Consider the following 57,671-nt stretch of genomic DNA (forward strand, 5'->3'; position numbering starts at 1 on the left):
ACTAGTGCTTCCATTTAGCTTCATATCCCCAGAACCCACTATCTTTGCATTCAATGAACTTGACTCCACATTCAAAATAATATCGCCAGAGCCTATTAGGCTTGTTTCAAAATTATTGGTTTTAATTTTTTTAGTAGAAGTAATATCGCCAGAACCAACTAATTTTACTTCAGAAAGATCCTGAAACGGAACTATTATGTCAATTCCTTTTTTAGTGCTAATGGAATGTCCTTTTTTTACTGAAATTGTCAAGGTATTTCCACTTGTACTAATATCTAAATGTTCGTGTATATTGTTATCTGTTGAAACGGTAATGGAACCCTCTTTGCCACTAACAAAGGTTACATCCATAGATCCAGTTACGTGTATGTTGTCATAATCACCTGTTGAAACGGTTTTCGTGGTTACATTTCCATTTCCTTTAACTTTTGAATTGTTCCAGTTCTGAGCAATTGCCTGTTGTGTTGTTATTGACAGTAAGAAGACAATAAGTATGCTTTTTGTTAGTGTTTTCATATGTTTGTTTGGTTTTAGTTTTTATTAAAAGTAACTCCGCCATAATCGGAATTTATATGTACAGTATTTCCAGAGTTTTGTGTTCCGTGATAACCACTATAATTTCTACTGCTATAATCTTTGGATGATTTTAAAACGGTTACATCTTCTTCGCCTTTTAAGCTAGCATAGGATAAATCTACGACGAAATCAAAATTATAACCGCTATCAAACCCAAGTTTAATACCTGTGTAATCTGCTTTTATAGTGACATCTTTTGCAGTATTTGTGATATTTTCTATTCTAATAGATCCATAACCAGTGTTTAAATTTATTGAGCCTGTTACGGTTTCTATTTGATTATTTACATAATCACCTTTCCCTATTACTTTTTGTGCTTTCCCTATAATTACTTTTCCGTAATCGCAATTATAGTTAATGCTTTGAGCTTCTAAAATTTCAGACTTTGTATAATCTGCGGTTAACTCTAAACGTTCCGTTTTTTCTAAGGTAAACCCTGAATAATCTGCGTTAATACGGCCGCTTTTCATATAACCAATAGTAGATTTATCTGTATAATCAAAAGTAAGGGAGTTATCATCTGCCAATAGTTCACCAATGATTAATTGACCATAATCACAGTTTATTTTGGCGTTACCTTTAAGTTTATTGATATGGATGGCGCCATAATCATTATTCAAATCTACTGTATTTGTAATAGGCAGTTTAATGGAATAATTGACTTCTACTGAAACATTATTTTTATTATTGCTTCCCCACCAGCTCCAGCCAGACTTTTTTTCGTTAAAAATAGTTTTGGCAGTTACTAATGAAGCATTTCCGCTAAGCTCGATATTAATTTCTTCGAGCCGTTCATTAACTTTTTCTTCATTATCGCCGTTGGTTTTAATGGTAACTTCTATAACCGTTCGGTTTTCGGTCCAGGTTACAATATCTATGTTTCCATAACTGTTATTCACAGTAAGACCGGCACCTGAGTTTACATTAAATTCTTTTTTGACGGTCTTCTCTTTGGTGTATTTTCCTTTCATTTTACCATTTGTGGCCATAGCCAATGCGGGTAGCAATAAAAGAAAAAGTAGTGTTTTAGATTGTATTTTCATTTCTATTCGCTTTAAGTGTTTTTATTTCTTCAATAGTTTTAATTACGTTTTCCAAAAGATCGATCCTGTTTTGGAAATTAGTAATCATCGCATAAATTACTCGCTTGTCATTTCCGCTTTCTGCGAGATCGCCTTTTAAGGTTTCATATTCTTTCTCGAGCACTTCTATTTGTGTTAGCGCGTCAGCAACCAGTTCTTTGGTTTCAGGGGTGTCAAAGCTTTTTAAAGTTTGCAACTCCTTATTAATTGCTGATGTAAAAAACGACTGTGTTTTTTCCATTTCTGGGGAAACACTAGCTAGATCACTAGCTTTTGCTTCATTATTCTGAAATAAAAATCCGATAGCTATCAAAACAGCAATGGTAGCAGCAATGCTTATTGGTTTCCACCAGTTTCCTTTCTCAGTTTGTTTTTCTTTTGAAACATTTTTTTCTGCTTCCGTTTTTGCGTTCAGCTTCGCTAAAAACCTTTTTTGATGTCCTTGTGGCGTATCGTGCACGTCAAAATCTGTTCGGTTTTGTTCGAATAAAGTATCTATATCATCTTTTTTCATGATGCAATTTTTAATTTTTTCCGTAAGCTTTCTTTGGCTCGTGAAACTAATGTTCTGCAATTTGCATAGGTAATATCCAATATTTCGCACATTTCTTCATAATCATATCCTTCAATTAAATGAAGTGTTAATACTTGTTGGTAGCTACTGTGCAAACTACTCATACAACTTAATACAGCTGCAGCCTTTTCATTGCTATAATCGTTTTCTGTAATTCCAGAAGTCGCTTCTACAGTTTCAGCAATGGTTTCATCTGGCAAATCGATAAAACGTTGTTGTTTTTTGTATTGTGAAATACTGTTATTTACAACAATGCGTTTTAACCAAGCTCCAAAAGTTGCTGTACCTTTAAAAGTGTCCAGCTTGCTGAAAGCAGTTATAAAAGATTCTTGCATAATATCTTCTGCTTCTGCAGTATCTTTTACAATCCGCACGGCTACATTGTACATAGCACGTTGATAACGGTTGTACACTTCTAGTTGAGCTAAATGGTTTCCTTTTTTGCACAGCACTAATAACGAGTCAATATGTTGGTCGGTCAATGTCAAAAACAAGCTTGTTTAATTTAAAGATAGGGATTGTTGCAATATGTTACAGTTGTGGTTAAAAAAGTTTTAAAAAAGGACTGTTTACAAGAACTAAGTAATTGGCATAACTATTGAATATTATAGTTTGAAGACCAATAGGCATAACGCTAAGCACTTGGTTTTCATAATAAGATGCATAAAGAAATATTTAAAAACAGCTATTGTGCACCCAATTTTGGTGACACAATGTCTTAAAATACTATATGGCCCATTCAAAAGTAAAAACATTAGACAGTTTGTCATTGCAAGAATTAGAGCAAGATGCCGAGTTAATCCCTTTAATGACGGCTGAAGACGAAGATGCAATGAACAAAGAAGAATTACCCGAAATACTTCCTATTCTTCCGCTTCGAAATACGGTATTATTCCCTGGAGTAGTAGTTCCTATTACTGCTGGACGCGATAAATCGATCAAATTAATAAATGAAACCAATAAAGGAAGCAAAACCATTGGAGTTGTTTCTCAAAAGGATGAAGAAGTTGAGGATCCTAATTTAAACGAAATAAATACCGTTGGTACCGTTGCAAAAATTCTTAGGGTTTTAAAAATGCCTGACGGAAATACAACCGTAATCATACAAGGTAAAAAACGCTTTGAAACCACAGAGGTAATTACTACCGAACCGTATATGACGGCCACCATTCGGGAAGTTAAAGAAGCAAAACCTGCTAAAGAAAGTGAAGAGTTTTCTGCAATTATAGACTCTATTAAAGAGATTGCTCTTGAAATTATAAAGGGAAGCCCTAATATTCCTTCGGAAGCGGCTTTTGCCATTAAAAACATTGAAAGCAATTCATTCTTAATAAACTTTGTTTCTTCAAACTTGAACATTTCAGTAAAAGAGAAACAGAGTTTACTTGAAATGAACGATCTTAAAGAGCGTGCGATGGAAACGCTCAAGTACATGAATGTTGAATTGCAGAAATTATCATTGCGCAACGACATTCAGTCAAAAGTGCAAAGCGACATTAATCAGCAGCAGCGTGAATATTTTCTTCAACAGCAAATGAAGACTATTCAGGAAGAATTGGGAGGAAATTCCAATGAAGCTGAAATACAAGAAATGCGCGAAAAGGCGAAAGCAAAAAAGTGGGGTGATGAAGTTCAAGAGCATTTTGACAAAGAAATTACCAAATTGCAGCGTATGAATCCACAAGTTGCAGAATATAGCATTCAAAGCAATTATTTGGATTTAATGCTTGACTTGCCTTGGAATGAATTCAGCACCGATAAGTTTGATTTAAAAAGAGCAAGAAAAATTCTAGACCGTGATCATTACGGATTAGACGATGTTAAAAAACGTATTATAGAATACCTTGCCGTTTTAAAACTTCGGAACGATATGAAATCGCCCATACTTTGTTTGTACGGACCTCCAGGGGTTGGTAAAACTTCACTGGGTAAATCAATCGCCGAAGCCTTGGGTAGAGAATATGTGCGTATGTCGTTAGGTGGTTTACGGGATGAAGCTGAAATACGCGGACACCGTAAAACCTATATAGGTGCTATGCCAGGACGTATTATTAAGAACATTAAAAAAGCAGAAACTAGTAATCCAGTTTTTGTTTTAGATGAAATTGACAAGCTTTCCGTAGGAAGTCAAGGAGATCCTTCTTCGGCTATGCTTGAAGTTTTGGACCCAGAGCAGAACAATTCTTTTTACGATAACTTTTTAGAATTAGGGTACGATTTGTCTAAAGTAATGTTTATCGCTACTTCTAATAGTTTAAGTACTATTCAACCGGCGCTACGTGACCGTATGGAAATAATTAATGTTACGGGATATACAGTTGAAGAGAAAGTAGAAATAGCAAAACGTCACTTATTGCCAAAACAATTGGAAGAACACGGTCTTACAAAAGACGACCTTAAAATTGGTAAAAAGCAATTAGAAAAAATAGTAGAAGGATACACTCGTGAAAGTGGTGTCCGTAGCTTAGAAAAGCAAATTGCTAAAATGGTTCGTTACGCTGCAATGAAAATTGCAATGGAAGAAGAGTATGAGAAAAAAGTAACCAATGAAATTGTAGTTGACGCATTAGGAAGCCCAAAACTAGAACGAAACAAGTACGAAAATAACGACGTAGCTGGAGTAGTTACCGGATTGGCTTGGACGCGTGTAGGTGGTGATATCTTGTTTATTGAATCTACACTTTCTAAAGGAAAAGGACAGTTAAATATGACTGGAAACCTTGGGAAAGTGATGAAAGAATCAGCAACTATTGCGTTAGAATACATAAAATCTAATGCTGAAGAACTGGGTATCTCACCAGATATTTTTGAAAAGTACAATGTACATGTACACGTACCAGAAGGTGCTACGCCTAAAGATGGGCCAAGTGCAGGTATAACGATGTTAACATCCTTGGTTTCGTTGTTTACACAGCGTAAGGTGAAGAAAAGCATCGCAATGACCGGTGAAATTACGTTACGAGGAAAAGTGCTTCCCGTTGGCGGAATCAAAGAAAAAATATTGGCAGCCAAGCGTGCTCACATTAAAGAAATTTTATTATGTGAAGACAATAAGCGTGATATAGATGAAATTAAACCGGAATACCTAAAAGGGTTGACGTTTCATTATGTAAAAGATATGAGCGATGTACTAGATTTAGCACTTACCAAACAAAAAGTAAAGAACGCTAAGAAGCTCTAATAATTTAAATACCCCTTGTGAATTTCAATTAAAACAATTGGTTTTTCAAGGGGTAAATTATATCTATATTTGAAAACCTTTTATTCGGTTCAAAAATAAATTAATATTGCAGTCGTTAAAAGGTATAGAAAAAGCTAACTACTGTACATGAACCAAAAGGTTTACTTCTTATTATTTATAATCTTACTATCAACTACTGCTGTAGCGCAAGTAGGAGGACGTTCAACGTATCAGTTTTTAAATTTAGTAAATTCCCCACGACAAGCAGCTTTAGGAGGGAAGACAATAACAAATTACGATTACGATCCTACGCAGGCACTTTTTAACCCTGCTACTATTAATCCAGCGATGGATAATCAATTCTCTCTCAATTATGCCAATTATATAGGTGATGTAAATTACGGAACAGCAGCTTATGCCTATGCTTGGGACCGCCGTACACAAGTAATTAATGCAGGGGTTACCTATATTAACTACGGAAAGTTTGATGGCTATGACGAACAAGGAAACGCAACTAATAGTTTTAGTGGCGGTGAAGTAGCTCTTTCTTTTGGTCACGCTCGTAATATTGCGTTTACCGATTTTTATGTAGGAGCCAATGTAAAATTTATATCTTCAAAATTAGAACAGTACAGCTCCTTTGGTATAGCAACCGATATTGGTATTATGTATTTTTATGAAGAATGGGATTTACACATTACTGGAGTTGCTAGAAACTTAGGGACGCAAATTACACCATATCACGAAACCTATGAAAAACTTCCTTTTGAGTTAATCTTCGGAATATCACAAACCCTTAAAAACATACCTATTCGATGGCATTTTACTTTAGAAAATATGCAACGATGGAATGTAGCTTTCGCCAATCCCAATCGTGATGAAACAGATTTAGAAGGAAATTCCACAGGTGAAAAAATCAACTTTATTGATAATGCATTTCGCCATATGATTGTGGGAATTGAACTTTTCCCCAAAGGAGGTTTTAACATTCGGTTAGGCTATAATTTACGTAGGGGAGAAGAACTTAGAATAATAGAGCAAAGAGCTTTTGCTGGGTTAAGCGCTGGATTTTCCTTAAAACTGAATAAATTGCGGCTAAGTTATTCCTATTCACAGTATAGTTTGGCGGCTTCAACGAGTACTTTTGGACTCAATATAGACCTACAATAATGCATAAAATTACCATTGCCATAGACGGTTACTCATCTACCGGAAAAAGTACAGTTGCCAAGCAATTGGCAGATTGGTTGGAATATGTATATATCGATACTGGCGCAATGTATCGTGCCGTAACGTTATATGCTATGGAAAATGGTTTTATTTCTGAAGAAGAATTTGATAGGGAAGCACTTATCAAAAAACTATCAGAAATTCATTTAGAATTCAAAAAAAGTAGTCCTACAGCAAAAGCTGAAATATTCCTTAATGGAAAAAATGTAGAAAGTGAAATAAGAACTTTAGATGTTTCAGAATTTGTAAGCCCAATCGCCACTGTTTCCGAAGTACGAAAAAAATTGGTTGAACAACAACAGCGAATGGGTTCTGAAAAAGGTGTTGTGATGGATGGTCGCGATATTGGTACCATTGTTTTACCTAAAGCCGAACTGAAAATCTTTATGAATGCTTCCGCAGAACAACGCGCGAAACGAAGGTACGATGAGCTCACCGAACGCGGTGACCATGTTACGTTTAAAGAAGTTTTGAAAAACGTTCAGGAACGCGATCATATAGATACTACCCGTAAAGATTCTCCTTTACGAAAAGCAGCAGATGCCATTGAAATTGACAATAGTGAAATGAATCTAGAAGATCAATTTCATATCATATTGCAACTAGCCAAAGACCGAATAGCAGGAAGAGTTTAATTACTCTTCAATTTTACCTCAGGAAAAATCCTATTTTATTAGTGCCTGAGTGTCCCGACGATAGGAGGAAAGTATCGAAGGCACAACACCTACCACTTTCTTTTCAAAACACTTTGATTATCAAAAGAAAAACAGTAATTTTGCACTCCTTTTAGCGACGAGGCAAGAATAAAAGGAATGATAAAATTTAATCTAAATCCTTCTGTGGGATGGTCGCGGTAACTTCTTGTAACAACACAGAATACAAATTGTTGAAATTCAGAATCTTTTAAAATGAATTTCACAAACATTTTACTAAATGGCTGATAAAGCAAACAAAGATGCAGCAAAAGAAAAAGCTGCAGAAAAACAAGAAGATGTAGCTGTTGCAGAACAAAAAGCTACTGAGGAAACTCAAAAACCTCAAGAAGAACTTTCTTTAAAGCAAAGAGATCCTAAACAATTTTTAGAAGAATTCAACTGGCATAACTACGAAGAGGGTATTGATCCAATCGATGATGGTAAGTTAGAAGAGTTTGAAAAATTAGTTACAGAAAACTTTGTTGACACATTAGATGATGAGGTAGTAGAAGGAGAAGTAGTTTATATTACAGATCGTGATGCTATTATCGATATCAATGCGAAAAGTGAAGGTGTTATCTCTTTAAACGAGTTTCGTTACAATCCAGACCTTAAAGTTGGTGACAAAGTAGAGGTGTTAATTGATGTACGTGAAGACAGTACGGGACAATTAATTCTTTCACACCGTAAGGCTAGAACTATTAAAGCTTGGGAGCGTGTTAATGATGCTCATGATGATGCTACTATTGTTAACGGTTATGTTAAGTGCCGTACTAAAGGTGGTATGATTGTAGACGTATTCGGTATCGAAGCTTTCTTGCCAGGTTCGCAAATAGATGTGAAGCCTATCCGTGATTACGATGCATATGTAGGAAAAACAATGGAATTCAAAGTTGTGAAAATCAACCACGAATTTAAAAACGTTGTTGTTTCGCATAAAGCACTTATTGAAGCGGATATCGAAGAACAGAAAAAAGAAATTATCGGGCAGCTTGAAAAAGGACAAGTACTGGAAGGAGTTGTTAAAAACATTACTTCATACGGTGTATTTGTTGACCTTGGAGGTGTTGACGGATTGGTACACATTACAGACCTTTCTTGGTCTCGTATCAACCACCCGAACGAGATTGTTGACCTTGACCAGAAATTAAACGTTGTAATCCTTGACTTTGATGAGGATAAAACACGTATCCAACTAGGTCTTAAGCAATTAAAAGCTCACCCATGGGATGCTCTTGGAGACGACTTAAAAGTAGGTGATAACGTAAAAGGTAAAGTAGTTGTTATTGCAGACTACGGTGCATTTATTGAAGTTGCTGAAGGCGTTGAAGGATTAATCCACGTTAGCGAAATGTCTTGGTCTACCCACTTACGTAGCGCACAAGATTTCGTAAATGTTGGTGATGAGGTTGAAGCTCAAATACTAACTATGGATAAAGAAGACCGTAAAATGTCTCTTGGTATTAAGCAATTAACACCAGATCCATGGACTGATATTACAACTAAATACCCTGTAGGTTCTAGACACACAGGTATTGTACGTAACTTTACAAACTTTGGTGTATTTGTTGAATTAGAAGAAGGAATTGATGGACTAATTTACATTAGTGATCTTTCTTGGACTAAGAAAATCAAGCACCCAAGTGAATTTACTGAAATTGGAGCTGAATTAGATGTTGTTGTTCTTGAATTAGATGTTGAAGGACGCAAGTTAAGTTTAGGCCACAAACAAACAGAAGACAACCCTTGGGATAAGTACGAAGGTGAGTTTGCTGTAGGAACTAAGCACACTGCCAAAATTGACGAAATTGTAGACAAAGGAGCAACGATCGAGTTTAACGACGACATCACAGCATTTGTACCAAAACGTCACTTAGAAAAAGAAGATGGAACAGATCTTCAAAAAGGTGAAGAAGCAGAATTCCAAATTATTGAGTTCAACAAAGAATTCAAGAAAGTGGTAGTTTCACATATGGTTATCCATAAAGAAGAAGAAGCTAAAATTGTAAAAGATGCTGCTAAAAAGCAAGCCGCTCAAGCCGAAGACTCTAAAACGACTCTCGGTGATGCAAACTCTAAGCTTCAAGAATTGAAAGACAAAATGAGCGGTAAATAAGCCTTCATTTCGTTATAAAAGTAAAGCCCTTCAGTAATGAAGGGCTTTTTTATTGATTATACTTTATGCAAATTCAGGTTCTAATAGTTGCACATTGCTCTTTAAACGCTCGATAACAATATTCATCATTCGTTTATTTAAAGCAGAAGAGTCATTTATGTACGTTTCATATTCGTACAAAGTAAATTGGCCTATGACCATTCCTTTTAACGAATTTCGAAACTTCATATCCTTATGTATGGCGTTGTCAATATAATCCATCCGTTTTTCAATCGAAAGATCATAAAACACATTTTTATGTTTTCGCACATAATTTCTAAAAGCTGCTAACAATAAATTTTTCTGAAGCTTCACAACGGGGCGCAAGGTATTGTTCTGAAAATACTCTGCATCACTCATTTGGTCATTGAATGTTGCCGAAGGAATTTCGGGTCGTAACTGCAATAAAACTTCGTCTTTAGTTTCCATAATAATTGGGTTTTACTAAAATTATATATTTTAAAAGCCTCTTTTTTCTAAAACAGCACATAGTTATAAACGGCTTTTCAACAGTATTTTGCCGTTAAAATCGTCTTAATCCGTCCCTTTGTTTACAGTCTTTTCGGTACTTTTAAAAGAAAAAGATGGCTACTAAAACTTCATTTAATCCATACACTGGTTCTGAAATAAAATCTTACAAAACACACACCAAACCCGAAATTCAAGATATTTTAACAAAAGCCGATAAGCGGTTTTATTCGTGGCGAGAAACCTCATTTGCAGAACGAAAAAAACTAATGTTGGCAGCTGCTTCTGAATTAAAAAATAATAAAGAAGAATATGCAAAGGATATGACTTTGGAAATGGGGAAACCCATAAAACAAGCCATTGCAGAAGTTGAAAAGTGCGCTTGGGTTTGCGAATATTACGCCGAAAATGCAGAAGAACAATTAAAAAATGAAATAATTAAAACTGATGCTCAAAAAAGTTATGTGAGTTATGAGCCTATGGGAGTAGTATTAGCTATCATGCCTTGGAATTACCCATTCTGGCAGGTGTTTCGATTTGCTGCACCAGCATTAATGGCTGGTAATATTGGGGTGTTGAAACATGCTTCCAACGTCTTCGGAAGTGCTCTAAACATAGAAAAAGTATTTAAACGTGCTGGATTTCCAAACAATTGTTTTACTACTTTAAAAGTGGGAAGTGATGCTATTGAAGAAATTATAGAAAACCCAATTGTAAAAGCCGTAACCTTAACGGGTAGCGGCCCTGCTGGCTCTGAAGTAGCAGCTACGGCAGGGAAAAATATTAAAAAAACAGTCTTAGAATTAGGTGGTAACAATGCTTTAGTCGTTTTAAAAGATTGCGATGTAGATAAAACAATCGATACCTGTGTACAGGCTCGTTTTCAAAACACCGGTCAAAGTTGTATCGCGGGTAAACGGTTATTGGTAGATGAATCAATTTCAGAAGAATTTATTGAAAAGCTAATAATAAAAGTACGGGAATTGAAAAGTGGTGACCCTATGAATGAAGAAACCTTCATTGGTACACTGGCACGAGAAGATTTAGCGAAAGATTTAGAAGAACAAGTAAATAAATCTGTGAAATCTGGTGCAAAACTAGAAATAGGAGGAAAACGACAAAACGCTTATTTTGAACCTACTGTAGTGAGTAATGTCTCTCCTGAAATGACTATGTTTAAAGAAGAAACGTTTGGTCCCGCATTATCTATTACAACCTTTAAGTCTGTAGATGAGGCTATTGAACTTTCTAACAATTCAAAATTTGGATTGGGAGTTTCTATCTTTTCTGAAGATATTGAAGCTGCTGAAAAAATGGCCTACCGATTTGAGGAAGGTGCCGTTTTTATTAATGAATTAGTGAAAAGTGATCCGCGTTTACCATTTGGAGGTGTTAAAAACAGTGGGTATGGACGCGAGTTAAGCAACCATGGAATTACAGAGTTTGTAAATAGAAAAACCGTTTATATTAATAAATAACACAAAAAAAACTCGCAATTTAATTGCGAGCTTTTTTTAAGAGTATTGTTTAGCTATTTTTTCGAAAGAAATTCTTCTTTGGTTTTGATGGTTGGCTTTTCAATCTCATTCTTTTCTAAGAATTTCATTAATTTTTCACCTTCCTTATCTTTAATCTTTTGATAACGTTTTTTAACCTCTGTAAACTCTTCAGAAATTAACTCTAAATTTTGCTTTTGAGATGCTGTTACTCGACTAAAAGTACCTGCAATACTCGAATATAAATCTGCCATGCGTTCTCTTAATTCTGGTTCAGCAGAAGCAACATAATTATCACCGGTTGTCACAACCAAATCTTTCCGAAGGTCTTCCAATGCGTCATACAGTTTTTGAGCATCCTTTTTACCTTTAGGGTTATTTTCAATTATAGTTTTAGCTTTGGTTTGCAATTCGCCTAATTCATACACCATATAGGCTAGATCTTCCACCATATTAAATAGTTGTGTTGTTAATTGCTCTTGCTCTTTACGTTCAGCTAACGTAGTTAATGATTTTTCATCATATTTTACATCTATTGAAGATTCGTAGGTGTCTTTACCTTTTGTCAATACTACTTTGTATGTTCCTGCAGGTACCCGAGGTGCTGTGAAACCTCCGTATGAAAGTGTTTTCCCAGCTGCCATTTTTGGAGTAGAAGTTGTATAACTCCAGTTTACAATATTGATGCCTTTTGATTTTCCAGGAGTAAGGGAAGCTACTTTGTTTCCTTCCATATCTTGGACTTCCATTTCCATTTTTCCGAATGTATGTCGCTTCTTCAAATAGTAAGCTATCCTAGCTGAAGTTGGTTTATTGCCCCCTACAAATTGTGTTTCAGTTCCAAAACTACCGCTAAAGCCACTTTCTTCTGGCATAGTGAAAGCTTCCGTATCGAAAAAGTGAACATCTTCTTCTAAAATTGATGGGGTAAGTTGCCGTAAAGGACTAATGTCATCTATAATGATTACGCCTCGTCCGTGTGTGCCCATTACGATATCATTAGTTTGCTTTTGCATATCGATAAAATGAACGGCAACCGGTGGCATGTTATTTGTGAATTGTGACCAATTGTTTCCGCCATCAATAGTAACATATAAACCCATTTCGGTTCCTAAGAATAGCAAATCTTCATTTTCGTAGTCTTCTTGAATATTTCGAACAAAAGCATTCTCTTGAATGTCCTCTGAAACAATCGACTTCCAAGTTTTACCATAATCTGTAGTTTTCAATGCATAGGGTTTCATATCGCCTGTGGTATGACCTTCAAAAACAGCATAAGCTGTTCCTTTTCCATGTACACTTGCCTCAATGTGATATACCCAAGTATTTGTTGGAACACCTGTTAAGTTTTCAGTAACATTCTTCCAGTTTTTTCCACCATTTGTTGTTACTTGTACATTTCCATCGTCTGTTCCTACCCAAATAATGTTTTCATCTAAAGGAGATTCTGCAATTGTAAAAATGGTTGTGTGGTTTTCAGCGCCGCTATTATCTACCGAAAGCCCTCCAGATTCTGATTGATTTTGTTTCTCAGGGTCATTAGTTGTTAAATCTGGAGAAATAATCTGCCACGTTTCGCCCATATCTTCACTTTTATGTAAAAATTGGCTTCCCATATAAAAACGATCAGGGGCGTGAGTACTTACTGCCATTGGAGCATTCCAATTAAAGCGTAATTCAGCATCTCCTTTTTTTGGTAATGGTTGGATGGTTCTAGTTCTATTTCTGTCTACATCATACTGCCAAACATTTTGAGCTCCTTGCATTTCAGAATAAATAATGTTTTTGGTTGGGTGTTTTAAAACTCTAAATCCGTCGCCATATCCCACACTATTCCAGTCACGAGCATTTACACCTCCTGGAGAAGAAGATGGTCCATACCAGCTTCCATTGTCTTGCAAACCACCATACACGTTATAAGGTTCGGCATCGTCAGTACTTATGTGATAAAATTGTGAGAGAGGAAGATCTTCAACAATCTCAAATACGGAACCACCATTCCAAGAGCGGTACAGCCCACCATCGGTAGCTGAATACATAATATCGCTATCGTTTATATGGAACGTGATATCATGAATATCAGCATGCATATTCCCAAGATTTTTGAAGGTTTTACCACCATCTCGGCTTATGGAACCAGTGAGACCGCCTTTTACAACAATATTAGGGTTTTTAGGGTCAACGGTAATACGCGAAAAGTAAAAAGGGCGAACGGTTAAACCAAAATCATTGTTTAAATGTTCCCAACTTTTTCCGGCGTCTGTAGATTTCCAAAGTCCGTTTTTATCTTTTTCTTCAGTTTCCAATACAGAATACAAAGTATTATTGTCACTTGGAGCAACTGCAATAGCAATTCTACCTAAATCGCCTTCGGGGAAACCGTTATGTATTTTATTCCAAGTTTTTCCGCTGTCGGTAGATTTGTATAAGGCACTGTTTTCACCACCAGAATTAAAACTCCATCCCGTACGCTTAAATTGCCACATAGAAGCATACAATACATTTGGGTTTTTTGGGTCCATTATTACATCTGCCGCTCCAGTAGAAGGTCCCACATATAACATTTTATTCCAAGTTTTTCCGCCATCAGTTGTTTTATAAACACCTCGATCTTCGCTATCGCTCCATAATGCGCCTAAAACCCCTACATATACTTCATCGGTATTATTAGGGTTAATGACTACGGAGGCAATTCGTTCACTGTTTTCAAAACCAGGAATCTCTTCCCAATTATTTCCACCGTCTGTAGATTTAAACAATCCATCGCCAACAGAAACTGAATTACGTGTCCAAGTTTCACCAGTACCTACCCAAATAGTTTGATCGGGATCCTTTGGGTCTAATGTCACTACTCCAATAGATTGTACATGTTCATCAAAAATAGGGGAGAATGTAGCTCCTCCATTACTAGACTTCCAAACGCCACCACCGGCGGTACCAATATATATGATACGAGTATTGCTAGGGTGCATTTCAATATCATTAATGCGACCGCTCATTAATGCAGGGCCTATATGGCGAGCTTCCATATCGCCAAATAATTCTTTTCCTTTTAAAGCGGTTTCTTGAGCTGAAATTGATACGGGCAAGAAGGCTAATATCAATATGGTGTACAGTAGTTTTTTCATGGGTTGGTATTTTGAAGTGAATTACGACTTAGAATAAAAAATCCCCGTCGAGCGGGGATTTTTAAGTTGTACTATTAAATTATTCAGGGAAAGCAAACATTCCCTCATTGGTTTCTGGGTTTAGTGTAATATCTTTTACTTTAAGGTTCTGGCCAGAAATTCCCATATCAAAAGGGAAATATAAACCATCCACTTCTTGATAATCACTCATAGAATTTGTTACAGTTTGTCCTTTCATAGGACCTTGTTGAACCTCATTTTGAGTGGCAATTGGAACAAAATTTTCGGTTTCAAAAAAGTAATATGTTACATTTGGAACTTCTTCGCCATCAACCATCATCGGTTCTTTAGTTAATTTAACTTTATACGTTTCTGTCCCTTCAATAGTTTCCTTACCCATAGATTCCACCATATATCCTTTTTCTTTGTAGTTGAAAAATGGAGAAGGAAAGTCCTTCTTAGCTTGCTGCTTCATGTTTTGGTTCATTTCAGCATCACTTTTTTCAGCTTGCATGGTCATCATATTAGTAGTCCAAAGTGTTTCACCATCAAAAGCCATTTGTTTAATTTCTTGACCTTGAAAGTTGATAGTTACTAATTGTTTTCCATCTTTGGTTTGGATAACATCCACAGGAATTTCCATTCCTTGCGCACTTACACTTCCTGAAATTTTAATGGCTTCCAGATTACCCCAATTATCTTTACCTCCAGTTGTTTCAAAATAGTTATCAATAATTTCATCTGCTGTTTGAGCCGAAATAGGAGCTACAGTAACGAGCAATAAAGCGATGAATAGTGTTTTTGCAGTTTTCATGTTTTATATGTTATGGTTTATTGTAAAAGTAAGACACTTTTTTAATGATTTTGTTACAATATATTGAATTTTTTTTCAGAAGAAAAAAGTAACAAAACTCGTATCTTTACTTTAAAAGATAGATGCTATGAAATTTGGTAAAGTTGACGACCCCTCAAAAATAGATTTTACATTACCTGTAGACCATCCGGACACTAAAAAAACGCTTTCTAACTATAAACCTGTTTCCACACCTAATTTATATGTAGGTTGTGCCAAATGGAACCGCGCAGATTTAAAAGGTTTTTATCCTAGAGGTACTAAAGATGAGTTGGAATATTATTCTAGACAATTTAATAGTATTGAACTAAATGCTACTTTTTACCGCATTTTTCCGGCCGATGTTTTTGCAGGTTGGTACGATAAAACCCCAGATGACTTTCGTTTTTTTCCGAAGTTTTTTCAAGGTGTTTCACATTGGAAGCGGCTCAATGATTTTGAAGACTATTTGAATGATTACCTATTAAATGCTTCTAATTTAAAAGAAAAATTAGAAATGCCCTTTGTGCAAACACACAATAACTTTAAGCCAACCAATATGGATAGGTTAGACCTATTTTTTAAGGCAATACCTAATGATATGCGTATTGCGGTGGAATTTCGACATACAGATTGGTTTAATGATGAAGCAGCTTCAGAGGAATTGTATGATATTCTTGAAAAGAATGATGTTACAAACATTATAGTCGATTCTGCTGGACGGCGAGATTTACTACATATGCGCATGACAACCGATAGTGCTTTTATTCGATATAACGGCTCTAATCATGAAAGTGATTATACGCGTTTAGATGATTGGCTTGATAGACTAGAAGAATGGGTTGATCAAGGCTTACAAAACATCTACTTTTTTGTACATCAAAATATTGAAAAAGCATCACCTTTACTTTCAGCTTATTTTATTGAAAAAGCAAATGAGCGCTTTGGCACCGATGTAAAAATTCCAAAAATGGATAAAACTAAAACCTTATTTTAAATGAACTTTCATACCCGTAAATGGATAAAACCTGAAGATTTAAACCCAAATGGCACCTTATTTGGCGGTAGATTGTTAGAGTGGATCGATGAAGAATCGGCTTTATATGCCATTATTCAACTAGAAAATCCAAAAACAGTAACTAAATATATGAGCGAGATTAATTTTCGAAGCTCAGCAAAAAAAGGGGATATTGTTGAAATAGGCTTAGAAGCTGTAAAGTTTGGAACTTCTTCGTTAACACTCGCTTGTGAAGTCCGTAATAAAATGACCCGAGAGGTTATTATTACTATAGATACCATTATTATGGTAAGTTTAGATGAAAACGGAAAGCCTAAACCTCACGGTAAAAAAGAAATAGAATTTGTAAAAGATCGATTAGAAGACTAAATGTAAATCGCTACATGTCTAGTTCTACTTTTTGGACTCCATTGGCTTGTTCTTTGGCACGTTGTAATTGATTTTCTGTAGGTTTTTTTGGTTGTTGCTCCAAAGCATTTTCAGGTTCATAACTCAATTTAGTATAGGTAGGAAAATGATCTGAATTTATATCGCTACCTAATGAAACCTCTAAAGACCTAAATTCACTTGAAATAAAAATATGATCTAACGGCCAACGCATGATAAAGCTTTTTGCATCGAACGTGTTATAAAATCCACGTCCTTTACGAATGTCCAATAACTCGGCAACATTATAAAAAAGTGATGTAGTTGCAGACCAGGCCACATCGTTAAAATCTCCAATTACAAGTACTGGGTGTTTAGATTGTCTACTCAAATTTGCTATTTTCATCATTTCTGCATCTCTGTCAGAAGATTTGGGGTTATGTTGCGGCATAGGCGGTGTAGGATGGATGGTGTATAGCTGTATGGTGTCTTCTGAAGGTAATAAAACCTGTGTATGAATTGACGGGATGTCTTTATCAACCAAATATTTTACTTGTGGTTCTATTAACTTGAATTTAGAATAAAGCAGCATTCCGTATGTGTTATTTAAAGGAACTGCTACTTTGTATTTATAATCTTTGGAAATGTTAGCATCAATATTTTCTTTCCAACCAGTATTGGTTTCAACAAATAGAAGAATGTCGGCATTGTGTTTTTTTATATCCTGAATAAGTTTCTCTTTTTCTTTATTCTTTTGGTACACATTTGCCGTGTATAATGAAATGGTCTTTTCAGGATTATTATTTTTAGCTTCTAATACTTCATAATCCGCAAAGGGGGTGTAAGGGTATATTTTAGTAAGTTGAAAAATAAAACAACTAAGAAGCCCTATAACGAAAAGATAATCGCCCGCACGCTTAATTTCAAAACGCATAAAATAGGTGACAAGTGCCGTGAAGGTTAAAATAGTAAGTTGAATATGAGGAAAATCGAATATTCTAATCCACCAATAGTCGATTGCAATTAAAGGAATTAGGGTTAAAATAATTGCTAATCCACCAAAAATTTGGAGTATTGGTTTTAATTTCATGAAGGGAAAAAATAGTTTGTTCCCCTAAAGATAAAGTTTTGTTAGTTACTTGAATTAAATTTAGCAGAAATTTGAGAAACATCTTTTCCTGAAGGTATTTCAAAAAGCTCCAACCCAAAGTAGGGAATTGCTGCAATTAGGTGGTCAAAAATATCGGCTTGAATATGTTCGTAATTTTCCCAACGTTTGTCATAACTAAAGCAGAATATTTCAATAGGAATACCACGGTCAGTCGGTGCTAAATGACGCACCATTAAAAACAGATCTTTGTTGATAGCAGGATTTTCATGAAGAAACGCATCAGCATATTTTCTGAAAATTCCTAAATTAGTTTGATTACGACCATTTAAAAGAACTGACTTATCGGCCTCGGTATTTTGGTTGTATTTTTGAACATCCCGTTCTCTGTGTTCAATATAAGGTTTGATTAATTGAACTTTTTTCAATTCTTCAATTTCTTCCGAAGACAAAAACTTAACGGAAGTTTGCTTAATAAACAACGATCGTTTAATGCGTCTTCCAGCAGATTCCTGCATACCACGCCAGTTTTGGAAGGAATCTGAAATTAAACTGTACGTAGGAATAGTAGTAAACGTATGGTCAAAGTTTTGAACTGTAACGGTTGCAAGGCTTATTTCGGTAACATAGCCATCTGCCCCATACTTGCTAAAGGTTATCCAGTCTCCAATACGTACAATATCATTTACCGATACCTGAATACTAGCCACAAAGCCTAAAATAGTATCCTTAAAAATAAGTAACAGTACAGCAGATGCAGCTCCTAATGTTGCAAGGCTAAAAATGGAGTATCCAGTTAAAATATTAATGATAAAGAAGATGCCAATGCCCCAACCAAAAATCATTAATACTTGCTGGTAACTTTGTAGGGGTTTGTCGTGAAAACGGGGTTTGTGTTCTAAGTAACTTCGGGTGGTCTTTAAAATACTTCGGAAAATAAGAACGATAAGTATAATTAGATACACATCAATTATCCGAAGTAGGAACTTTAAAATAAGTTGATATTCAATAAAAATAATGGGTATCGTATACCATACGATAATAACTGGAAGAAAGTGTGCTACAAAGCGTGGAAAGTTACTTTTAATAAGAAAATCATCAAACGTAGTCTTTGTTTTATCACTAAATGCTTTAAATATTTGAACAATGAATTTTCTAACAAAAATATCGATCAAGGTAACCACAAACGTAAGTACAATGGAGTTAATCATTGTATTTAAAAAAATTGCCAAATCTTCATTCATTCCAGAATTGACAAAATAATTTTGCAACCAACAAAGGTAATATTTTAGGATTTCTTGGTTCATTATAAATACTTACGTTCTGCGTAAAAAGGGCCAAAAGGAAGTACTGAACATAACATGACAATGCCTAATGTTCCCCAAGACCATTTTAGTTTTTCTTTCATAATATAAGCACCAATAATATAAATAATAAATAAGACACCGTGTGCCATTCCAACGATTTTTACCATTTGAGGCATATCCCAAATGTATTTTAAAGGCATTGCTATACCTAATAAAACCAGAAATGATATGGCTTCAAGCGTACTGATTATCTTAAAGGATTTAGTTGAAATATCCATTGTCAAAATTTTTATGCAAAGATACGGTATCAAACCATAGTTTTAGTATTTTTAATACCCATTTTTCAGCAGTTATTTTAATTAAATTTTGCTGATTACCACACCAAAAAAATACATACATTATGAAATTTTCATCAATCCTTTCTTTCTTATTTATTTCTTTATTTTTTAGTACTGTTCAAGCTCAGGATAAAGCTGCAACAGAGTTTTCCATCGATTACGAAAAATTTACGTTAGAAAATGGTTTAGAAGTAATTCTTCACGTTGATAAAAGTGAACCTATTGTAGCAGTAGCAACGATGATGCACGTAGGTTCTAACCGTGAAAAACCTGGAAAAACAGGATTTGCGCACTTTTTTGAGCATATGTCCTTTAACGATTCTGAAAATGTTCCAGTAGGAGCCAACCGTAAAATGATTCCTGAGTGGGGCGGTAGCCGAAATGGCGGAACTTGGAGTGATGGTACCGTTTATTATGAAGTTGTGCCTAAAGATGCTTTTGAAAAAATTCTTTGGATTGATAGTGACCGTTTTGGGTATATGATTAATACCGTTACCCAAGCAGCATTAGACCGTGAAAAACAAGTAGTAAAGAACGAAAAAAGACAACGAGTTGACAATGCGCCTTATGGATATACAGATGAAATTATACGTAAAAATCTGTATCCTGAAGGTCATCCATACAGTTGGACGGTAATCGGTTCCTTGCCAGATTTGCAAGCCGCGACTCTTGAAGATGTTACAGAATTTTACAATAAGTATTATGGTGCTGCTAATGCTTCGTTGGTCATTGCAGGAGATATTGACATTGACAAAACAAAAGAATTAGTGAAAAAATGGTTTGGTGAAATTCCTAGAGGTCCAAAAGTAGATGCATTAAACCCTATGCCAGTTACCTTGAACGAAACCAAATCTTTATATTTTAAAGATAATTTCGCAAAATTACCAGAGCTACGTATGGTATACCCTACAGTTGAAGGTTATAATAAAGACGAATATGCCTTAGATGTATTGGGCCAATTATTGAGTGGAAGTCGGAAATCGCCTTTGTATAAATCGGTTGTGGAAGAAGGGAAATTGGCGCCTAATGTGAGTTCATACAACAGTAGTTCAGAATTGGCTGGGGAGTTTGTAATTCGTGCCCGCGCCAACGAAGGAGTGGATTTAGATAAAGTAAAAAAAGCAATTGAGAAAGGGTTACAAGATTTTGAGACCAATGGTTTTACCGATACCGAACTACAGCGTATTAAAGCTGAACTGGAAACCCAGTTATATTACGGAGTGGCAACGGTACTTAACAAAGCGTTTCAGTTGGTGCAGGATAATGAATTTGGCGGCGACCCTGGTTATATTTCTAAGAGAACTAAATTATATCAGCAAATTAACCGTGCCGATGTAATGCGTGTTTACAACCAATATATTAAAGGTAAAAACTTCGTGATGACGAGTGTGGTTCCAAAAGATTCCCCAAATTTGGCAGTATCGGGTGCTAAAGAAGCAAGTGTTTGGGAAGAGAAAGTAACTGCGATGGATGCCAGTGAAGAAGTTGCGCAAGGTGAAGAAGCTGAATACGAAAAGACTCCATCAAAATATGATCGATCGGAGCCTGCCTTTGGAGAAGCGCCTCTTTTTGTAATGCCTGAAGTTTGGCAAACCAAACTGGGTAATGAAATGAAGGTTTTAGGAATTGAAAATAACGAATTGCCCTTGGTGACATTTACAATCACTTTTCCTGGAGGTCATAGATTAGATCCAGAAAATAAAGCAGGTTTAGCTATGTTGACTGCCGATTTGATGAACGAAGGCACCAAAACCAAAACAGCTGCTGAGCTTGAAGAAGCCATTGGTTTATTGGGGTCTAGTATATCAATTCGAGGTGGTTTGGAAGAAATCAACGTTTCAGGAAATTGTCTATCACGTAATTTTGAAGAAACCATTAAGCTAGTTCAAGAAATGTTGTTAGAACCTCGATGGGATGAAAAAGAGTACGATCGCTTAAAACAGGAATTAATAACTTCGTTAAAAGGTAATGAAGCCAATCCAAGGGCAATTGCGTCACTGAACTTCAATAAACTTATTTATGGCGAAGGGAATAGTTATGCTGTTTCATCTGAAGGAACATTAGAAACCGCTGACAATATTTCATTGGCGGATGCAAAAGAGTTTTATAAAAATATTTCTCCAAATGGAGCTACCTTTAAAGTAGTAGGGAATATTAAAGAACAACGTGTAACAGATGCCCTGTCTTCACTTTCTGAAAAATGGAAAGGAGAAAAGGTAACGATTCCTTCCGAAGATATTTCTGAAAATAATCCTGCCCGTCCGGCAGGTGGGTCAGAAGGAAACTTATATTTTATTGATGTTCCCAACTCTAAGCAGTCTGTAATCTACATTGGCTTACCTGCTCTTTCAGCAAATAATGATGCGTATACAAAACTAGATTTTGCCAATGAAATATTAGGGGGCGGCTCTAGCGGACGGCTTTTTCAAACCTTGAGAATTGAAAAAGGATATACGTATGGCGCTTACTCTTATATTCCGTCGCGAGATGAAACAGCACCGTTTACCATTACTTCAAGTGTTAGAGCAAATGCAACCCTACCTTCGTTGAAAATTATCGAGAACATGGTAAAAGACTATGGCCCTGGCTTTACCAAGGAAGATGTTGAGTTAACTCAAAATAAAGTAATAAAGCAAAACACACGTGCGTACGAGTCATTGAATGCAAAACTAGGACTCTTAACTCAGATTGATAAATATGGAAAGTCTGAAGATTTCATTAATAAAGAACAAGACTTATTAATGAAAATGAATGTGGAAGACTTTAAAAACATCATCAATAAATACATAAAAGAAGGTGAAATGACCTACGTGGTAGTAGGAGATAAAGCCACACAATTTGAAGAAGTAAAAAAATTAGGTAAAAATGTAATTGAGTTAGACATCCACGGAAATCCGGTTAAATAAAAAGAATATGCTATTAATTCAAGAATCATCAGCAACGGATACCATAACAACCGCAATAAAAAATTACTATGATCATTTTTTAACGATACTACCACGCATTGCGCTAGGTATTTTTATAGTTGTTGCTGGTATATTAATTGCTCAGCTTATTACCAATGTATTTAAGAAACGGATTTTAAAAAAAGCGGAAGACCCGTTAATGGCTCGTTTTCTTGCACAGGCATTAAAAATTATACTCAGCCTTATTGCCATTATGATCGCTCTAGATGTTGCCGGTTTGGGCGGCATTGCAACCGGAATTTTAACCGCTGCTGGTGGAGCTGCAATTATTTTAGGGTTTGCCTTTCAAGATATTGGAAAAAACTTTTTAGCAGGTATTATTTTAGCATTTAATAGACCTTTTCATATTAATGATACGATTATGGTTGATACGCATTTCGGAAAAGTGAAGGCACTTAGTTTTCGTTACACCCATATAAAAACCACGGATGGTCGTGATATCTATGTTCCAAATAGTGATGTATTGACCAAACCTGTTGAAAACTACACTGCCGATGGCTTTTATCGTGTTGATTTTACTGTGGGAATAGGATATGAAGATAATATTGAATCTGCAAAGTCGATTATTCAGAATATATTGGATACCAATGAAGATATTGTCCATAACGATACACACGATAATTTCGTGATTGAGTCGGAGCTTGCCGCCAGCACAGTAAACTTAAAAGTACTGTTTTGGGTACATACCATTGACTATAGAAAAGCTTCTCGAGTTTTGCGAGGGCAGATTATTCAAGAGGTAAAACAAGCCTTAGAGCAGAAAGGATTTAATTTACCTGCAGATATTACTGAACTGAAACTCTACGGAAACGAAGAAGACATACCCTTACGCGTTCGGAAGGATCCAAGGGATTTACTTGCTGAGGGAAAAAAACCTAATTAGAGCAGGGAAGTGGGTCGTTTAAAACAGGGTATTGCCAGTTTTTTTGATAGCCGTAATGCCACCATTCGGTCCTGATGGTTTTAAAACCGTGTTTTCGCATTCCGTCGATAAGTAGTTTTCGGTTGGCGAGAATTTCTTCAGAAAAATTATAATTATCAATATGCGCTTCACGACCAAAATAATCATAATCGCTGCCCATTTCCACATAGCAGCCTTCTAAGGTAACCAATGTGATATCTACAGCTGCTGCACGGTTATGAACAGATGCTCCGTCATACGGATTAGCAACATAAGTAGCTCGTGGCACTTTTTTCCACATTTTTTTCTGAACGTCCAACGGTCGGTAACAGTCGTGAATTTTTATTTTGTATCCTTTTTCGCAGAAATATTGGTTGGCTTTAACCAAAGCTTCAGCAACTTCTTTTACCAAAAGACACTTTGCGCAATCGTATAATACTTCGCCTATAAAATTATTCTCGGTTGCATAGCGAATTTCATAATCGAATTCTGTAGACATTTCTGAAATATCAACTAATTTGTTTTGAGCGCTCATTTCCGAAGAAAAAATGAAAAGAAGTAATAATATGAATAAACAACGGTGCATTTTGAAAGAATTTAAAAGAAGGCAAGCAAATCAAATTTAAGGATAAATTATAACAATTGGCAGCGTGGCTTTGTAACTTTGGGAAAAACAATTTATATGAAAAATTTAAAAGATAAAGTTGCACTTATAACTGGTGGAACAAAAGGTATAGGTTATGGAATTGCTGAAAGTTTATTGCTACAAGGCATAAACGTAGCCATAACGGGAAGAAAAGAAGAAACAGCAAAACAAGCAGCTGAAAAATTAAACAAAACTGAAAATAGTAAAGGTAAAGCCATTGGTATTGAAGCTGATGTTAGAAGTTATGATAGTCAGCAAAAGGCGGTAAACCAAGTGATAGAACAGCTTGGAAAGATAGATATTGTAATTGCTAATGCTGGGTTAGGCCATTTTGGTTCTGTAGAAGAGCTTACGGTAGAGCAATGGCAACAAACTATAGACACTAACCTAAGCGGGCCTTTTTATACGCTGAAAGCGAGTGTAGACTCCCTTAAAAAAGAAAAAGGATATTTTATAACCATTTCCAGTTTAGCAGGAACTAACTTCTTTGCAGGTGGAGCGGCCTATAACGCAAGTAAATTTGGAATCACAGGATTTACGCAAGCTGCTATGCTTGACCTTAGAAAACACGATGTAAAAGTTAGTACGATTATGCCAGGTAGTGTTTCTACTCATTTTAATGGAAATGAACCTACTGAAGGAGATGAAGCTTGGAAAATTCAAATTGAAGACATTGGTAAGTTGGTGGTCGACCTATTGACGATGCATCCACGAACGTTACCAAGTAAAATTGAAGTACGACCAACTGTTCCGCCAAGTGCTAAAAAATAAAGTATTATTTTAAGTATTAGATTTATATTAAATAAAAAAGCTGCTATCATAAAATAGCAGCTTTTTTGTGTTTATATATTATTTACTTTACCTAAAAAAAGCTTCCGCCCAATTTTGAGCATCGGTCAATTGTTCAAAAAAAGCGAAACTTTTATTAAATAGTGGTTGTTCTAAAACAGCCCTTTCGCGTTCCTCAGGATTTGCAGATACAATGGCAAGCCCTTCTATATTTTGTAATGCATTGCCTTTATAAACACTGAAATCTACTTCGTGTTTAAAATTCCGTTCAGTAATTAATACGAATGGTTTATTTTGAAAAAACTCTTGAAATTTTTGATGAACAATAGTTGCTTTTTCAATATCGTAAAAGACATTTTCAAAAACCTTTAAAATAGCATACTTGGCATAAATGCTAAGTTCACAAAAGTCTGTATCTATTCTTTGTATCATAATTAATTACTTCTCAAGTAAGAAGTTCTGTAAAGATACAGAATATTATGATTTGCTTAACATTTATTTATGTTAATATTAACACTTGCTAGATGCTGATTTTTAGTGTTTTAAGTGGATTAAATAGAAAAAGCGGCTCTAAAGCCGCTTTTTAAAGTGTCTGTTTTATGTTCTTAATTAGAAGAAAGCAAGGCTAAGAATTTATCAAGGTTTGGAAGAATCACTATTCGTGTTCTTCTGTTTTTTGAATACGCTTCTTTTGTTTCTTCTTCAGTAAGTGGGTGAAAGCTGCTTCTACCAGCTGCAATTAATTTTTCTGGTGCTACACCAAAGTCGTCTTGTAACTTTCTAATAACTGCTGTAGAACGTTTAACGCTCAACTCCCAGTTGTCTTTAATATACGATCCTGGTTTTACTGTTTGAGAGTCTGTGTGACCTTCAATCATTACTTCCATAGCAGGTTCGCTATTAATAACTCCAGCTAATCTTTCTAAAAGATTGTTAGCTTTTGGGTTAACGCGAGCACTACCAGATTTAAATAATAACTTATCTGAAACGGTAATCATTACCACTGTTTCGTCAATATCAATTTGAATATCATCTTCTTCTCCCTCGCCAATTAAAGAACTATCAAGGTTTTTCTTTAGATTGTATGAAACGATAAGATTCATACTATCTTCAAGCGTTTCTGCTTGTGCCAATTCGTTTTGATCAACATTGGCAAGAGCTGCTCTCATTTTTTCTTTGTCTTTATTTGAAACAACCACATTACCTTCTAGTTGTAAGCGGCTATCATTCGTATCTTTTAAAGATTGAATTTTAGAGTTATAATCGGAAACCCTATCTTCAATTTTAGCGTACTTAGCTTCAATTTCTTCTTTTTCGACTTGTGTTTTAGCTAGTTCTGAACGAGTTTCATTATAATCGTTCTGTAGTTCGACATACTTCTTTTTCGATACACATGACGTAAATATGAATGCGCCCGAAAGTAAGGTTAGTGTGATTAACTTTTTCATTGTAATTAGTTTTAGGTTTATTGTTGGGACAAATATACGTGTAAACACGTATAACGGGATAGTTAAGGTTTCCTATTATTTTGTTAAAAAAACTTAAAATCAGGACATTAAAAAAACGGACACTGCTGTATCCGTTTTATTTTTAAGCATTTAAAAAGAAATTATTCCTCCTGTTTTGAGGCCATTTGAAGCTTATTTTTTCCAAAATCCAACGTGCGTATTGGGAATGGAATGTTAATACCAGCTTCGTCAAAGTTTTTCTTAATAAGTTTAATAGCCTTATGTTGTGCTGCTAATTTTGGTTTCGGTTTTTTACTGTCAATCCAAAAGCGAGTCACAAAATTAATAGAACTGTCACCAAACTCGGTAAAGAAAAAATCAATGGCTTCTCCTTCTCGATGTTCAAAGGTTTCATTTATAATTTTTAGTACGATATCCTCTACCTGTTGAAGATCGCTTTCATACCCGACACCACAACTTACATCTACGCGAGAGCGTTCACTTAATGAATAGTTTGTAAATGGATTATCGACAAATATCGAGTTTGGAATTATCACATATTCATTATCTGTTTGGCGAATAGTAATGTTGCGAAGGCTAATTTCAGTAACATACCCCTTATGGTCTCCAGCTTCTACAAAATCGTCAATTCTTATTTTTGGTAAAAAAGACAAAAGAAGACCAGAAAAAGTATTGCTTAGCGTTCCTTGTAGGGCTAAACCAATAGCTAGTCCTACCACTCCAGCACCAGCTAAAACAGACGTCAAGACTTTGTTAAGGTCCATAACACCCAAAGCAATGAAGAAACCAATAATAAGGGTTATGGAAAAAACAATCTTTCCAAGCATCTGCCTTATTGACTCTTCATTAATTTTTTTCAAGAGAATCTTTTTGAAAAAATTCGTGAGTATCTTTGCCAAAAAGTAAAAAACAACCATTACCAAGATAGCCACAATAAAGTTGGGTAGCTTTAAAATAATGGCATCTAACCAGCCTCCTAATTTATCCCATAAGCTTGAAACTGCATCATTAATTGAAAATGTTTTCTCATCCATAGTGTATTATAATTTTTTATTATTGAATTAAAGTAGTGAGGAAAGCATAAAGGTACCCAAAATCCAAAGGATTAGGGATAAAATGCCTCCTATGATTAAAAAATGCCTGAACTTATAAAAGCCCATACCATATATTAAAGTATTTGTTTGATACCCCATTGGAGTAAAAAAGCTGAAATTAGCCCCAAATAATACAGCTAGTATAAAAGGCTTAAAAGGTAATTCCAAACCTACGGCCACCGATATGGCGATAGGCGTCATTATTATTGCAGTGGCGTTATTACTTATTACACCGCTCATTACCATAGTGATTAAAAAGATAAGCCCAATTATAATTACGTTTGATTTGCCACTTAAAACCATTAGTAATTGATCTGATATCCATTGGTCTGCACCTGTATTATGCATTGCCACACCTAATGGTATCATACCTGCTAGCAGAAAAACAACTTGCCAGTTTACACGATGATATACATCGGTAAGTTTTATACAATTTGAAAGTAATAGTAAACTAACACCAAGTAGAGAGCTTATCAATATTGTTAATACTCCGCTTGCAGCTAATCCAATTATTAATAACAATATACCAAAAGCAATACCTTTTTTTAAATTATCTTTTTCGGCAGGGATTTCATGTTCTTGTAAAATAGCAACATTTTCTAATAATTCCAAACGAGGAATATCTTGTTTAGGAATCTCTACCAAAAGCCTATCACCAGGTTTTAATGCTATTTGACCTATGTCTTTCCTAATGAGCCGTTCTTTTGTGTTTCTAATATTTTTTCGTTTTCGTATCGCAATAGGAGTTGCATTTTGAATGGATTGCCTTCTTATTTCTTTAAGTGATTTTCCTATTAATGCGGAACCCGGTAAGATTAATAATTCGGCAAAACCCAAATTTTCTGGGTTATCTTTTTCCTCTTCCTCAACATCTTCAAGTTTATAAACTGTTTCACCTACATTTAAACGTTCACGAATATCTAAGCCTTCAAATTCGTTAAGTCGCATTAAGTTATCTAGATTGCAAAGTAATAGAAGCTTGTCACTTTTCTTTAACGTAATATAACGCCCAGGAGCATTGTTGGTTTGGCTGTTTCGTGAAATTTTTAACAAGGATATATCTTCATTATTGAACAAAAAGGTGTCTTCAATCTTTTTTCCTATAAGGGAAGAGTTTTCAGTAACAACAACTGAGGTTACATAGTTTTCAATTTTGTATTCATCCTCAATGGTCTCTTTTTTTTCGCCAGGCAACCATCTAGAAGCAATAGTTATTACTACTATTGAAACGGCTAAAAAAACAATACCGTAGAGAGAAAATTCAAAGAAAGAAAAACGTTCGGCACCTAAATTTAAGGCTACGGAATTTACAATTAGGTTGGTAGAAGTTCCCATTAACGTACAGCTACCGCCCAATATTCCCGCAAAAGAAATTGGCATTAATAATTTTGATTCTGGTAAATTAAACCGTTTAGAAATTTCAGAAATAATCTTGATGAATACAATTACAACTGCCGTAGTGCTTATAAATGCTGAAATTCCTGCCGTTATAAACATAAAAACAGGAAGCAATATAATAAAGGGGAGGATGTGAAGCTTCTTTAAAAAACGGGCAAGAGTAGAAATCACTCCCGTATCTTCCATACCAATGGCGACAATCATTAATGCGAGTACTGTTATTGTAGCCGTGTTTGAAAAGCCAGAAATAGCTTCCTCTGGGTTTACCAAACCACATATAGCTAAAGATACAATAATAAAGAGTGCAATTTTATCAACGGGGAATACCTCGAAGGCAAAAAGCACTATAGTAATAAGTAGAATAGAAAAAACGAGTATAATTTCTATTGTCATATATCTTTAGTTGGTTTACATAAAGATACATTTAAGAAAGTATACTCGCTTCTTAAAAATTCTTAAAATATTATCCTAAATATTTTTTCAGGATATGGCTTTTAGATTGTTGACGCAATCTCCGAATTGCTTTTTCACGAATTTGACGCACACGCTCTCTACTTAAATCAAACGTATCACCAATTTCCTGTAAGGTCATTACTGGTTGTCCGCCTAGGCCAAAATTAAGTCTTACAACATCTGCTTCTCTAGGAGATAGGGTGTCTAGTGCACGATCAATCTCAATTCTGAGTGATTCGTGTATTAAAGACTTATCAGGGTTCGGGCTTTCACCAGAGCTAATAACATCATATAAGTTGTTATCATTTTCGCCTTCTTGAAAAGGAGCATCCATAGATAAACTCTTGTTAGAGTTTTTCAACGAACTTTTTACTTTACGTACAGATATGTCCAACTCTTTAGCAATTTCTTCTGCGGTAGGCTTACGCTGGTGTACTTGCTCTAAGTGAATAGCCGCTTTGTTTATTTTACTTATATCACCAATCTTGTTAAGCGGTAAACGTACTACACGAGCCTGTTCTGCAATTGCTTGTAAAATAGATTGTCTAATCCACCATACAGCGTACGAAATAAATTTGAAACCACGAGTTTCATCAAAACGCTTTGCAGCTTTTACTAAACCAACATTTCCTTCATTTATAAGGTCTGAAAGACTTAACCCTTGATTTTGGTATTGTTTTGCTACCGAAATCACGAAACGAAGGTTAGAGCGCGTTAGCTTTTCGAGGGCTGCTTGATCACCTTCACGTATACGTTGTGCCAATTCCACCTCTTCTTCGGCGGTAATCATGTCTATTTTACTTACATCTTGTAAATAACTGTTTAAAGACTTTGTCTCCCTATTGGTAACCTGCTTCGTAATCTTAAGTTGTCTCATATATATAGCCTATGTTTAATTTTAATAACAGGGCATGATAAGGCTTAGAATCCATAAATCCAAATTCTTAACACCTTTTGTTAAATATTATGCCGAAAAGGACTAAAATAAGTACATTCAAGCTAAAATAAAGTCATGAAAAAATATATTTCAAGCTTATTTGTAGCATTAATGTTCTTAATTTCAAAGGCAGAAGCGCAAATTCCGAAAGAAGTTCCGCATCCGGACAATAATAAACCGTTAGATTTATCAAATCCTGCCGACATTATAATTTATATTATAATCCCTGTGGTTTTTATAATATTGTTCTTCGTTTGGCGCAGTAAGCGAAAAAAGAAGAATAAATAGTTAGTCGAATGTTAGTTGCTGAAATAACATGTATTTTACAACTTTAGTATATAAAATAAATTTTTATGAAAAAAAATCCACTAGGAAATACAATCTTAAAGATTTCACCCATAATTTTTGGAGGAAATGTTTTTGGTTGGACCTTAAACGAAAAAGAATCATTTGAAATGCTTGATGCAATAACTGATTTGGGCATTAATTGTATAGACACGGCCGATGTTTACTCGCGTTGGGTTGATGGTAATTCAGGTGGCGAGTCTGAAAAAATCATTGGTAAATGGATGAAAGAACGCGGAAACCGAAAGGATATCATTCTTTGTACCAAAGCCGGAATGGATATGGGGCAAGGCGGTATTGATATTTCAGAAAAACATATTAAAAAATCAATTGACAATTCATTAAACCGTCTGCAAACCGACTATGTTAATTTGTACTACGCTCACAAAGATGACGAAACAACACCTCCTGAAGAAACTTTAGGAGCTTTTAAAGATTTAATTGCTGAAAAAAAAGTACAATATATAGGTGCTTCAAATTTTTCAGCAGAACGATTACGTAAGTCCTTAGAAGTATCAAGAGTAAATGATTTACCAGCATACTCTGTTTTTCAACCGGAATATAACTTAATAGAACGCTCTAATTTTGAAGGAGGCATAGAAGATATTTGTGAAGAAGTTAACCTTGGTGTTGCTACATACTTTTCATTAGCAAGTGGGTTACTTACGGGTAAGTACACATCTGAAAAAGATATTGAAAATTCTTCCAGAGTAAGTTATGTGAAGAAACATTGGAATGAAAAAACAAAAAACATAATTAAGACTGTAAATAGTATAGCAAAAAGCCATAAAGTATCTCCTGCCGCTGTTGCAATATCTTGGGTCTTACACAGACCTGCAGTGTCAGCTCCCATTGTAAGCGCAACCAAAAAAGAACACCTTACAGCTTTTAAAGAAGCAGCCATCTTAGAGCTCACTATCACAGAAATTGAAACTTTAAACAATGTGAGTGCTTAATTTCTGTTTTTTTTAAGAAAATGCATTGTACACTTGTATATCTTTGGCGTGCTTATTGTTTATCTATTTCAAGAAATTTATGGCGACTATGAGATTTATTTTGGTAATTATATGTATTGGTTTCACGACCTTTCACGGCGTGGCTCAAATTGACAGTCAAAATACAAGTGTCCGTTTTGAAGCTATTGATAACACTCCAGATGAAACTCCAACAGGTCTTGAGCTTCCAGATCTTGATACACCGAGCCTTACCAATCCAAGAAAGCCAAATGATGAAAACCCAGGCCTAGGAGAAGAAGACCCTGATATTGACTTTAATACAGATGATGGTTTGTTGGACTATAAAACCGATGAAGCACCAAAATATTTTAAGAAAAAAGACAAGCCCGTTTTAGCTTCATATTTACAAGACCAAAAGTTAGGAGATGTTAAAACTAATGGAGAATTTGTAAATGTAATGTGTCGCGATCACGAATTTGTTGATGGTGATCGCATTCGAGTATTTGTTAATGATGATGTAGTACGGTCAGATATTTCTTTAACGTCTTCATTTACAACAATAAAATTACCGTTACAAAAAGGAATTAATACCGTAGTTTTTGAAGCATTGAATCAAGGAACTTCAGGTCCTAACACAGCCGAATTGCACGTATATGATGATAAAGCTCAATTAATTTCAGCCAAAGAGTGGAATTTAGGCACCGGTTACCAAGCTTCTTTTATAGTTATTAAAGAATAATAATTTTCTAAAGTATCTTTACTTCTGAAAAAAAATAAAAAAATATGCTTACAGATTTTGAAAACTTACCAGACGATTCCCGTATCTGGATATATCAAACCAATCGTAAATTCACCGATGAAGAAATTGCTGAAATTGAACCAAAAACAGCGTCATTTTTAAAAGAATGGACTGCTCATGGTTCTGATTTACAAGCTGGGTTTGAAATTAAACACAATCGATTTATAGTTATAGCGTTAAATCAATCTATTACTACGGCATCAGGCTGTAGCATTGATGCGTCAGTTCATTTTATTCAATCGTTGGAGAAAGAATACAACGTAGATTTAATGGATAAAATGAACGTTACGTTTTATTCCGGTGATTACATAGCCCACAAACCTCTTTCCGATTTTAGGAAAATGGCAAAAAGTAAATCTGTTTCTAAAAACACAATTGTTTTCAATAATTTGGTGAATACTAAAGAAGAATATTTGGAGAATTGGGAAGTGCCAGCAAAGGAATCTTGGCACAATCGTTTTTTATCATAGTTTTAGTACTTTCGGTTTATGAAAAAATTGCTTTTAACCTCACTGCTTACATTACTTTTTACATCCGCTTATAGTCAGCAAATCAACCCATTGATTATTAAAGAAGACTTTGAAAATCAACAGAAATGGGTGGATAGTATTTATGGCAATATGTCATTGCAAGAAAAAATTGGTCAACTTTTTATGGTCGATGTTTTTTCAAGCGCACCAAAAGCTAAAATTGATAAAGTAAAAGACCTAATAAATAACCAATATATTGGTGGGGTTATATTTTCAAAAGGAGGCCCAAAGCGACAAGCAAAATTAAACAACGAATTTCAAGAACTTTCAAAAACTCCTTTGCTCATTGGTATGGATGCCGAATGGGGACTCGCTATGCGACTTGACACAACGTTCGCGTATCCATGGAACATGACTCTTGGTGCCATTGAAGATAATGATATAGTTCGTCAAGTTGGAAAACGAATTGGAGAGCAAAGTAAACGATTGGGGGTGCATATAAATTTTGCGCCTGTTGTTGATATTAATACCAATCCTAACAATCCCATAATCGGTAATCGTTCTTTCGGTGAAGACAAGGAGAATGTAACTGAAAAGGCCTTAGCTTTTATGAAAGGTTTTCATCAAGCTGGTATTTTGGGTAGTGCTAAACATTTCCCAGGCCACGGTGATACTGAAGACGATTCGCATAAAGTGTTACCTACAATAGATCATACTCGCGGGCGGATTGACAATATTGAATTATACCCATATAGAAAGTTAATTAAAGAAGGATTGAACAGCGTGATGGTAGCCCATTTAAATGTTCCAGCACTAGAAGATAAATTAAACTTTCCGTCGTCACTATCAAAAACAGTAGTAACCGATATATTAAAAGGAGAACTTGGTTTTAATGGTTTGATATTCACCGATGCCTTAAATATGCGTGGTGTTGCTAATTTCGATAAACCTGGTGAGATAGACCTCGCAGCTTTTTTAGCAGGAAACGATGTGTTACTTATTTCCGAAGATATACCGAAAGCCCATACCTTATTGGTTAACGCATATCGAGAAGGAGCTATTACTGAAGAGCGCTTAGCGCATTCCGTTAAAAAAATTCTGTATGCCAAATACAAGGTGGGTTTAAACGATTACCAGCCTGTTGACACTACTTATTTGGTTGAAGAGTTAAACACTGTAAATGATGATGCTTTATATGAAAAAGCGATGGAAAATGCTTTAACCGTGCTTAAGAATGACAAAGCAACGTTACCTATTAAAGACCTTCAGAAAAAGAAAATCGCATATGTAAATTTTGGTGATGAATCTGGAAAACCTTTCTTAGAAGAGCTTCGGAAATATGCCAATATAGATTGGGTAAAAGCAAATAATTTAGATGGCTATGTGCAAAAGCTGAAAGATTATAATTATGTAGTTATTGGTTTCCATAAAAGCAATGAAAACCCTTGGAAAGGTTACAAGTTTACTGAAAAGGAATTGGTATGGATATATGAAATTGCTCGGACTAACACGGTTATTTTAGATGTTTTTGCTAGGCCTTATGCACTTTCAGACCTCAAAACAGCTGCCAATTTTGAAGGTGTAATTCTATCCTATCAAAACAGTGAAGTTTCCCAGCAACTTTCAGCACAATTAATATTTGGAGCCAGAGAAGCCAATGGAAAGCTACCGGTAACGTTAGGAGAGGCATTTCCGCTCAACACACATTTTCAAACAAAATCGTTAAAGCGCTTACAATACGGAACACCGGAAAGTGTAGGAGTAAACAGTTATAAGCTTAAAAAAATTGACTCCTTGGCTAAGGTGGGATTGTGGGGTAATATGATGCCTGGTGCTCAAATTTTGATAGCCCGAAAAGGAAAGGTAATTTACAATAAGACGTTTGGGCATCAAACCCAGCAAAAGAAGAGCGCTATCACGGATAATAACCTGTACGATGTGGCATCACTTACCAAGATTTTAGCCACTTTGCCTATGGTAATGAATTTATTTGATCAAGGTGTGCTTACTATGGATACTACCTTAGGCGAAATGCTTCCGGAGTATAAAAACTCAAACAAAGCTAATGTCACACTCAAAGAAATGCTGTCACATTATGCCCGGTTTAAAGCATGGATTCCTTTTTACACCCATACTTTAGATACCATTACTCATAAGCCGGCTGCTAAATATTATAGTTCCACAGCAACTGAAAAGTTCAATGTTGAAGTTGCCGAGGATCTTTACATGCGTCGCGATTACCAAGACAGTATTTTTAAAATAATCAAGGATAGTGAGTTAAGACCGGTTAAGGGATATAAATACAGTGATTTACCTTATTATATTCTGAAAAAATATCTAGAAGAATTTTATGGTGCTCCATTAGAAACGCTCGTGCAACGTAATTACTATGAATCATTAGGAGCGAATCATACTACATATTTACCATTAAGCAAATTTCCAAAAAGTATGATTGTTCCTACGGAAATAGATAACTCGTTCCGTATGCAAAAGGTGCAAGGGTATGTTCATGACCAAGGAGCTGCAATGTTAGGTGGCGTAAGCGGTCATGCTGGTTTATTCAGCACCTCTAATGATATTGCTAAAATCATGCAAATGTACCTATGGAAAGGTTTTTATGGCGGAACCCGCTATTTTAAACCCGAAACATTAGATGCTTTCAACACGTGCTATTATTGTGAGGACGATGTAAGGCGTGGAGTTGGCTTCGACAAACCCCAATTGGGCGATGCAGGGCCAACGTGTGGGTGTGTTTCCATGACTAGTTTTGGACATAGCGGATTTACAGGAACGTTTGCTTGGGCAGATCCCGATTCAGAAATAGTATACATATTTTTATCCAATAGAACGTATCCTGATTCCCGAAATAGAAAACTGATAAGTAGTGATTTGCGTACAAAAATACAGCAAGCTATTTATGATGCCATTGATTATTAAAAAGAAAATAAAGTATGAAAATAGCCATTGTATGTTACCCGACTTTTGGCGGTAGTGGTGTTGTTGCTACCGAATTAGGCATAGCCCTATCAGAACGAGGCCATGAAGTTCATTTTGTAACCTATAAGCAACCAGTTCGGTTAGAGCTACTTTCAAAAAAAATATTTTTTCACGAAGTATCGGTACCTGACTATCCATTGTTTCACTATCAACCTTATGAATTGGCACTATCCAGTAAATTGGTCGATACCGTTAAGTTGCACAACATAGATTTGCTACACGTACATTATGCCATTCCCCATGCATATGCAGGTTATATGGCCAAAAAAATGCTAGAAGAAGAAGGGATTTACTTGCCTATGGTAACCACCTTGCATGGAACAGACATTACCTTAGTAGGAAACCATGAGTTTTATAAGCCAGCTGTAACATTTAGTATTAATAAAAGTGATGTGGTTACCTCGGTTTCACAAAGTCTGAAAGACGATACCAACCGTCTTTTTACTGTTGAAGACGATATCAAGGTAGTCCCTAATTTTATTGATATGGCGAAGCACAATCCATCTTTTACTGATTGTCAAAGAGATTTAATGGCCGAACCCCAAGAACATATCATAACACATGTAAGTAACCTTCGGAAAGTAAAACGGGTGACTGATGTGATTGAAGTGTTCGACCGTATTCAGAAAAAAATACCTGCTAAATTATTAATGGTAGGCGAGGGACCTGAAAAAGAAACTTGTGAAGAACTTTGTATTGAAAAAGGAATAAAAAATAAAGTTGTCTTTTTAGGGAATAGCAGTGAAGTAGGTAAAATTTTGTGTTTTAGTGATCTGTTTTTGTTGCCTTCGGAAAAAGAAAGTTTTGGTTTGGCGGCTTTAGAAGCTATGGCCAGTGGTGTTCCTGTTATTTCGAGTAATGCCGGCGGACTTCCAGAAGTTAATAAAAATGGAGTAAGTGGCTATTTAAGTGATGTTGGTAATGTAGATGAAATGGCTAAAAATGCCGTCTCAATACTTTCTTCTAAAGAAACTCTTGCAAAATTTAAAAAACAGGCTCGAGAAACCGCAAAAACCTTCGATACTAAAAATATTGTACCTTTATACGAAGCAGTTTATGAACAAGCTGTAAAAATGAAAGTGTAAAGTATACACTGTTTATCTGCTTCATAAAAATTTGATACGGATGAAAATTCTCTTAATGTCTATTGTAATATTATTCTCTACGTGTAAGGGTGGTCAATCACCTCAGGTTGAAGTATCTAATAATATTCCTTTTCAAGTGTTGGTTTCGTCATCACAAAGTAATATTGAAGAACCACAACGTAAAATCATTAAAAGCCAAGAAGAACTACAAACTCTTTTTGCTGAAATAAATAAGACACGAAAACCGGGAATCCCAATCCCTGAAATAGACTTTGATAAAGAAATAGTGGCTTTTATTAATTTTGGGCAAACCTCTACAGGAGGTTATACTGTTGCTGTTGAGAGTATAAAAGAAACTAAAGATAATATAATGATTTTTGTAGGTGGAACTTCGCCCAACCAGGGAGATAATGTAACCATGGTACTCACAACTCCTTTCACCATGATAAAACTTAACAAACAAATTTTACCAATCGTTTTTGAAGACTAGTCATTTCGACGAAGGAGAAATCACATCCTACTTAACACATTCTGTCAGTCACGAATTGTTTGATATTTGATGCTTTTTTATTGTGCTTTTATCTTTACGCTCAATTGCGATTCCTCGTCGTACCTCCATCAGAATGACAAATTCATTAATAGTTTCGTTCAATAAATTCCATTGCATTACCGCGTAGCACGCGTTCTACAATTGCTTCGCCCGTAATTCTATTAAAATCTTTTAAATTTTTTCGGTTTTTGGATATATATGCTTTGGCGTGTTTAACTAGCTCATCAGCCAGATCACGAATGTTTTCAGCGGTCCATATACCTTTTAAAGGGTTGATAATTCCATCAAAATCACTACCAATACATTGTATCCCCCAACAGAACAAACCTTCTTTATCCAGGACTTCAGCGACATGTTCTACTTGTCGCCAAACCAATAACGATTTTTTTTGAAGCTGTTTCCGTTTATTCGGAAAGTAGATTTTAGATTCCTTAATCGCTTTCGGGCTGCCTATTCGTCTTTCGTCTAACTGTATCCCAAAAATTCCATTGCTTCTTGCTATTCGTATAAATTCAGTATCAAAAAAATTAATATCTATTTGGTTGAAATATTCAGCTCGATCTGGATAATCTGTTTTATTCTTTTCAATCAAAGATCGATATCCATTCGCTGCTCCGTGGCTGGCAATTACAGGGATATCTTCAGTATTAAAAGCGGTGTCCAATAAACCATAATACGTTTTTCTGGAATCTTCGCTCATATGCTTTACATCTATGGGAATCCGATTTCCGTTTGTATCATCCAGTAACAAATTGATTGCCTCGAATCCTAACGGTGTTATCCCTGTGTTAATACCCCGCTTTTGGTTATTCTCTAAAGCACCAATGCTAATGCTTTTAGCATGACCGCATAGTTCATTATAAAAATGATGAGCAAAAGTGATAAATAATGGTCTGTGTTTCCATTGTTTTACTTTTTGTATGTTTTCTTTAACTTCAATAGGATTTGCTGTGTTTTCGTTTATTTTCAATCCGGTGTTGAATGCATGACCGCCCTCTATGGTTATTAATATATTTATGATTTTTTTGGTATCGGTTTCTAATTGTTTGTTGGTCTCAATCTCAGCATAACTGCTGACCACTCGGTAGGTGTAAAAAATACCGTCAACTTTTTCAACTTGATTATTGAGTTGCAGGAAAAAATCGTATTCCGAAAGTAAGTCTTCAAAATAGTTATCGTGACTTAGCACATAATCAATACGACTTTGGCTAATGCTAGCGGCGAGATTTACAAGAACATCCGTTAAACCCTTCCAACCCCATACTCTTCTGCTTAAGAAGTGTTTTTCAAAAGGATAGAGACTCACAATAACTACTTTAGTTTTTGCTTTTGCCAAAGCCGTCATATCGGTTTGGGTAAATTTGGTGAGTGTTACAATACGGTTTACAAACTTCTCCAAAAAGTTTGGCGGACTGTAATGCCAAATTGAATTTTTACGGCCAGTGTTGAGTGCATTTTGCTTTTTAGGGATGTATTTAAAACTTTTGCTATATGGTTTTAAAGAAGGATGGCAATGGATGTCTGTATAATGCGTTTCCATAATTGGTTTGTACCGTGTTGTATTTCATAAAGTTAAGCAACATAATCTACAAACGAAAGGAGTTTTATCCTGAAATTTGACATAAAAAAACCCTTGCTGATAACAAGGGTTTGATTTTCTATGCTTTTTACTGTTTAGAATTGGTAGCGAACACCTAATGCAATGTCGAAATCTACATCGTCATTGTAGTCGCCAAATCCAAATTCAGGTCTAAAGTCTAATGATAATAATAATGGAATATCAAAATTATATTCAATACCAATATCACCAGCTAGAAATACATAGGTTTCGGTATCATCAAACCTATCATCATCATTGTCAAAAAAGTCATCATCAAAATCTACTTGAGCAATACCAGCACCTGGACCAGCATACCAATTAAAGCCGCCGTCAATATTCCATACCCATTGGTATATACCTACGAGCTTATAAGCATCAAAATTATTATTGCTTCTCCAGCCTAAACCAAACTCAAGGCGGTTATTATCTCCTACAGCACGTTGGTAATTTATTTCGGTACCAAAACCATCACTGTCACCAAGGCGTAGTCCAATTGCGTTATCTGCAATTTCTTGTGCTTGTGCACTAAAAGAAAAGGCTCCAATAGCTATTAAAATCAATACTAATTTTTTCATAATTGTTGTTTTATGTTTGTTAACTAAGCAAATGTAGGTTGATTATATACACGTATGTGTTAACGCGTTCCTAACTTTAAAAGTGTATTTTAGAAAGTTTTGTTAAAGAAGAAACACTCGTTTTTTTACATTTACATAAATACTATGAAAAAAGAGTTTGCTTATTTTACGGCCATTTTTGAAGGCGATTTTTACTATGATGATCTTCATAAATCAATTTATGCTACAGATGCTTCGGTGTATCGTAAACTTCCGCTAGCAGTGGCTTTTCCTAAAACGGAATACGCGATTCAACAATTAATTGAATTTGCTCAAAAAAATAATACATCACTTATTCCACGAACAGCCGGAACCTCATTAGCAGGGCAATGTGTGGGCGATGGAATTGTCGTAGATGTTTCTAAATATTTTACTAATATCATTTCTGTTGATATCCAGAATAAAGCGGTAACCGTGCAACCGGGTGTTATTCGTGATGAATTAAATACTTATTTAAAGGAATACGACTTGTTTTTTGGGCCTAATACGTCAACATCCAATCGATGTATGATTGGCGGAATGGTAGGTAATAACAGTAGCGGTACAACATCGATTCAATACGGAGTAACACGTGATAAAGTGTTGCAGTTAAAAACGATTCTGGCAAATGGTGAAAGGTCAGTCTTTAATTCAATATCTAAAGAGAGATTTCTTCAGAAAACAAAAGAAAATACATTTGAAGGGGCAATTTATAAAACAATATATGCTGAATTAGCTTCAGAAGCAACTCGGACTGAAATCAAAAGCCAATTTCCAAAAGCTGAAATACACCGTAGAAACACAGGATATGCAGTCGATGCATTAATCGATACCGAACTATTTGATGAGAATTCAGAGGAAAAGATAAACCTTTGTAAACTACTCTGCGGAAGTGAAGGAACCCTTGCCTTTACTACCGAAATCACGCTTCAGTTAGATGATTTACCGCCTCAATACACTGCCATGGTGGTGTCGCAATACAAAAGTCTGGAAAATTGTTTAAATGACGTTTCCGTAGCGATGCAGCACAATTTGCATACCTGCGAAATGATGGACGATGTAATTTTGAATTGCACCAAAGACAGTAAAAAATATGAATCCTATCGCTTTTTCGTAGAAGGCGAACCTAAAGCCTTGCTACTGCTTGAATTAAAAGCTGATACAGTTAAAGATCTGGAACGCCAAACGGAGGCTTTGTTGCTTTCTCTTTCCACTTCAGGTTTAAGTTATACGATGCCTGTTTTAAAAGGGGGTGAAATCAATATGGCATTGGAGCTTCGAAAGGCAGGACTCGGACTCTTAGGCAATATGGTGGGCGACAAAAAAGCCGTGGCCTGTATTGAGGATACAGCAGTAGCGTTAGAAGATTTGCCTAGTTATATAGCTGACTTCACTGCGTTGATGCAGAAATATGATCAAAAAGCGGTGTATTATGCACACGCCGGAGCGGGAGAGTTGCATTTACGACCAATTTTAAATTTAAAAGATGGGGAAGGTGTTGCATATTTTAGAAAGATTACGAACGATGTTGCGATGCTTACTAAAAAATATAAAGGCTCTTTTTCAGGAGAACACGGCGACGGTATTGTTCGTGCCGAATTTCTAGAAATGCTTATCGGGGAGCAGAATTTTTCCCTTCTGAAGAAAATAAAACAAATATTCGATCCCAACAACATTTTCAACCCAGGTAAAATAACCGATGCTTGGAAGATGGACGAATCATTACGATATGAAATTGATCGAGCAGAACCGGAAGTAGAAACGATGTTAAACTTCTCAGACAGCGAAGGGATTCTTCGGTTAGTTGAAAAATGTAATGGTAGCGGTGATTGCCGGAAAACTGCTAAAACCGATGGAGCGATGTGCCCCAGTTATCACGTAACTAAAAATGAAAAAGACACGACCCGAGCCCGAGCCAATATGTTGCGGGAAGTGTTGACCAATAATACGGCAGCAAATAAATTTAACAGCAACGAATTAAAAGATGTTTTTGACTTATGCATTAGCTGCAAGGCCTGCGGAAATGAATGTCCCAGTAATGTGGATATGGCTACTGCAAAAGCTGAATTTTTATATCAATACAATAAAGCAAATGGCACTTCAATTTCCACCGAATTATTCGCAAAAAGCAGTCAGTTAAATAAAATGGGAGCACGATTTCCAAGATTAACAAATGCTGTTTATAAAAATGGATTTACTTCAAAAATTTTAAAAAACATTAGTGGTGTAGCATCTGAAAGAAGCTTACCTTTTATTTCAAGAAAAAGTTTTAGTAAAATATATCAATCAAAAGAAAATCAAATAACTACTAAAAACAAAGAAGTTATTTTATTTGTGGATGAATTCAGTAACTATCTCGATGCTGAGATTGCTGAAGATGCGTTTGATTTACTAATTGGTTTAGGATATAAAGTGACGATTATAGATCATTTGGACAGTGCAAGGGCGTTGATAAGTAAAGGGTTTATAGAAGAAGCTAAAAAGGAGGTTGATAGCAATATTGATTATTTAAAAGATATCGTTTCAGAAGAAAAACCAATGTTGGGTATTGAGCCTTCCGCTATTTTGGGTTTTCGAGATGAATATCTCAGAATGGCAGATGATATCGCTTCAGCAAAAGTGCTTTCAATAAACTGTTTTTTACTAGAAGAATTTCTAGCTTCAGAAATAAAACTAGGGAATATAACCGCAACTCAATTTACTTCCGAAGCTAGACGCATTAAAATACATAATCATTGTCATCAAAAAGCATTGAGCAATCAAAAAATCACATTCGATCTATTGAATTTACCAAAAAACTACAAGCCGACTATCATACCCTCGGGTTGCTGTGGTATGGCGGGAAGTTTTGGGTACGAAAAAGAACACTATGAAGTAAGTATGCAGATAGGCGAATTAAAACTATTTCCGGCGGTTAGAAAAGCTTCAAAAGATACTATCATTGCAGCCAATGGGACGAGTTGTAGGCATCAAATAAAGGATGGAACTGGCGTGCAAGCATTACACCCAATTACTATTTTAAAAAGAGCACTTATTCATAAATAAAAGCTGATAGAAACTCAGGGTATGCTTCTGCATCATCGTCAATAATTTCATCGTAAACTGGCTTTAGAAATGGATTTTTTTCACCGTGTGTGTATAGCATCCAACGTTCGTTATTATACTCTAAAGCGGTTAAGTTTTCAATCCAATCGCCGCTATTTAAATAGATACAACTGCCTTTATTGTTTGTCACTTTTTTTATTATAGGCTGGTGTATATGACCACATGCCACAAAATTGTATCCCTCATCAATGGCAAGATCGGTTGCAGTGGTTTCAAAATCACTAATAAATTTAAGAGCTCCTTTTACACTATTTTTTATTTTTTTTGAAAGCGAATATTTGTCTTTTCCAAATTTTGCTAAACAATGATTTACAAAACGGTTAAATAGGATAAGTAAATCATATCCCCAGCCACCTAATTTAGCAATCCATTTGGTGTGCTGTATAGAGGCATCAAACACATCACCGTGGAAAAACCAAGCTTTTTTTCCGTCGATATTTAAAATAAGTTTATCCAATATTTGAATATTCCCCATCTTAGTATCACTAAAACGGCGTAGCTTTTCATCGTGATTTCCAGTTAAATAATATACTTTGGTGCCCTTTGCAGCCAAAGCAATTATTTTTTTAATAACCTGTAAATGTGCTTTCGGAAAATATCGTTTTCTGAATTGCCAGATATCAATAATATCACCGTTTAAAATTAATTTCTTAGGCTTTACAGAATTCAAATAGTGTAACACTTCTTTGGCGTGGCAGCCATACGTACCCAAATGAATGTCTGATAATACAACGATTTCTACTTTTCTTTTCAAGATGTCAATTTGGAATACAAAGATTTTCAAATTTGCCAATATTCTCATTAAGACAATGTTACCAATAGTTGGTGAAATAGTTATGCGTTATACTTTGTGTTTTTAAACTATTAAGAAGAACGTTTATTTTTAAGTTTCAGTTGTAAGATTTACATTTGTTAAAAACAGAATATGGCTGGTAATTCCTTCGGAAACATTTTTAAACTCATCACTTTTGGCGAATCGCACGGCGAAGCCTTAGGCGGAATTATTGATGGATGCCCAGCAGGGTTGTCAATAGATCTAGATGCTATTGAAGCAGAAATGCAACGCCGAAAACCAGGTCAATCTTCTATTGTTACGCAACGAAAAGAACCTGATACTGTAAAATTTCTCAGCGGTATTTTTAAAGGAAAAACCACGGGAACACCTATTGGCTTTGTCATTGAGAATACCAACCAAAAGTCTAAAGACTACTCACATATAAAAGATACTTACCGACCGTCGCATGCAGACTATACGTATGATAAAAAATACGGTAATCGTGATTATAGGGGAGGAGGCCGATCTTCAGCTCGCGAAACCGCTTGCAGGGTTGCAGCCGGTGCCATAGCCAAACAGTTGTTAAAAAATGTTAAAATCACAGCTTACGTATCTTCTGTTGGCAAATTATCGCTTCAGAAAAAATATTCGGAAGTCAATTTCAATGAAATAGAAAATAATCCGGTTCGCTGTGCGGATAAGGGTATGGCTATAAAAATGGAAGCGTATATTAAAGAAATTAGAAAACAAGGTGATACCGTTGGAGGACAGATAACGTGCGTCATTGAGAATATTCCTGTTGGTCTAGGCGAGCCTGTTTTTGATAAACTGCATGCCCAATTAGGCAAAGCGATGCTTTCCATAAACGCCGTGAAAGGCTTTGAATACGGCAGTGGCTTTGAAGGAACGAAAATGAAAGGAAGTGAACATAATGATTTGTTTAACAAAGACGGAAGCACTAAAACCAATTATAGCGGTGGTGTACAGGGAGGAATAAGCAATGGCGAGCCTATCTATTTTAATGTAGCCTTTAAACCTGTCGCCACAATTATGCAGAAACAACAAACCATTAACAGTGAAGGAGAGCAGGTTCACATGCAAGGTAAAGGGCGTCATGACCCTTGTGTAGTACCTCGTGCAGTGCCTATAGTAGAAGCGATGTCAGCATTAGTATTAGCTGATTTTTGGCTACTGAACAAACTCGCTAAACTCTAAAAGATTATCTGTATATTACGAAACATCAAAATAAAAGATCAATAGCATTACATATATGAAGAAACTGGCTTTACACTGGCAAATTTTATTAGGAATGGCACTTGGGGTTGTTTTCGCCCTTTTATTAACCAATTTTGGCTGGGGACCTGGTTTTATTGAAGATTGGGTAAAACCTTTCGGAACCATATTCATAAACGCCTTAAAGTTAATCGCCGTACCATTAATCCTTGCTTCTTTAATTAAGGGAGTTTCTGACTTAAAAGATATTTCCAGTCTATCGCAAATGGGGTTACGTACTATTATAACCTATGTAATTACTACGGTAATTGCCGTATCCATTGGATTGGGAGTTGTTAATTTGGTAAAACCAGGAAAGACTATTACTGAAGAAACTCGTTCTGAATTAGTGGAAGCGTACGGGGGTGAAGCTGAAATGAAACGACAGGATGCGCAGCGTCAAAAAGATGCAGGTCCATTACAAGCCTTGGAGGATTTAGTACCTGATAATATAATTGGGGCTTCTTCCAGTAACCGAAACATGCTTCAAGTAATATTCTTTGCTATTTTCTTTGGAATAGGATTGATATTAATTCCTGAAAAAACAGCAAAACCCGTAAAAGATTTTTTCGATGGCTTTAATGAAGTCATCCTCAAAATGATTGATCTTATCATGTTAACCGCTCCCTATGGTGTTTTTGCTTTATTGGCAGCTTTAGTGGTGGAAGCCCCAAGTGCCGATCTTTTTGCGGCATTAGGAATGTATGCATTGTGTGTTGTTGGCGGACTAGCCTTAATGATTGGAGTATATATTTTATTGGTATGGACATTTACAAGACATACGCCAAAGAGTTTCCTTAACGGAATTGGCCCAGCTCAATTATTAGCATTCTCAACAAGCTCGAGTGCTGCAACCCTACCAGTGACTATGGAACGGGTAGAAGAACATTTAGGAGTAAAGCGTGAGGTAACCAGTTTTGTATTACCAATTGGAGCCACAATTAATATGGATGGAACCAGTTTATACCAAGCTGTAGCAGCTGTATTTATTGCACAAGCCTTTGGGATGGATCTTTCTTTTGGAACCCAACTAGGAATTATCGCAACCGCAACCTTGGCTTCTATAGGTTCTGCTGCCGTGCCAGGTGCTGGGATGGTGATGCTGGTAATTGTATTGGCACAAGCTGGAATTCCTGAAGCTGGTCTTGCACTAATTTTTGCCATTGATAGACCCTTAGATATGTGTCGTACCACGGTAAATGTTACAGGTGATGCTGCCGTTTCTATGATGGTTGCAAAGTCGCAAGGCAAATTAGGCGTTCCACAAGTCAAGGATTGGGATGATAATTATAAGAAATAGTTTATCACATTCAGTTATTTTAATAAGGAAAAGACTGTAACTTGCTAGTCTACAGGTTTTTTAAAGTGTTTTTTTATTAAAAAAATTGGAGAAATAAAACTTTTTTGTATATTTATATACTTCCCAGTAACTATATCCCAAAATTTACATGTAACCGAAAGTATGCTATGATTCATTTTAAAAAATCATAGTTATGAAGAAGTCTTTCCTAGTTACCGTTTTTAGCTTATTAACAAGTATTGTATCAGCTCAAGTGGGTATTGGTACAACTACTCCATCACCTGCATCTATGTTAGAGGTGAGTAGCACCGCAGATGGAGGGAATACCTATAGAGGGTTTATGCCGCCAAGGGTTGAAGATCAAACAGACCGAAATTTAATAAACGCTAGTTCTACAGACATCGGTCTTCTTGTTTTTGTAATGGAAACTGGAACATTAGAAATATGGAACGGCGTTAATTGGGAAACCATTTCTACATTAAACACTAATATTACTACATTAGCGGCTCAAGATTTTGATGGTAATCTAACTTGGGCTTATAGTTTAAACCCTACGGCTTATAACGTGGGAAATGATATTTGGGATGTAATAACCTCATTGGGAAGTGGCAATACTTCAGCGATTGATTTGGTCTCTGGAAACTTTTTAGGTTGTCGTGATCTGGATAATCCTAATGGAGGGGGAAACATGCAGCATGAAATCAGTTTTGTAAATGTCGATGTATCATCTTTAACAAATGTGAGAGTAGCTTTCGATTATGATATTTTTGAGTTTGACAATGGTGATGATGTACATTATGAAGTTTTTTATAACAATGTAGGTCAAGGAGTAGTAAACCTTATTAATGGTAATGCAGACCTTACTACTGAAGGAACCGAAATAATCAATGTTCCACCTTCTGCTGTAAATGTTAGGATAACGCTTTCAATTGAACAAGATGGAGACCTTGATTTTGCGGGCTTCGATAATTTTCGAGTCTACGGGCAGTAAGCATATTGAAATCACTATCTTTTATATTATTTCCTTTCAACTTACCACATAATTAGTATATTTAAAATACTAATTAAAATTGAACCTCATGAACGTTTGCTTTATCATGTATCCTTGGGATGAAATAGATCCTGAAAATGACTCAACCTTAGCATTAATAAAAGAATTTGCCAAGCGAGGCCACGGCATAGTCACGACAACGCCAGCTAATTTGACGATTCGCGATAGCGTTGCTTTTGCTTTTTCAAGATGTTTAAAGCGAAAAGATAAATTGCCTAAAGGACTAAAAGCGTTTCACAAAAATGCTGAGTTTTACGACGAGATGTTGCCTATGGCAGGTTTTGATGTAATCATCCTTCGTAGTAACCCTCCGTTAGATATGATTATGCTTAACTTTTTAGATTCCGTCAAGGATGATGTATTTATCATGAATGATCTCGATGGAATTCGCCGTGCAAATAATAAACTTTACACGGCTGTTTTTGAGGACGAAAACAACGAGATGATTCCGCGAACGCACGTAACCAAAAATAAACAATATCTAAAAAATATTATTAAAGAAGGCCCTGATCGTATGATTTTAAAACCTCTAAATGGTTTTGGAGGCTCCGGGGTGATTTTAATTGAAAAAAGTGCCATGAAGAGTATTAACTCTTTACTTGATTTTTATATAGACAATAAAGATGGAACTTCAAACTACGTAATTTTACAAGACTATATTGAAGGAGCCGATCAAGGCGATGTTCGTATTTTGCTGTTAAACGGCCAACCTATTGGTGCGATGCGACGTGTACCGGGTGATGAAGATCATAGAAGTAATGTAAGCGCTGGGGGTAGTGTACAAAAACATACGTTAAGTAAACAAGAAAAAGAACTATGCCGTCGTATTGGTCCTAAACTAGTGAAAGATGGATTGTATTTTGTTGGTATCGATGTAATTGGCGGAAAGCTTGTTGAAGTAAATGTAATGTCTCCTGGCGGAATAACCTATATTAATAAAGTGTATAAAACGAAAGTACAAGAAAAAATCATCGATTTTGTAGAAGATAAGGTGTTAGAACGTGTTAGTGCTTTTGAACGCCGCCAAAAACTTCGTAAACATGTAAGTGATGCGTAATGGAAAGATTAGCTGTTTCAGAAATCATTAAAAAAATTGAGGCGGAAGCACCATTTGAAGCCGTCGCTGAAGATTACTCATTCACCTTAAAGATTGACGAATACGTGCCTTACGTTTGTGGTGCTGTGCACGATGGGCATCAATTTAGAAAAGAGTTATGGGAAAACTGTATTCATACGGAATATGAACGTTGGTTTGAAGAAGATCCTTGTACCAAAGAGTTTATAAAAACGCATCCTATTGTAATTGCTGGTTGCGATAGTAGGTTTGAATATGACCTGAATCGCGATCCAGATAATGCGATATTCGATTTAGCTTGGGGGAAACAATTGTGGAAAGAACCTTTGAGCCCTTCAGAAAAAAAACAAAGCCTTGAAAAACATACTGAATTTTATTCGGTAGTTCATGCCCTGATATCAAAACTAGAAGAAAAGTTCGGCACTATTGTGGTGTATGATATGCATAGCTATAATTGGCGTCGATGGGATAGGGAAGTGCCAGTAATTAATTTAGGCACTTCAAATGTTGACAATGATCGTTTTGGTGACTTAGTTGAAAGCTGGCGAAAATCTTTATCAGAATTACAATTGCCACACGACATAAAAGCTACTTCAAAAATTAACGATACCTTTTTCGGAAATGGTTATTTTTTGAAATTCATCACCCAGAATTTTAAAAATACGTTAGTTTTGGCAACTGAATTCAAGAAAATTTATTGTGACGAACTACGAGAATTGATCTACCCTGAAGTAGTTTCAGCCATTGAACAACAGCTTCAGCAGAAAGTTAAAGAACACGCTACGTTGTTTTACAATACGTTTAATAAATAATATGACGCATACACAAGCTATTATCGATTCATATCCCAATCTTTTCAGGATTGATTATAATTTGAATAAACTGGTTCAAAAAATAGAGGTGTTGAACTTTGTTAACCCTATTAATATTGAACAAGAAAAGCGTAATTTCTTTTCTTCAAAATACAATGTAAACCCTAACTTTAAGTATCGAAAACTTGATTTTAATGCACACAAACTACAGCAAGAACTTTTTTCGCAAGATATTGATAGTATTAAAGATGAAGAGACCCGTGCTTTTTATAGAGAAGTAATTTATGATTATTCAGGGTTGGTTCAATGTGTGGAAACCGTAGGGCAAAAAGAGAAGTTTTATTTCAATTCGCTAAAATCATTTGGTACACCTACTGAAAAAGATGTTGATAATGCACGTTTTATTCTTCATTTTGAAGATGAAGCATATAATCAAGAAATGATTCCTGTGTTTAATGCTAACGAAGCAGCTGAATATTTTGAGGACTTTACCAAACAGTACGACTTTCAGTTCAACATTAAGCTTTCCAACAAGATTTCAGCTGCTGCTATGGTTTTAAATAACAAGCAAACCTTAGTACTTAAAAAAAATCATCGTTTTAGCGCAAACCAATTAAAAGTATTAGCCAATCACGAAATAGGTGTACATCTGGTCACTACTTTTAATAGTTTAAATCAGCCGCTTAAAATTTTCCACAATGGCTTTCCAAAAAACGTAGAAACACAAGAAGGATTAGCTGTTTTTAGCGAATACATGAGCGGATGTTTAACCCTATATCGTTTAAAAGAATTGAGCTACCGCGTGTTGGCGACCGATAGTTTACGAAAAGGTTTTAATTTTTGTGACACGTTCGATTTGTTACACAATCAATACAAGCTCAAGAGGGAAGAGGCCTACAATATAACCCTGCGTGCTCATCGAGGAGGAGGTTTTACAAAAGATCACTTATACCTTACTGGTTTAAAGAAAGTGTATAGTCTGTATCAAAAAGAAGCTTCATTAGACAACCTTTTAGCAGGAAAAGTCACTTTAGAGAATGAATCTATAATTCAAAACTGGAAACAGGAAGGGTTGGCATACGAAAACAGGTATAAGAACTTTGCTTTTGATAATAACGAGAACACGAATTCCAAACTCGATTTTATTCTTCAGAATTTAAAATAAAAAAAGCGGACAGTTTCCTGCCCGCTCACCTAATTACATAGTAGCTAAACTATGAGAAACATTACTGTTTAATAATTTTATAGGTTCCTGTTTCACCATTAACAACCACTTTTAAAATATAAGTACCGGCTGATAAGCTTGATATAGAAAGCTCAGATTTTGTATTTTCTATACTTTGATCAATCACTTTTTGCCCTAATAGGTTATAAACCGTTGCACGCTCAATGGTTTCCGTAGCGTTTAAGTTTACAACACCTGTGGTTGGGTTAGGGAAGTAGGTAAATCCTTCGATTGTATTTTCGCTTGTACTTAATAATGTGCCGTCTATCTCTATATCGGTTGTACCGCCAGTATTTACTACAAATATGTAGTATGCTTGTCCGGCAGTAGTTGTAATAGAAGAAGACGTTGCTGGTGAGCATTGGTTGGTTCCTTGGTTTACCAATGTAAGGTCTGTTTCAGAAGCATTCTCATTGGGTGCTTCAAAGAACGTTACCACACTTGTTCCTGCAGGATCTACAATGCTCGCTGTGGCTTCTCCATCTCCATTAGACACAAAGTTGTACCACACACCGTTGGCACCTTGAAGATTACACCCGGTTGGGTTACCCCCTTCAGTAGTTGCCGCTGGCATTGGCACTGCAGCATCACTGTAAGGAAAACCTATTTCGTCTACATCTATAGAGTTGGAAATCATATCATTTGCTGGAGGAACGGGAGTACAATCTACAGTTAATGTAAAGTTTCCAGTATTGGTTCCAAATCCGTGTACTAAAATATAATAGGTTGTGTTTCCATCTCCTTGGAAATTTGCTTCAGATTGTAGCCCACAGGAATCATCATTATCGGTTTCACAAATTAAATTACCACAATCACCTGTGTAAACGGTTACTTTGGTATCGTAATCTGAATCACAAAGCGAAACGGTATAATCTGTTACCAATCCACTATCGTCTGTAAAGGTATACCAAAGACCTGGTGCTGTAATATCTGTATTACAAACAGGAGCATCAACGTCTATTGTTGCGTCATCTGTTGATCCTGTAATGCTTTCGCCACAGCTAATTGGTAAAGCTCCACTACAAATATCGTTTTCGGGTAATTCTTCACAAGAAACCTCTAAGCTGAAATTTCCAGCTTCAGATTCAAATCCTTCAACCATAATATAGTAAGTTGAAATACCATCAGATACAAAAGAAACTTCAGATTGCTCGCCACAAGAATCATCATTCATAGCGATTTCGTTTGTTAAGGTACAGTCTTCATAAACACGAAGAACAGAGTTAAAGTCTGTATTGTTACATAGTGATATAGTTACCTCCTCTAAAGTACCATTACCTGTATAAGTGTAAAACTCATCAGGGGCAGCATTACCACCAGAGTCGGAATCAGAAACTGTTTCACCGTTTACCACATCGCCACAAGAAACCGCCACTGCATTTTCACAACTGTCGTTACCTGTGTTAATGGTAGAATAGCGAGAAACATAAATATCCCGGTTCCCGTTACTTGTTTGAACATCTTCTCCTGAAAAAGGATTTAAATCAACACTATCTTGAAACGCACCTATTGCTATTATTTGATCATTATCATTAAAAAGAACCTGTTGGTTACTTTCTGCACTTGAGCCACCAATGGTCCAGTGGTTTCTGTACACACCAGAAGTACTCAATTCTACCAAGAAGTTATCGCTATTTCCGTTTGAAGTAACAATAGCCTCTCCCGAACTACTATCAAAATCACTAGTTCCTATAAAATTTCCAGAAATGAATAAGCTTCCTGTTGGACCTTCAATAATATCAAATATATTCTCTAAGTTTTCATTTCCTTCACCACCCGTAACATAAGAATAGTCGTAATTTCCATCGGTATCGAATTTTGAAAAGAACGCATCAAAATCACCATTTGATGTTACGTTGTTTTCACCCGCAGTAGGATCGAGATCTACAGTGCCAGAAAACATTCCAGTAGCATAAATTCCAGATTGTAATACCTTAATGGTAGCTGGAATCTCTAATCCTGTACCACCAAAAGTTTGACCCCAAATATAATTTCCATCGATATCTACTTTTGTAATAAAAGCATCATCTGTTCCATTCGAAATATAATTGTCTACATCGGTACCAGTATCAAGGTCTACTTGATTTCTAAACCTACCTAAAACGAAAAGATCTTCATTGGCGTCGAATTCTATACTCTCTACTTCTACAATACCACCAGCCCCTTCATGCGTTTTTACCCACTGGTAATTACCGTCCGAATCAAGTTTTAGTAAAAATCCATCTGGTGTTTGTGAATCTGCAGAGAACAGGGTCACATCATTATTAGGGTCTGGGTCAAAATCAGCATATAAAAATGAACCGCCAATGTAAATATCCCCATTACTGTCTAAAGCTATGGTTTGTGCATCTTCGTTGATAGGTCCAAAGCCTGCTGGGTTGCTTATTTGTTTTGCCCATACAAACTCTTTATTGCTGTCTAATTTAATAACAAAAAGATCTCTACTTAGACCATTTGCTGGCTGTAATAAAGGAAATACATCTGGACCCGGATCAGCATCAAACGGATTGTTTGGGTTTGCTCCTTGAAAATACCCAGTAAGGTAGATGTTGTCGTCGGCATCGATTGCAACGTCAATAACGACATCGTCAAAACCACCGCCAAAGCCTAATACTCCGGTAGGGTTTCCGTCACTATCATGTATAGCTAAATACCCATCTGCGTTACCACCAGCCCAGTTTATAGTGTTGGGGCCTAACGTAATAGATCCAGAATATAACCCAGGTGTATAAATATTCCCATTGCTGTCAACAGCCGAATGGAACGAATTCTCGATACTCATATCCCCAAAAGTAGTGGTACCAAAATACTCTTGTGCTGATACCATACTGCTTACAAGCAATACTTGTAATAAAAGCACAGTTTTTGTAATTTTTTTCATAATTGTTTATTTGTAATTAATAATTGATTGTTTATTTAGTATTAAACTCCAGGCCTATTCCCCTTACACTTTCAATGGTAATGGAAGGATCGTCTTTTAAATATTTCCGTATCCGACTTATAAAAACATCCATGCTCCGACCCGAAAAGAAGTCTGTTTTATTCCAAACGTGCGATAAAATATCGTCACGGCGTATTAATTGATTACGATTGCTGTAGAGGTAATACAGCAATTTTGCTTCTTTGGCGGTAATTTTGTTGATGTTGCCATTTATTTTCAACTCTAAATTTTCAGTGTCAAAACTGTATTTGCCAATATATAGTTGTTTCTCTGCTGATTGGTTGGTTTGTAAAGTATTTTGTTGTTCGGTGCGTTTTATGATGTTTTTTATTCTGAATATTAACTCCTCGGCCTCAAAGGGTTTCACTATATAATCGTCAGCGCCTAACTTTAAGCCTTTCACTTTATCCTCTTTTGTTTTTCGTGCCGTCAAGAATAAAAACGGAACTTCAGGACTTATATCAATGATTTTTTTTGCGAGGGTAAATCCGTCCATAACCGGCATCATAACATCGAGTATACATATATCAAATGTTCCATTTTTGAAGGCTTCAAAAGCTTCTTCACCGTTCATAGCCCAAGTAACCTCGAACTTATTGAGGGTCAGGTATTGTTTTAACATGGTGCCAAAATCTTGATCATCTTCTGCTAATAGAATATGTTTCATGATACAATGGGTATTTTAATAATGAATGTAGCTCCTTTATCTGTTTCGCTTTTTACTGAAATAGTGCCCTCGTGCGCTTTTATTATCTGGCTGGTATAATACAAACCAAGACCTAAGCCTTTATAATTATGGGTGTTTTTTTCACTTATACGATAAAATTTATGGAAAATGTATTTTTGATATTTAGGGGAAATACCAATCCCGTTATCTTGGATGATAAACGTGTGTGTTGAATCTATTTTATCTATCGTATATGCTACTTTTAGCTTTGTACCACCATATTTAATGGCATTATTGAGCATATTAATAATAGCGGTGCTTAGATAAAATTTATCAGCTATTATAGGTATTCCAGTACTCTCGACGTTTCTGTCAATGGTTATAGAAGGGGAAATAGTTAAACAATAATCATCTAACAGTTCCTTTAAAAAGGTACAGCCATTAAAAGCCTCGGTTGAAAGTTGAATTTGTTGATAGCCCAAACTGCTTTTTAAAACTTGGTCTATCAAGTTTTGAAGGCGAGTATTTTGTCTATCAATTATTTGAATGGCCTCCGAAGTCATTTCCTCATTCCCTTTTGCGTGTTCGCTAGTAAGCGTTTTTGTAGCAAGCGATAGGGTAGAGAGTGGTGTTTTGAGCTCGTGGGTAATGTTATTAATAAAATCGGTTTTTATTTCAGCAACTCGTTTTTGTTTCAATAAGTTTTGAATGGAATAATATAAAAGGCCCACTACAAAAAGAAATAGCAAACTAGAAAGGATTAAAAGACCAGAAAGTTCTCTAATTATTAAACTGTTCCAGTTTGAAATATTCATGAAAATACTAGATTTGAAATCTAAATCAAAAACCTCAGAACTTTCATTATAAAAAACTTCATGGTCTTTTTGCCATGTGCTATTATTGATTAGCATGCCTTTTTGTTGTTGAAAATTTTCACCAAGGAGAATAATGGTATCGGTGCTTTTTTCAGGATATAGGGTTTCTACATTTCCGAGGCTGTCGGTGAGAGTGATAGAGGTTACAATTTTTTTGAACTGAATTTTATAATCATCATCAAATTGATTTAATCCTTTATTGAAGACGTCAAGAAAACCTGGGTTAATTTCTGTAGATTTTTTATCTAATAACTGAAGTATTTCCTGTTTTGAAATTTTCTGGTTTTTATATGCCTCAAGATGGTTTAAAAAATCGGTTCTGTACATCCAAGCAATTGAATCTACTGCCGGGGCAGTATAAATCTTAGCAATAGCGTTACGAGCATCGATAGTAATTGTTTTTTGCTTTAACTCGTAGCTATTATAAATAAGGTAGCCTTGAATACCTATTAGGGCAATCAAAGTAGATACTGAAAATAAAATTAATACCTTGGATTTTAGTTGCATATCGTAAATATAGAAGGTTAGGCTACTAAATATATGCATAAAAACCTCCGTTAACTTATCGTTAACCTAAGATATTATTTCTAAAATGAACTGATTATTACAAAAATTTAGCTTGCAATTCAGGGGTAGGAATCATACAACTTTCTCTTTTACCATACCATTTGTAACGGTTTTTGGCAATAAAGCTATAAACTGAATCTCTTATAAATTCTGGTAAGATGATAAAGACGTAGAGTAGTGGCCAGCCACCAGAAAGTTGTTTTGCAATACGAAGTGCTGCCGAAGATTTTTCATGATATTTTTCACCATCAATTAAAATAATGGAATCGGTTTTTGAAGTATCTATATTTAATTTAGAAATAAGTTGCTCTCCAACCTTACTTTGCAAAGCTGCAAACCGAAACACGTCGTTCTTGTCTCTTTTTATAGCAAATACAACCGAGCTATTGCAAAGATTGCAAACCCCGTCAAAGAGAATTATTTTATGTGTTTTATCTGAATTCAATTAAAACCTTATTTATTATCAAACTTTTTCCAACTCATCCAAACTTACATCTGCAGTGAACATACCGTAATTAACGATTGCTTTTTTCTTTTCAATCTTATCGATGGTTCCAATGGCTCGGCCGTCAATCATCCGCACACGATCACCAAGCTTTAAGGTCACTTTCGGTTTTGGAGGTGGCGCTTTTTTGGCCTCTTCCTTTTCTTTCTTTTTACGTTTTCTAATTACAGCTACTTTTTGCTCTAACTCTTGTTTTACTTCGTGCTTTTTAGCTTTTTCTTCTTTTTTAGCTTGTTTTTGTGCTTTACTGACTTTTTGTTTTTTAGGTTTTGGTTTTTTGCGTTTGCTATTTTCTTTTAAAACCATTTTAAAAAGCTCATCGAGTAATGGTTTTTTCTTTTTGTTGTTGAAGAATTTTTCAGCTAACGAATCTACCTTTTTACCTATAGAAATCATTTTCTGGTTGCTATCATACAATTCTTGATAGCTTTCCAGTTTTTCTTGCACTTTGCTATTTATTTCTTCTAACTGTTTACTTTCTTCTCGTGCTTTCTGTTCTTCAGTCTTTAAGTTAGCCGAAGTTTCTCGAAGTTTCGAGCGCTCTTGTTGTAATTTGGCAATGGTTTTATCAAACCGAACTTTTCCGCGTTCAATTTTCTTTTTCGATTTATTAATCAAGCTATATGGAATGCCATTTTTCTGTGCTACTTCAAATGTAAAGGAGCTTCCAGCTTCCCCTAAATGCAATTGGTACAACGGCTCTAAGCTTCGGTTGTCAAACTGCATATTGGCATTGATGGCATGCGGTAGCTCACTCGCTAATACTTTTAAATTGGCATAATGTGTTGTAATAATCCCGAAGGCTTCTCGTTCGTAAAATACTTCTAAAAATGTTTCAGCTAAGGCTCCGCCTAATTCTGGATCACTTCCGGTACCAAATTCATCTATTAAAAAGAGGGTATTGTTGTTGCATTTTCGAAGGAATTGATTCATTTTTTTTAATCGGTAGCTATACGTGCTCAAATGGTTTTCGATAGATTGATTGTCGCCAATATCGGTTAAAATCCGATTAAAAAAACTAAACTCACTTAATGGATCTACTGGGACCAACAATCCACTTTGCAGCATAACCTGTAATAAGCCAACAGTTTTAAGAGTGATGCTCTTTCCTCCGGCATTGGGGCCGCTGATTACGATAATACGCTTTTCAGGTTCCAAAGAAATAGTCTGTGGGAAGGTTTTCTCGTTCCGCTTTTTGTTAGCAACCCATAACAACGGGTGATAAGCGTTCTTTAAAAGTAAAAATTTATTTTCGGTCAAAACCGGTAAAACACCATTGATAGTGCGAGCATATTTTGCTTTTGCATACAAAACGTCAATCTTGGAGAGGTAGTTTTGGTATTGCTTTAGCAACTTTTTATATGGACGTACAAACTCAGTAAGCTGTTTTAAGATCCGTTTTATTTCTTCCTGCTCCTCGTAAATTAAATTGCTTAACTCATTAGCATACTCAAGGGTTTCTTGAGGTTCTATGTAAACAATACTTCCGGTTTTCGAATTTCCTAAAACGGCTCCTCGTATTTTCCGCCGGTACATGGCTTTTACCGCCAGCACTCTTCGGTTGTCCACAACTGTTTCTTTAATATCGTCTAGATAGTCTGCTTGGGAGTATTGGCTCAGCGCTTTTGTAAAAGACGAGTTAATACGTCCTTTCATTTGATTTAACTGCCTGCGAATAGCTGCTAACTCTTCAGAAGCTTCATTTTTAACATCGCCAAATCGGTCTATTTTTTTTTGAATTTCTTCAGAAATGCTCGAAGTGTAATCTACTTTTGAAGAAAAACGGTTTAGATAAACATAAAACTCTTCAAATTTCCTGAAGAATTTTAATAAATCAATTGTAGTATCGGTGACCGAACGAATTCTTCTAAAACTTGAAATTTCCAACACACTGTTCTC

General features: G+C 35.6%; 48 protein-coding genes (2 of these 48 running past the window's edge). 24 read left to right on the plus strand and 24 right to left on the minus strand.

The features are described 5' to 3' along the window. The 4 genes in view from DZ858_RS12565 to DZ858_RS12580 are tightly spaced (at most 14 nt apart) and all read right to left on the minus strand, a layout consistent with a single transcriptional unit that may run on beyond the window. Positions 1-516: the 5' portion of a head GIN domain-containing protein gene (locus DZ858_RS12565; RefSeq protein WP_117160015.1), read on the minus strand. 219 nt of this gene lie to the left of the window's left edge; only the first 516 of its 735 coding nucleotides appear in the window; the start codon lies at positions 514-516; its stop codon lies off the left edge, out of view. Between the two features lie 14 nt (positions 517-530). Then, positions 531-1,619 carry a hypothetical protein gene (locus DZ858_RS12570; protein WP_117160016.1) on the minus strand — a complete coding sequence of 363 codons (1,089 nt, stop codon included), beginning with the start codon at positions 1,617-1,619 and terminating at the stop codon, positions 531-533. Further along, a complete protein-coding gene (locus tag DZ858_RS12575) occupies positions 1,603-2,172 on the minus strand; it encodes a hypothetical protein (RefSeq protein ID WP_117160017.1) in 570 nt (189 codons plus the stop codon). Before DZ858_RS12575 ends, DZ858_RS12570 begins: the two co-directional genes overlap by 17 nt. Then, positions 2,169-2,720 carry an RNA polymerase sigma factor gene (locus DZ858_RS12580; protein WP_117160018.1) on the minus strand — a complete coding sequence of 184 codons (552 nt, stop codon included), beginning with the start codon at positions 2,718-2,720 and terminating at the stop codon, positions 2,169-2,171. The genes DZ858_RS12575 and DZ858_RS12580 overlap by 4 nt, the downstream gene beginning before the upstream one ends. A gap of 242 nt (positions 2,721-2,962) precedes the next feature. On the opposite strand from DZ858_RS12580, the gene lon reads away from it, so the two are divergent. From lon to rpsA, 4 genes are all read left to right on the plus strand, one after another. Further along, positions 2,963-5,413: an endopeptidase La gene (lon, locus tag DZ858_RS12585; RefSeq protein ID WP_117160019.1), complete on the plus strand. Its 2,451-nt coding sequence runs from the start codon at positions 2,963-2,965 to the stop codon at positions 5,411-5,413. Between the two features lie 147 nt (positions 5,414-5,560). Further along, on the plus strand, positions 5,561-6,583 hold the full coding sequence (gene porQ / locus DZ858_RS12590) for a type IX secretion system protein PorQ (RefSeq protein ID WP_117160020.1): 1,023 nt from the start codon (positions 5,561-5,563) through the stop codon (positions 6,581-6,583). Continuing rightward, a complete protein-coding gene (gene cmk, locus DZ858_RS12595) occupies positions 6,583-7,278 on the plus strand; it encodes a (d)CMP kinase (protein ID WP_117160021.1) in 696 nt (231 codons plus the stop codon). The genes porQ and cmk overlap by 1 nt, the downstream gene beginning before the upstream one ends. A 298-nt stretch (positions 7,279-7,576) precedes the next feature. Further along, on the plus strand, positions 7,577-9,454 hold the full coding sequence (gene rpsA / locus DZ858_RS12605) for a 30S ribosomal protein S1 (protein ID WP_117160023.1): 1,878 nt from the start codon (positions 7,577-7,579) through the stop codon (positions 9,452-9,454). 63 nt (positions 9,455-9,517) lie between these two features. Here rpsA and DZ858_RS12610 read toward each other — a convergent pair whose 3' ends face one another. Further along, on the minus strand, positions 9,518-9,922 hold the full coding sequence (locus DZ858_RS12610; protein WP_117160024.1) for a glyoxalase: 405 nt from the start codon (positions 9,920-9,922) through the stop codon (positions 9,518-9,520). Positions 9,923-10,077: 155 nt separating this feature from the next. Between DZ858_RS12610 and DZ858_RS12615 the strand changes: the two genes are divergently transcribed. After that, a complete protein-coding gene (locus DZ858_RS12615; RefSeq protein WP_117160025.1) occupies positions 10,078-11,439 on the plus strand; it encodes an NAD-dependent succinate-semialdehyde dehydrogenase in 1,362 nt (453 codons plus the stop codon). A gap of 53 nt (positions 11,440-11,492) precedes the next feature. Here DZ858_RS12615 and DZ858_RS12620 read toward each other — a convergent pair whose 3' ends face one another. Continuing rightward, entirely contained in the window at positions 11,493-14,585 is a 3,093-nt protein-coding gene (locus tag DZ858_RS12620) for a WD40/YVTN/BNR-like repeat-containing protein (RefSeq protein ID WP_117160026.1), read from the minus strand. Positions 14,586-14,664: 79 nt separating this feature from the next. Next, the gene (locus DZ858_RS12625; RefSeq protein ID WP_117160027.1) at positions 14,665-15,399 is read right to left on the minus strand and encodes an outer membrane lipoprotein-sorting protein; all 735 of its coding nucleotides are present in this window, start codon (positions 15,397-15,399) and stop codon (positions 14,665-14,667) included. A 127-nt stretch (positions 15,400-15,526) separates the two neighbouring features. Between DZ858_RS12625 and DZ858_RS12630 the strand changes: the two genes are divergently transcribed. After that, positions 15,527-16,414: a DUF72 domain-containing protein gene (locus tag DZ858_RS12630; protein ID WP_117160028.1), complete on the plus strand. Its 888-nt coding sequence runs from the start codon at positions 15,527-15,529 to the stop codon at positions 16,412-16,414. Further along, positions 16,415-16,804 (plus strand): acyl-CoA thioesterase, encoded by a 390-nt coding sequence (locus DZ858_RS12635; protein ID WP_117160029.1) that lies wholly within the window; start codon positions 16,415-16,417, stop codon positions 16,802-16,804. A gap of 10 nt (positions 16,805-16,814) precedes the next feature. Here DZ858_RS12635 and DZ858_RS12640 read toward each other — a convergent pair whose 3' ends face one another. Genes DZ858_RS12640 through DZ858_RS12650 form a run of 3 tightly spaced genes read right to left on the minus strand, consistent with a single transcriptional unit; the run spans position 16,815 to position 19,494 of the window. Further along, positions 16,815-17,891, minus strand: coding sequence for an endonuclease/exonuclease/phosphatase family protein (locus DZ858_RS12640; RefSeq protein ID WP_117160030.1), 1,077 nt, complete (start codon positions 17,889-17,891; stop codon positions 16,815-16,817). 41 nt (positions 17,892-17,932) lie between these two features. After that, positions 17,933-19,216 carry a mechanosensitive ion channel family protein gene (locus DZ858_RS12645; protein ID WP_117160031.1) on the minus strand — a complete coding sequence of 428 codons (1,284 nt, stop codon included), beginning with the start codon at positions 19,214-19,216 and terminating at the stop codon, positions 17,933-17,935. Then, positions 19,216-19,494, minus strand: a complete 279-nt coding sequence (locus DZ858_RS12650) for a DUF3817 domain-containing protein (protein ID WP_193550708.1) — start codon at positions 19,492-19,494, stop codon at positions 19,216-19,218. The genes DZ858_RS12645 and DZ858_RS12650 overlap by 1 nt, the downstream gene beginning before the upstream one ends. Positions 19,495-19,616: 122 nt before the next feature. On the opposite strand from DZ858_RS12650, the gene DZ858_RS12655 reads away from it, so the two are divergent. Both DZ858_RS12655 and DZ858_RS12660 read left to right on the plus strand, forming a co-directional pair. Beyond that, positions 19,617-22,460: a M16 family metallopeptidase gene (locus DZ858_RS12655; RefSeq protein WP_117160032.1), complete on the plus strand. Its 2,844-nt coding sequence runs from the start codon at positions 19,617-19,619 to the stop codon at positions 22,458-22,460. A gap of 7 nt (positions 22,461-22,467) precedes the next feature. Continuing rightward, on the plus strand, positions 22,468-23,403 hold the full coding sequence (locus tag DZ858_RS12660; protein ID WP_117160033.1) for a mechanosensitive ion channel family protein: 936 nt from the start codon (positions 22,468-22,470) through the stop codon (positions 23,401-23,403). Here DZ858_RS12660 and DZ858_RS12665 read toward each other — a convergent pair. Continuing rightward, positions 23,396-23,956 carry a M15 family metallopeptidase gene (locus DZ858_RS12665; RefSeq protein WP_239990784.1) on the minus strand — a complete coding sequence of 187 codons (561 nt, stop codon included), beginning with the start codon at positions 23,954-23,956 and terminating at the stop codon, positions 23,396-23,398. The two genes, DZ858_RS12660 and DZ858_RS12665, sit on opposite strands and share 8 nt — an antisense overlap. A 147-nt stretch (positions 23,957-24,103) precedes the next feature. Between DZ858_RS12665 and DZ858_RS12670 the strand changes: the two genes are divergently transcribed. Continuing rightward, positions 24,104-24,838, plus strand: a complete 735-nt coding sequence (locus DZ858_RS12670; RefSeq protein ID WP_117160035.1) for an SDR family oxidoreductase — start codon at positions 24,104-24,106, stop codon at positions 24,836-24,838. A gap of 87 nt (positions 24,839-24,925) precedes the next feature. Here the strand turns inward: DZ858_RS12670 and DZ858_RS12675 are convergent, their stop codons facing one another. The 5 genes from DZ858_RS12675 to DZ858_RS12695 form a co-directional block, all read right to left on the minus strand. After that, positions 24,926-25,288: a hypothetical protein gene (locus DZ858_RS12675; protein WP_117160036.1), complete on the minus strand. Its 363-nt coding sequence runs from the start codon at positions 25,286-25,288 to the stop codon at positions 24,926-24,928. Between the two features lie 173 nt (positions 25,289-25,461). After that, positions 25,462-26,304, minus strand: a complete 843-nt coding sequence (locus tag DZ858_RS12680; protein ID WP_117160037.1) for an OmpA family protein — start codon at positions 26,302-26,304, stop codon at positions 25,462-25,464. Positions 26,305-26,465: 161 nt separating this feature from the next. Further along, on the minus strand, positions 26,466-27,359 hold the full coding sequence (locus DZ858_RS12685) for a mechanosensitive ion channel family protein (RefSeq protein WP_117160038.1): 894 nt from the start codon (positions 27,357-27,359) through the stop codon (positions 26,466-26,468). 27 nt (positions 27,360-27,386) lie between these two features. Further along, complete coding sequence (locus DZ858_RS12690; protein ID WP_117160039.1) at positions 27,387-29,210, minus strand: SLC13 family permease; 1,824 nt, start codon at positions 29,208-29,210, stop codon at positions 27,387-27,389. Positions 29,211-29,280: 70 nt separating this feature from the next. Next, positions 29,281-30,147 (minus strand): sigma-70 family RNA polymerase sigma factor, encoded by an 867-nt coding sequence (locus DZ858_RS12695; RefSeq protein ID WP_116693672.1) that lies wholly within the window; start codon positions 30,145-30,147, stop codon positions 29,281-29,283. A gap of 135 nt (positions 30,148-30,282) precedes the next feature. On the opposite strand from DZ858_RS12695, the gene DZ858_RS12700 reads away from it, so the two are divergent. The 7 genes from DZ858_RS12700 to DZ858_RS12730 all read left to right on the plus strand — a co-directional run bounded on the left by DZ858_RS12700 (position 30,283) and on the right by DZ858_RS12730 (position 37,349). After that, the gene (locus tag DZ858_RS12700) at positions 30,283-30,495 is read left to right on the plus strand and encodes an adenylosuccinate synthetase (RefSeq protein ID WP_239990785.1); all 213 of its coding nucleotides are present in this window, start codon (positions 30,283-30,285) and stop codon (positions 30,493-30,495) included. 65 nt (positions 30,496-30,560) lie between these two features. Then, the gene (locus DZ858_RS12705; RefSeq protein ID WP_117160040.1) at positions 30,561-31,508 is read left to right on the plus strand and encodes an aldo/keto reductase; all 948 of its coding nucleotides are present in this window, start codon (positions 30,561-30,563) and stop codon (positions 31,506-31,508) included. Positions 31,509-31,596: 88 nt separating this feature from the next. Further along, positions 31,597-32,247 carry a carbohydrate-binding protein gene (locus tag DZ858_RS12710; protein WP_147309602.1) on the plus strand — a complete coding sequence of 217 codons (651 nt, stop codon included), beginning with the start codon at positions 31,597-31,599 and terminating at the stop codon, positions 32,245-32,247. A 44-nt stretch (positions 32,248-32,291) separates the two neighbouring features. Then, positions 32,292-32,777: an ABC transporter ATPase gene (locus tag DZ858_RS12715; protein ID WP_117160042.1), complete on the plus strand. Its 486-nt coding sequence runs from the start codon at positions 32,292-32,294 to the stop codon at positions 32,775-32,777. An 18-nt stretch (positions 32,778-32,795) separates the two neighbouring features. Then, on the plus strand, positions 32,796-35,714 hold the full coding sequence (locus tag DZ858_RS12720) for a glycoside hydrolase family 3 N-terminal domain-containing protein (RefSeq protein ID WP_117160043.1): 2,919 nt from the start codon (positions 32,796-32,798) through the stop codon (positions 35,712-35,714). 14 nt (positions 35,715-35,728) lie between these two features. Beyond that, entirely contained in the window at positions 35,729-36,859 is a 1,131-nt protein-coding gene (gene bshA, locus DZ858_RS12725; RefSeq protein ID WP_117160044.1) for an N-acetyl-alpha-D-glucosaminyl L-malate synthase BshA, read from the plus strand. A 40-nt stretch (positions 36,860-36,899) separates the two neighbouring features. Then, complete coding sequence (locus tag DZ858_RS12730) at positions 36,900-37,349, plus strand: protease complex subunit PrcB family protein (protein WP_117160045.1); 450 nt, start codon at positions 36,900-36,902, stop codon at positions 37,347-37,349. Between the two features lie 145 nt (positions 37,350-37,494). On the opposite strand, the gene DZ858_RS12735 is transcribed toward DZ858_RS12730, so the two are convergent. Continuing rightward, a complete protein-coding gene (locus DZ858_RS12735; RefSeq protein ID WP_117160046.1) occupies positions 37,495-38,949 on the minus strand; it encodes a membrane dipeptidase in 1,455 nt (484 codons plus the stop codon). 134 nt (positions 38,950-39,083) lie between these two features. After that, positions 39,084-39,584, minus strand: a complete 501-nt coding sequence (locus DZ858_RS12740; RefSeq protein WP_117160047.1) for a hypothetical protein — start codon at positions 39,582-39,584, stop codon at positions 39,084-39,086. Positions 39,585-39,728: 144 nt separating this feature from the next. Between DZ858_RS12740 and DZ858_RS12745 the strand changes: the two genes are divergently transcribed. Continuing rightward, complete coding sequence (locus tag DZ858_RS12745; RefSeq protein WP_117160048.1) at positions 39,729-42,647, plus strand: FAD-binding and (Fe-S)-binding domain-containing protein; 2,919 nt, start codon at positions 39,729-39,731, stop codon at positions 42,645-42,647. Here DZ858_RS12745 and DZ858_RS12750 read toward each other — a convergent pair. Next, positions 42,634-43,509, minus strand: a complete 876-nt coding sequence (locus DZ858_RS12750; RefSeq protein ID WP_117160049.1) for a UDP-2,3-diacylglucosamine diphosphatase — start codon at positions 43,507-43,509, stop codon at positions 42,634-42,636. The genes DZ858_RS12745 and DZ858_RS12750 overlap by 14 nt on opposite strands. Before the next feature lie 123 nt (positions 43,510-43,632). On the opposite strand from DZ858_RS12750, the gene aroC reads away from it, so the two are divergent. The 6 genes from aroC to DZ858_RS12780 all read left to right on the plus strand — a co-directional run bounded on the left by aroC (position 43,633) and on the right by DZ858_RS12780 (position 50,157). Continuing rightward, positions 43,633-44,697, plus strand: coding sequence for a chorismate synthase (aroC, locus tag DZ858_RS12755; RefSeq protein ID WP_117160050.1), 1,065 nt, complete (start codon positions 43,633-43,635; stop codon positions 44,695-44,697). Between the two features lie 55 nt (positions 44,698-44,752). Continuing rightward, on the plus strand, positions 44,753-46,054 hold the full coding sequence (locus DZ858_RS12760) for a dicarboxylate/amino acid:cation symporter (RefSeq protein ID WP_117160051.1): 1,302 nt from the start codon (positions 44,753-44,755) through the stop codon (positions 46,052-46,054). Between the two features lie 193 nt (positions 46,055-46,247). Next, the gene (locus tag DZ858_RS12765) at positions 46,248-47,045 is read left to right on the plus strand and encodes a hypothetical protein (protein WP_117160052.1); all 798 of its coding nucleotides are present in this window, start codon (positions 46,248-46,250) and stop codon (positions 47,043-47,045) included. Positions 47,046-47,133: 88 nt separating this feature from the next. Then, the gene (gene gshB / locus DZ858_RS12770) at positions 47,134-48,162 is read left to right on the plus strand and encodes a glutathione synthase (protein WP_117160053.1); all 1,029 of its coding nucleotides are present in this window, start codon (positions 47,134-47,136) and stop codon (positions 48,160-48,162) included. Further along, positions 48,162-48,992 (plus strand): N-formylglutamate amidohydrolase, encoded by an 831-nt coding sequence (locus DZ858_RS12775; RefSeq protein WP_117160054.1) that lies wholly within the window; start codon positions 48,162-48,164, stop codon positions 48,990-48,992. Before gshB ends, DZ858_RS12775 begins: the two co-directional genes overlap by 1 nt. Before the next feature lies 1 nt (position 48,993). Further along, entirely contained in the window at positions 48,994-50,157 is a 1,164-nt protein-coding gene (locus tag DZ858_RS12780) for a flavohemoglobin expression-modulating QEGLA motif protein (RefSeq protein WP_117160055.1), read from the plus strand. Between the two features lie 61 nt (positions 50,158-50,218). Here the strand turns inward: DZ858_RS12780 and DZ858_RS12785 are convergent, their stop codons facing one another. The 5 genes from DZ858_RS12785 to DZ858_RS12805 form a co-directional block, all read right to left on the minus strand. Beyond that, entirely contained in the window at positions 50,219-53,098 is a 2,880-nt protein-coding gene (locus DZ858_RS12785; protein WP_117160056.1) for a T9SS type A sorting domain-containing protein, read from the minus strand. A gap of 31 nt (positions 53,099-53,129) precedes the next feature. Then, the gene (locus DZ858_RS12790; protein WP_117160057.1) at positions 53,130-53,825 is read right to left on the minus strand and encodes a response regulator transcription factor; all 696 of its coding nucleotides are present in this window, start codon (positions 53,823-53,825) and stop codon (positions 53,130-53,132) included. Then, positions 53,822-55,207: a sensor histidine kinase gene (locus tag DZ858_RS12795; RefSeq protein ID WP_158548374.1), complete on the minus strand. Its 1,386-nt coding sequence runs from the start codon at positions 55,205-55,207 to the stop codon at positions 53,822-53,824. Before DZ858_RS12795 ends, DZ858_RS12790 begins: the two co-directional genes overlap by 4 nt. A gap of 97 nt (positions 55,208-55,304) precedes the next feature. Next, positions 55,305-55,712 carry a thiol-disulfide oxidoreductase DCC family protein gene (locus DZ858_RS12800; protein ID WP_117160059.1) on the minus strand — a complete coding sequence of 136 codons (408 nt, stop codon included), beginning with the start codon at positions 55,710-55,712 and terminating at the stop codon, positions 55,305-55,307. Between the two features lie 18 nt (positions 55,713-55,730). Beyond that, a protein-coding gene (locus DZ858_RS12805) for an endonuclease MutS2 (RefSeq protein ID WP_117160060.1) crosses the window boundary here: on the minus strand, positions 55,731-57,671 show its 3' portion. 249 nt of this gene lie beyond the right edge of the window; 1,941 of the gene's 2,190 nt are visible here — the last part of the coding sequence; its start codon lies beyond the right edge, outside the window — the gene reads right to left on this strand; the stop codon is at positions 55,731-55,733.

This window comes from Marixanthomonas ophiurae (genome assembly GCF_003413745.1).
GTDB classification, from domain to species: domain Bacteria; phylum Bacteroidota; class Bacteroidia; order Flavobacteriales; family Flavobacteriaceae; genus Marixanthomonas; species Marixanthomonas ophiurae.

Excerpts from the sequence above, each read along its gene's own strand:
- DZ858_RS12570 (WP_117160016.1), bottom strand. The coding sequence starts at position 1,619 with ATGAAAATACAATCTAAAACACTACTTTTTCTTTTATTGCTACCCGCA.
- DZ858_RS12575 (WP_117160017.1), bottom strand. The coding sequence starts at position 2,172 with ATGAAAAAAGATGATATAGATACTTTATTCGAACAAAACCGAACAGAT.
- lon (WP_117160019.1), top strand. The coding sequence starts at position 2,963 with ATGGCCCATTCAAAAGTAAAAACATTAGACAGTTTGTCATTGCAAGAA.
- porQ (WP_117160020.1), top strand. The coding sequence starts at position 5,561 with ATGAACCAAAAGGTTTACTTCTTATTATTTATAATCTTACTATCAACT.
- cmk (WP_117160021.1), top strand. The coding sequence starts at position 6,583 with ATGCATAAAATTACCATTGCCATAGACGGTTACTCATCTACCGGAAAA.
- rpsA (WP_117160023.1), top strand. The coding sequence starts at position 7,577 with ATGGCTGATAAAGCAAACAAAGATGCAGCAAAAGAAAAAGCTGCAGAA.
- DZ858_RS12610 (WP_117160024.1), bottom strand. The coding sequence starts at position 9,922 with ATGGAAACTAAAGACGAAGTTTTATTGCAGTTACGACCCGAAATTCCT.
- DZ858_RS12615 (WP_117160025.1), top strand. The coding sequence starts at position 10,078 with ATGGCTACTAAAACTTCATTTAATCCATACACTGGTTCTGAAATAAAA.
- DZ858_RS12620 (WP_117160026.1), bottom strand. The coding sequence starts at position 14,585 with ATGAAAAAACTACTGTACACCATATTGATATTAGCCTTCTTGCCCGTA.
- DZ858_RS12625 (WP_117160027.1), bottom strand. The coding sequence starts at position 15,399 with ATGAAAACTGCAAAAACACTATTCATCGCTTTATTGCTCGTTACTGTA.
- DZ858_RS12630 (WP_117160028.1), top strand. The coding sequence starts at position 15,527 with ATGAAATTTGGTAAAGTTGACGACCCCTCAAAAATAGATTTTACATTA.
- DZ858_RS12635 (WP_117160029.1), top strand. The coding sequence starts at position 16,415 with ATGAACTTTCATACCCGTAAATGGATAAAACCTGAAGATTTAAACCCA.
- DZ858_RS12640 (WP_117160030.1), bottom strand. The coding sequence starts at position 17,891 with ATGAAATTAAAACCAATACTCCAAATTTTTGGTGGATTAGCAATTATT.
- DZ858_RS12645 (WP_117160031.1), bottom strand. The coding sequence starts at position 19,216 with ATGAACCAAGAAATCCTAAAATATTACCTTTGTTGGTTGCAAAATTAT.
- DZ858_RS12650 (WP_193550708.1), bottom strand. The coding sequence starts at position 19,494 with ATGGATATTTCAACTAAATCCTTTAAGATAATCAGTACGCTTGAAGCC.
- DZ858_RS12655 (WP_117160032.1), top strand. The coding sequence starts at position 19,617 with ATGAAATTTTCATCAATCCTTTCTTTCTTATTTATTTCTTTATTTTTT.
- DZ858_RS12660 (WP_117160033.1), top strand. The coding sequence starts at position 22,468 with ATGCTATTAATTCAAGAATCATCAGCAACGGATACCATAACAACCGCA.
- DZ858_RS12665 (WP_239990784.1), bottom strand. The coding sequence starts at position 23,956 with ATGAGCGCTCAAAACAAATTAGTTGATATTTCAGAAATGTCTACAGAA.
- DZ858_RS12670 (WP_117160035.1), top strand. The coding sequence starts at position 24,104 with ATGAAAAATTTAAAAGATAAAGTTGCACTTATAACTGGTGGAACAAAA.
- DZ858_RS12675 (WP_117160036.1), bottom strand. The coding sequence starts at position 25,288 with ATGATACAAAGAATAGATACAGACTTTTGTGAACTTAGCATTTATGCC.
- DZ858_RS12680 (WP_117160037.1), bottom strand. The coding sequence starts at position 26,304 with ATGAAAAAGTTAATCACACTAACCTTACTTTCGGGCGCATTCATATTT.
- DZ858_RS12685 (WP_117160038.1), bottom strand. The coding sequence starts at position 27,359 with ATGGATGAGAAAACATTTTCAATTAATGATGCAGTTTCAAGCTTATGG.
- DZ858_RS12690 (WP_117160039.1), bottom strand. The coding sequence starts at position 29,210 with ATGACAATAGAAATTATACTCGTTTTTTCTATTCTACTTATTACTATA.
- DZ858_RS12695 (WP_116693672.1), bottom strand. The coding sequence starts at position 30,147 with ATGAGACAACTTAAGATTACGAAGCAGGTTACCAATAGGGAGACAAAG.
- DZ858_RS12700 (WP_239990785.1), top strand. The coding sequence starts at position 30,283 with ATGAAAAAATATATTTCAAGCTTATTTGTAGCATTAATGTTCTTAATT.
- DZ858_RS12705 (WP_117160040.1), top strand. The coding sequence starts at position 30,561 with ATGAAAAAAAATCCACTAGGAAATACAATCTTAAAGATTTCACCCATA.
- DZ858_RS12710 (WP_147309602.1), top strand. The coding sequence starts at position 31,597 with ATGAGATTTATTTTGGTAATTATATGTATTGGTTTCACGACCTTTCAC.
- DZ858_RS12715 (WP_117160042.1), top strand. The coding sequence starts at position 32,292 with ATGCTTACAGATTTTGAAAACTTACCAGACGATTCCCGTATCTGGATA.
- DZ858_RS12720 (WP_117160043.1), top strand. The coding sequence starts at position 32,796 with ATGAAAAAATTGCTTTTAACCTCACTGCTTACATTACTTTTTACATCC.
- bshA (WP_117160044.1), top strand. The coding sequence starts at position 35,729 with ATGAAAATAGCCATTGTATGTTACCCGACTTTTGGCGGTAGTGGTGTT.
- DZ858_RS12730 (WP_117160045.1), top strand. The coding sequence starts at position 36,900 with ATGAAAATTCTCTTAATGTCTATTGTAATATTATTCTCTACGTGTAAG.
- DZ858_RS12735 (WP_117160046.1), bottom strand. The coding sequence starts at position 38,949 with ATGGAAACGCATTATACAGACATCCATTGCCATCCTTCTTTAAAACCA.
- DZ858_RS12740 (WP_117160047.1), bottom strand. The coding sequence starts at position 39,584 with ATGAAAAAATTAGTATTGATTTTAATAGCTATTGGAGCCTTTTCTTTT.
- DZ858_RS12745 (WP_117160048.1), top strand. The coding sequence starts at position 39,729 with ATGAAAAAAGAGTTTGCTTATTTTACGGCCATTTTTGAAGGCGATTTT.
- DZ858_RS12750 (WP_117160049.1), bottom strand. The coding sequence starts at position 43,509 with ATGAGAATATTGGCAAATTTGAAAATCTTTGTATTCCAAATTGACATC.
- aroC (WP_117160050.1), top strand. The coding sequence starts at position 43,633 with ATGGCTGGTAATTCCTTCGGAAACATTTTTAAACTCATCACTTTTGGC.
- DZ858_RS12760 (WP_117160051.1), top strand. The coding sequence starts at position 44,753 with ATGAAGAAACTGGCTTTACACTGGCAAATTTTATTAGGAATGGCACTT.
- DZ858_RS12765 (WP_117160052.1), top strand. The coding sequence starts at position 46,248 with ATGAAGAAGTCTTTCCTAGTTACCGTTTTTAGCTTATTAACAAGTATT.
- gshB (WP_117160053.1), top strand. The coding sequence starts at position 47,134 with ATGAACGTTTGCTTTATCATGTATCCTTGGGATGAAATAGATCCTGAA.
- DZ858_RS12775 (WP_117160054.1), top strand. The coding sequence starts at position 48,162 with ATGGAAAGATTAGCTGTTTCAGAAATCATTAAAAAAATTGAGGCGGAA.
- DZ858_RS12780 (WP_117160055.1), top strand. The coding sequence starts at position 48,994 with ATGACGCATACACAAGCTATTATCGATTCATATCCCAATCTTTTCAGG.
- DZ858_RS12785 (WP_117160056.1), bottom strand. The coding sequence starts at position 53,098 with ATGAAAAAAATTACAAAAACTGTGCTTTTATTACAAGTATTGCTTGTA.
- DZ858_RS12790 (WP_117160057.1), bottom strand. The coding sequence starts at position 53,825 with ATGAAACATATTCTATTAGCAGAAGATGATCAAGATTTTGGCACCATG.
- DZ858_RS12795 (WP_158548374.1), bottom strand. The coding sequence starts at position 55,207 with ATGCAACTAAAATCCAAGGTATTAATTTTATTTTCAGTATCTACTTTG.